Below are 57671 nucleotides of genomic sequence, written 5' to 3'. Positions count from 1 at the left end.
TAACCGCGCCGGTGCGGGCGGTAATGTCGGTATGGAATACGTGGCTCGATCGGAGCCTGATGGCTACACACTGTTGCTTGCGCCTATCGGAATGGCGACAAATCCTGCGCTGTATCCGAAGATGTCATTTGACCCGCAAAAAGACTTCGCGCCGATTAGTCTCTATGCAGGCGTTCCCAATCTACTGGTTGTGCACCCTTCGGTGCCTGCCCGCAATATCGGTGAATTGATTGCTTATGCCAAGGCCCACCCTGGCAAGCTGACCTATGCCTCCAGCGGGGTGGGCACCTCGAGTCACCTTACCGCCGAAATGCTCAAATCTGCCGCTGGTATTTTCATTCTTCACATCCCTTACCGAGGCGGGGCGCCGGCGATGCAGGATTTGATGGGCGGCCAAGTTCACATGTTGTTCGAGCAGGTACCTTCGGTATTGCCCGAAGTTCAAAGTGGCCGTGTTCGCGCGCTAGGCATTACCAGCACTAGACGTATGCCTACCGCACCGGAGATTCCTACCGTTGCAGAGAGTCTCGCGGGTTTCGAGGTAAACGCGTGGATGGGAATCGCCGCACCCAAGGGTACGTCGCCGCAGATCGTTGCACGATTGAATGCGGAGATAGTCAAGGTGTTGAACGACCCAGCATTCCAGGCACAACTCGCCCGGGTGGGCGCCACGGCCATGCCCAGCTCCCCGACTGACTACGCAAAGTTCCTTGCCAGCGAGACCACCCGCTGGACGCGGATCGTCAAGGCCTCAGGCGCGCGACTCGACTGACGCCCAGGAGATCCCATGAGCAATTGGAAAGTGCTGCCGCGCTTCGCGGCATGGGGTGTGTTCGCCCTGGCGCAGGCCGCAGGGGCTACGCAGATCGTCGTGGGCCAGGTCGGCCCCCTCTCTGGCATGGATGCGAATCAGGGCCGAGCGTATTCTGCAGGCTTGCAGTTGCATTTCAACCAAGTCAACAAATCAGGCGGCGTTGCAGGCCATACCTTTGCGCTAGTGCGCAAGGATGATGGCGGTCGAGCCGAAGACACCGTTGCGGCCACGCGGCAGTTATTGGCTGAATCGAAGCCCATGGTCCTCTCGGGCTACGCGGGAGGGCGCAATATTGCCGATCTCGTTTCCTCTGGTCTCCTCCAGAGCGAGAAAATCGCACTGGTGGGTTATCGCACCAGCGAAATTGCACCGGAGACGCCTTACCTTTACAGCGTCCGCGCTGGTCTCCGTGACGAAGTTAACAAGATTGGCGATCATCTCGCCACCGTCGGCATAAATCGACTCGGCCTGTTCTACGAGGAAGGCCTCAACGTCGCCGCGCTGCTTGCGGCGGTGGACGAAATGGCAAAAAGAACAGGCGCGCAGATTCTCGTGAAAGCGTCTTATCCCGCCGGAACGACTAGCGCCGACAGGGCGGTGAGCGCAATGATCGCTGGGCGGCCGCAGGCTGTCCTTATGGTCGCTACCGGTGCAGCGGCTGCGAGCTTCATTGAGCAGTACCGGGAAGGAGGCGGCACCGCACGGCTGTTCTCGTATTCTGGTGCGGACATCGAGCAGATGAGCAAGCGGCTTTCCGACGAGCAGATGCAGGGTGTGGTTATTGCGCAAGTCACCCCGAGCCCATACAAGGTTTCGAGCCGGCTCACGAAAGACTTCGCTGACACACTCGCGAAATCGGAAAAGCCTGATGTACCTGTGAGCTACGCCATGATGGAAGGGTACATAGCCGCCAAGATAATAGTTGAAGCCACCCGCCGGATGGGCGCGCGCGCGAGTCGAGAGGCCTTCGTTCAAGCCCTCGACTCGATTGATATGCTCGATTTAGGCGGCTACTCGATTGGCTTCAAGCCGAATATGCGATCAGGTTCCAGATTTGTCGAGATGTCGATCGTAACGGCAGGCAGGATTCGGCAATAGCGGCGTGATCAGCATTCAATAATGTTTACTGCAAGACCACCGCGAGAAGTCTCTTTGTATTTGGTCATCATGTCGGCGCCAGTCTCTCGCATAGTCTTGATGACTTTGTCCAAACTCACGTGATGTGTTCCGTCACCATGCAATGCCATGCGAGCGGCGTTGACGGCTTTGACAGATGCGATGGCATTCCTCTCAATGCATGGAATTTGCACCAATCCACCCACTGGGTCGCATGTCAGCCCAAGATGATGTTCCATACCGATCTCGGCGGCGTTTTCGACTTGCTCAGGCGAGCCGCCAGTTACGGCGCATAGCGCAGCCGCTGCCATCGAGCACGCTACACCTACCTCGCCTTGGCAGCCGACCTCTGCTCCCGATATCGAGGCGTTTTCCTTGTAGAGAAGGCCAATAGCGCCTGCGGTGAGTAAAAACTCGATCACGCCCGCATCGTTGGCCTCATGAACGAAACCTCTGTAGTAATGCAAAACGGCAGGAATAATGCCCGCCGCACCGTTCGTAGGCGCTGTGACAACTCGTCCACCAGAAGCATTCTCTTCGTTGACAGCCAATGCATAGAGGTTGATCCAGTCCATGGTGCTCAGTGGGTCTGGTTTGGCCCCGTTCTTTTTTGTGGCCGATAGCGACTGTTGCAATGCAGCGGCGCGGCGACGGACTTTAAATGGGCCGGGCAACGTGCCTTCAGCACGGCATCCGCGCGCGACGCAGTCTTGCATGACTGACCAGATATTAAGCAAGCCACGGTCGATTTCGTCGTCCGTTCGCCAAAACCTTTCATTGCGCCGCATGATCTCTGCGATGCTGCATTGGTTCACGTTAGCAATCGCTAGGAGCTCGTCGCCACTGTGAAAAGGATGTGGAAGTACGGTGGTATCCGGTGCGATGGTCTTGTGCCTAGATCCGTCATCTGCAACTTCTTCGCTCACGACAAATCCGCCGCCTACGGAATAGTAGGTGTACGAGCATAGGAGCTCGTCCGACGAATTAAACGCTGAAAACGTCATGCCATTTGCATGAAATGGAAGCGTCTTAGTGAGATAGAAGAGAACGTCAGTCTTTTCGTGGAAGGCTATGGGGTGAGCCCCAAGCAGCTGAATTTGGTGGGTGGCGCGGATACCCTCCAGGATCGAAGGAATCTTGTCCGGGTCAATCGTGTCTGGTTCGAAGCCGGAAAGCCCCAAAAGCACCGCAGTTCCGCTGCCATGGCCTTTGCCGGTTGCGCCGAGCGATCCGTAGAGTTCGCATCGAACGACCGCTGTCGCGTCCAGCTTGTCGTCGTTCACCAAACGCTGCGTAAACATACGCGCTGCACGCATCGGCCCGACCGTGTGTGAACTAGAAGGGCCAATACCTATTTTGAAAAGATCGAAAACGCTGACGGCCACAAAAACTCCAAGTCACTCGTGACTAACGTAGGAAAGTGCATAGTACGGGCAGCGTTAAAGCAATACAATTGATCTTTATTTGACGTATACATTAGAAATATTAACTATTTCTCAGGGTGGTCATGGACATTGCACGCCTCAAAGCTTTGCGAGAACTTTCAATCCGTCAGACGATGGCTGCGGTTGCCGAGGCGCTAAACCTCACCCCGTCAGCTGTTTCTCAGCAGATTACTCAGCTTGAAGAAGAAGTCGGTGTTCCTCTAACTGAGCGAAGAGGCCGCGGCGTGAAGCTGACTCATGCGGGCGAAGTGTTGGTGTCGCATGTGGAGCGCATCATGGGCGTTCTAGATGAGGCCGGATCGGAGTTGGCCCTAATACGTAAAGAGATAGCCGGCACCTTACGGATCGCCGCTTTTGCCACTGCTGCAGCGGCGCTGCTTCCTCCTGTGCTGCAAGCGCTCCGGAAAAGCTACCCGCGTCTTCAGATAACAATTATTGAGATGGAGCCGTCTGAGGGTTTGGCAGCCCTGGGTTCCTGGAATGTTGATTTGGCAATCGTCGACGATCTTTCCGTCCGTTTGGCACGTATGGAAAAGACGGTTCACAAAGTGCGTCTAATTGACGACGAGTTGAAAGTAGTGATGGCAAAAGACCATCCTCTGGCGCTCAAACCATCCATTGCCTTGTCTGAACTGAAGGATGAAGAGTGGGCAATGGATTCTGCAACCAGCTTCTATGGCGAATTCGTGATGAACCTTTGTCGGCAAGCTGGCTTCACGCCTCAGGTCAATGCCGCCTGCCGGGGCTCAGAAATCATTGCCGCGATGGTGGCATCCGGCTGCTCTGTGTCGATCATTCCCGGTTTGCGTCTTGGGCAGATTTCGCAGAATCTGGTTGCTCGCCCCCTGCGGCCGGCGGTGACTCGTCGGATTTCTGTGGCTTTTCGTCAGGGGGAACGGGCGCACCCTGCGATAAAAGTTTTTGTTGAGCAGTTGCTGCACACTTCACAAGCGATGACTCGCTAACTTCATCGCTTGTGTCGGCATGCTTGGCGGCGGACCGTCCGCGCATTGATATGTATTCAAACCAGTTAAGCATGCACGCTAGGGGAGGGCGTTTTCACTGTTTCTGGGAGATGCTTCAGCATATCTTTGACCAATGCGGGCAAGTCAAACCTGCACTTCCACTTCCAATCGCGCTGCGCGCATGAATCGTCAATTGAATTGGGCCAGCTGCTTGCAATTTTCTGTCTGAAATCCGGCTCATATGCAACTTCGAAACTTGGCAGATGCTTTCGGATCTCTGCGGCAATTTCACTGGGTGTAAAACTGACGCCTGCCAGGTTGTAGCTGCCGCGTTCGGTAATCGACTCGGCTGGCGCCTCCATCAATTCAAGCGTGGCGCGCACCGCATCGTCCATATAGAGCATCGGTAGTGCTTCGTCTTCGGCAAGGAAGCAGTTGTATTGCTCACCTTTAAGTGCCGAGTAGAAGATATCGATGGCGTAATCAGTTGTTCCTCCGCCAGGCTTTGTCTTATACGAGATCAGTCCGGGATAGCGCAGGCTACGTACGTCAACGCCGTGCTTTTCAAAGTACCAGCGACACCAGCCTTCTCCGGCGAGCTTGGAAATTCCATACACGGTCTTCGGTTCCATCACCGTGCTCTGCGGGGTCGCATCGGCCGGTGTAGTTGGGCCGAAAGCAGCAATAGAGCTCGGCCAGAACACTTTGTCCAACTTGTAGTGACGGGCGGTTTCCAAGACATTCAGCAATCCACCCATGTTTAAGTTCCAGGCCCAGGTAGGGGACGTCTCGCCGGTGGCCGATAGCGCCGCAGCGAGAAGGTAGATCTGGGTGATGCCATGACGCTTTACAAGTTCCTTGAGTTGCCCGGCATCGGTGACGTCCAGCATTTCGTGGGCAATATGCGCGTGGCGACCAGTCGGGACCATATCGCTCGTTATTACATTGTGCGAGCCGTGACGCTCGGCAAGTGCAGCTGACAGCTCGGTGCCGAGTTGTCCGTTGGCGCCAATGATCAGGATTTTGGGTTTACCGCTCATGCTGTGATCCCCAGCTCTTTACCTGCTTTAGCAAAGGCATCAAGGGCGCTACCAAGCTGCTGCTTGGTGTGCAGCGCGCTGATTTGCACCCGAATACGCGCTTGGCCTTTCGGGACTACGGGGTAAAAGAAGCCGGTGACGTAGACACCCAATTCCAACAGGCGACGCGCCAGTCGCTGTGCCGTCTCTGCTTCGTACACCATTACGGGAATAATGGGGTGAGTACCCGCTTTTAAGTCGAATCCGCGCGCCGCCAAGCCGTCGCGGAAGAAACGAGTGTTTTCTTCAAGGTTGTCGCGCAGGCAGGTGTCTGCCTCTAACAAATCAAGGACTTTAATACTCGCGCCGACGATGACAGGTGCAAGCGTGTTCGAGAAGAGATAAGGCCTGGAGCGCTGCCGAAGCATTGCAATCACCTCGGCCTTTGCGCTCGTAAATCCACCTGATGCGCCACCCAACGCTTTGCCGAGCGTTCCTGTAATGATGTCGATCTTGCCAAACAGGCCTCGGTACTCGTGCGTCCCGCGGCCGGTCTTTCCAATGAAGCCGGTGGCATGAGAGTCGTCTACTCCCAGCAGTGCGCCGAACTCGTCGCAAACGGCGCGGATCTCATCCAAACGCGCAATCGTGCCGTCCATGGAGAAGACGCCGTCTGTGAATACAAGTTTGTACCGCGAGCCCGCAGCGTCGGCCTCCCGCAGTTGGTGCCGGAGATCTTCTATATCGTTGTGCCGATACCGGTAACGCTTCGCCTTGCTCAGGCGGATGCCGTCAATGATTGAGGCGTGGTTGAGTTCGTCGCTGATGATTGCATCTTCGGCGCCGAGTAAGGTCTCGAAAAGACCGCCATTGGCATCAAAGGCCGAGCCATAGAGGATGGTGTCCTCGGTACCCAGAAACTTCGACAGTCGCGCCTCTAGTTCTTTGTGAATATCCTGCGTACCGCAGATGAACCGCACAGAACTTAGGCCAAAACCACGGGTGGCGAGAGCCGCATGCGCGGCTTCCAGAATTCCGCGGTGGGAAGACAGCCCCAGGTAGTTATTGGCACAAAGGTTGATGATTTCACTGGAATCAGCGGTCGAAACGAGGGTGCTTTGAGCGGAGGTAATCGGACGCTCGACCTTAAAAAGGCCGGCCGCCTCGATTTTCTGGAGCTCTTCACGAAGTGAGGCGTAGAAATGAGAGGTAGTAAGCATTGCGTAGTCCTGCTAGGATCGGGTTATTCATCATTTTGGCGATTTCCATTAATAAACGCCATTTGTCCACTATATCGAACAATTCGTGAATATGCAAATGTCGCGCGCAGAGACTCGTTCCGAGGGGCCGCCAGCCGTCGGCGAAACCTTGAAGACGCTGCGTCAATCGCAGCGCCTTTCACTTGATGATTTGTCCAGGCGTGCTGGCGTTTCCAAATCGATGCTGTCGCAGATTGAGCGCAATGAGGCCAATCCGACTGTGGCGATTCTTTGGCGCCTGGCCAGTGCTCTTGGCATTGACATCACGGATTTCCTCAGTACTGGTCAAACCAAGACTGCGGCGGCCGCCGTTACCGTCACCGCGGCACACGAGATGCCGACGATCAAAAGCGCTGACGGCAAATGTGAGCTTCGCATCCTTAGCCCGATCAACATGGCAGGTACGGTTGAGTGGTACCAGTTGACTATCGCGGCCGGAGGCGTTTTACCATCGGAGCCGCATGAGAAGGGGGCCAAGGAGCACCTGTCCGTGCATAGCGGTGCTATGACGGTGCGCGCTGGGGACAGTGAGGTAATTGTGCGCAGTGGTGATACCGCACGATATCCAGTCGATCTACAGCATTCGATTGCCAATCAAGGCAAGACTGCAGCAACCGCACTACTTGTTGTCGAATACGGCCGTTAAGGGCAAACCGGATTGGTAGTCGCAATGGCAATTCAGCTTGAAGGATGAGTCTGGTGGTTACCGTATTCGACCGAATGCCTGCTCCGAATGCTGCCATCGAGAGATACGGAGCCATGCTTGCAGGGCAGCTTGGTGAAGCCGTTGTTGTGCCTTACAGGCAGGTCAACATTGGCGATTGGGCGCCTGAAGAAAACAAATGCCACCACAACGTGGCCACCTGGATTGAAAGAAATCCACACCACGGACAAGTACTAGGCTGGCTGGTCATCGCCGCACCAAAAAGCGACTTCATACGGTTCGTTGCCCATTCGGTGGTTGAAGACGAAATGGGGAACAGGTTCGACATCACACCCCTTCACGCCATGGAGCCACGGCCGTTCTTGGGCGCCGGCATCAACGCCGACGACTATTTTTGGATAGAAGAACAGTTGTTTGAGGTCTATCCAATGAGTGGCTTCGACCATTTCATCTAGCTCCCGAGAAAACATACAGAATCCCAAACGTAGGCAGTACTTTGATGTACTGCGGGGCAAGCGGCATCGGCAGTGCTCTATGTGAAATCGTTTGCTACTAGGGCTTTGGTAGCTCCTGCTGCTGGCAGTGCGTGGAAAAATCCAATCGATTGGACTATCATGCAGGTCAACCCGGATTTGTGGTTAAAAGTCACCTTTAGCCAGACGAATCCTTAATCTCAACATCGCCTTAGAAGCGGGCATTTCAGCACATTGGGCCAAGTGAACGAACAGAACATGCCCGCTTTGGCGAGCGACGATACGACGGGGCTGCCGGCCGGTAAACGACCAAGAATGGCCGATATAGCGCGCTTAGCGGGAGTCGACGTGTCGACCGTCAGCCGTGCGTTGGCGGGGAGCCCGCGCGTCACCAAAGAGACCAGGGCGTTGATCGATAAGATCGTGCGCGACACTGGCTACGTGGTGAATGAGGCGGCCCGCAATTTGCGGGATGGGCGCGCTAACCAGGTGCTCGTCATCGTTTCGGACATCGCCGCACCGTTCTATTCTGATGTAGTTCAGGGCATCGTCGAGACGCTAGCGGAACGTGGAATCAATGTTTTGTTGGGTGTGACGCTGCGTCAGGCCAAGCGAGAAGCAAACCTGGGGCAACAACTGCTAACGGGTGTGGTGGATGGCATCATCACCGTCACCGGGAGCGTGCCTGAGCCCATCCTCGGCATGCAGGGCTTTGACCGCAAGGTCGTAGCGATCTCGCGGCCCGTACCGCACGAGGGCGTCACGTGCGTCACTATCGATAACTATGCTGCTGCCAAAGAGGTGATGGCACACCTCTATGCAGCCGGGCATCGGCGTATTGTCCACATCGGTGGACCGAATCACTCAGAGACATACCGTGACCGGAGTGCGGCGTATGTCGATTTCATGCGGGACCATGGCCTGGTCGAGCTGACGAAGGTGCGTTCGACCGATTCTTTCAATGATGATGCTGAGTCGGGTTTCGAGATTATGAAGGCCATGCTCAGCGATGGTTTGAGCCCCACCGCGGTCTTCTGTGCCACTGACGAGCTCGCGATAAGCGCTATGGCAGCTGCTCGACAAGCCAACCAAAGTATCCCAGGTGACGTCTCGTTCTTTGGGTTTGATGATCTGAAATTGGCGGGGCTGATGCATCCCCCGCTATCGACAGTGTCGGTTCCGCGCTTCGAGATGGGGCGCAGGGGCGCGGAAGAAATCTTTCGCCAGATTTACAAGGGTGCGAAGACTGCCTCCAAAATTACGCTCAAGCATCGTTTGGTACTCAGGGGCAGTGTGGCGCAGATCTAAGGCCGAAATCGCCGGCTCTGTTCAAGAGCCTATAGACGTGCGTGCTCGCGTAGATTGAGCGTTGCGGTTAGTTGTGCCGGGAGAAGGAGCTACCCGCTCCAAGGCGGAACTATTTGCTATCGAACTTAAGTCGCCATGGCCGCGCCCTATATGGAGTTCCCATTCGCGCAGGCGTGTGGCTGTCAGCTTCCTGGGGCCCCACGCACTGGCGTCCGCCACGTAGGGCGCCGGCTTTGTCGAGCGGCTCGCACGGTTGAGCGCCTCTTTATATAGCCGAGAAAGTGCGGCCACGCCCTGCGCGCGCCTACTTCCCATCCCGCAAGCATTCCATTTGAGACAGTTTTCTTACTTTCTATTGACAATACAATCGATTGGATTTCTAATACAAACGATTGGATACAGACTAATCGCTACAAACCGAGAAAGCACCATGACTGAAAATCCGGCGACTTCGAAGGTCGCTTTTCCAAGCGATGTGGATTACCGCAATCGCATTAAACGTGCCCAAACTGCGATGAAACGGCATGGCATCGACGTTCTCGCATTAGCGGGTGTCGACACTCATCGCTTCTTCACCGGCCTGCATGGTCTACCGGTCAGCAGGCCGATATGGCTGGTTCTGCAGCAGGACGGCAAGGCCGGCTTCGTCTCGCCTGGCAGTGAAGTTAAGGAGATTCGGGCGCGATGCAGTACGCCGGTGGTTGCCAGGTGGGTTGAGTGGGAGGAGCCCGTACCGGCTCCTATGACTCATCAGGACGCACTTGCCAAATATCTTGAGGAGGTCGCGCCGGGCGCTCGCGTGATCGGCGTTGATTTCAATGGCGCCAATGGCGGAAACATCGAACTGGTTAAGCAAAAGTTCGGGGCCGAACGAGTCAAGGATGCTGGGGCGCTACTGCGCGAATTGTTCGCTGTAAAGGATGCGGCGGCTCTCGGCGTCATTCGGCTCAGCTGCGATGTCATTGCCCATCAGTTCAATGCCAGCCGTGACGCTATCGCTCCTGGTGTTCCTGAGTGGGAGGTATCGCTTGCCTCCTTTGTCGCCGGCACTAGGCGGGCAGCTGAACTTTGGGACGGAAATGAGGAGCAGTCACCGTTGGCGCATGGGTTGCACATGACGGGAAGCGGGACCGAGCGCACGGCGCGCTGCCATGCTTCTGGCGCCGGCCGAAAAATGCGGGATGGCGAATACGTGCAGATATGCCGCTGCAGCACCGGCTTCTTCGGGCACCTGATCGGCTTTGACCGGCCGGTTCTGCTTGGTTCGAAAGAACCATCTAAGGAAATGCGAAAGGTCGTTGATCTTGCACGTGAGGCGCAGGAGGCTGCATTGGCGGCGGTTCGCCCTGGTGTAACGGCTGGCGAGGTGCACGCTGCCGCAATGAAAGTGATCGACCGCGGTGGTTGGGAAAACCCCGTCCTGCACCGTACCGGGCGTTCGATCGGGTACTCCGGCTGGGATGGGCACGAACTCAAGGCCGATTCACCGACCGTGCTTGAGCCGGGCATGGTTTTCACGGTCGAGCCTGGAATCTACGTCGATGGCGTGGGCGGCGCGCGCTTTGGCGACACGGTCGTTGTGACTGAAACCGGGTGCGAAGTGCTCACCCCGTTCGAACTCGGTAGGAGCATCTGATGACAAACCAGTTGCTCCCTGCTGTTTCCTTCCAAGGCGTAACTCGGCGGTACGGTTCCGTCGCGGCGGTAAACGACGTCAGCCTCGACATCGCGCCGGGGGAATTCTTTGCGTTGCTAGGGTCAAGTGGCTCTGGCAAGACGACGCTCTTGATGCTCCTTGCCGGTTTCGACAAACCCACCGAAGGCAGTGTCCTGATGTCGGGCACCTCTGTTTCCGATGTGCCTCCGCATCGACGGCAAATCGGGGTGGTCTTCCAGAACTATGCGCTTTTCCCGCACCTGACGGCCGCCGAGAACGTGGCCTATCCACTCAAAATGCGTGGTGTCGGGCGCGCCGAGAGCGATACGCGGGTGAAGACGGCACTTGGCCTCGTCAACCTGACTGATCGCGGGTCATCGTATCCGTCGCAATTGTCGGGTGGCCAGCAGCAGCGCGTGGCACTCGCTCGCGCTCTCGTCTTCGGTCCCGACCTTCTACTTATGGATGAACCGCTCGGCGCACTTGATCGAAGGCTCCGCGACCAGATGCAACAGGAGCTCAAGCGCATCCAGGGCGAACTCGGCATCACGGTTATCTACGTTACGCACGACCAGTCGGAAGCCATGGCTATGGCAGACCGTATCGGAATCATGGCCGAGGGGCGGCTTCTCCAGGTCGCGGATCCCGAAACCATTTACGCGAAGCCAGCGAATCATTTCGTCGCGCGTTTCCTGGGCGATTGCTCGATCTTGCGGGTTACCGCAGCGGATGGCGGGCGAGGATACGAGATCTGTGGCGTCCGTCAGCCGCTGTCGTCTCCAGCTACCGGGCGTTTCGATGTTGTGGTGAGGCCGGAGAACGTCTCCGTTCACCCTGCAACGGAGGCCGCATCAGGCGACACCCCCGGTGTACCTGCCAAGGTCCGCGATGTCACATATCTGGGTGCCGCTTGGCGCGTAACGCTGGAGCTTCCTGACAGGCAACTCCTGCTCGCCAGCGTAGTGCGCGGAGATCGCATGGCTGGGCATCTGGCGCCCGGTGAGCCCGTCGTTGCGCGATGGTCTCCTGAGTTTGTCGCAGTTCTTCCGGCAGAGAAATCTATCTGAAGCAGAGTTTTTGAAGGAGTGGAAACAATGAATGAAACGAGACAAGTCTTCCTGAAACGCAGTTTTTTTGAAGGAGTAAAACCAATGAAATCGACCAGCCTTTACACGAAAATCTCAGCCGGACTGCTCGCTGCAGCTAGCGCAATATTTTTCCATCCTGCGGCACTTGCCGCCGACCCCGCCAAGCCGGTCGTGGTCGCCTCTTATGGTGGATCCTTCCAGGAAGCCCAGACAAAGGCCTTCTTTGATCCCTACACCAGAGCCTCGGGCACCAAAGTCATCGGTACCACTGGTACCGGTCACGCCAAGATCAAAGCCATGGTCACTAGCGGCAACGTCACCTGGGACGTGGTTTCAGCCGACGCTGCGGCCTACGAGAACGAGGTGAAGGATGACCTACTTCAGCCGCTCGACTACTCCGTTATCAAAGCAGATGGAATTCCGGCCGCGTTTCGCACGAAATACGGCATCGGTTACATGAAGTTTGCGCAGAACCTGGCCTGGAATAAAACCAAGTTCCCCAATGGGCTTACTCCTGCGCAGTTCTTTGATCCAAAGGTGAAGGCGCGCCGAGTGATGTTGGCGCTGCCGTACTACAACATTGAGTTCGCGCTGCTGGCTGATGGTGTGAAGCCATCCGAACTCTATCCGTTGGATGTTACGCGTGCTCTCAAAGTTATCGACCGTGTGAAAGACCAGATCGTCGGTTTCAAACCGCCTTCGGACGTCCAGGCGCTTATTCAGCAGGGCGAGGTTGATGCAGCCTACGGCCCAGGCGGTCGCATCCAGAATGCCATCAAGGGCGGTGCCAACTGGGCTTATGGGTGGAATGCCTCGGTCACCGTCGTCGAGTATTGGGCGGTAGTCAAGGGCGCGCCAAATCCGGCCGAGGCGATGAAATTCATCAATTTCGCCGTACAGCCGAAGCAGCAGGCCGATTTGCCCCGCCATATCTTTTACGGCCCGACCAACGTTGACGCACTGAAGCTGATTGATGGCGCAGCGCTTTCAGCTGTCGCCAAAGATCTCCCAGGAAATCCAGCGAACGAGAAGCTCGGTGCAATTCTCAATTCGAAATGGTGGAACGAGAACCTCGAGCCCGTTGCGGCCCTGTGGAACACGTACGTCATGCGTTAACAGCGCACAAATAGGAGAACGCGAAGATGAGACGCAGCAGTGGATTCGTAAATTGGTTAGTGCAATGGGAACGGTTCTTACTGCTCGCTCCAGTAACCATCTTGCTTCTCCTGGCTTTCGCCATACCGTTACTGGCGATCGTTCCAGAGGCGTTTGGCGGAGATGCCATCGGCCGCTTTATGCGGATCTTTGGCAATCCCGTCTACCAAAAGGTGATCTGGACGACGGTGCGTATCAGCGTGGAAGCCACGGTGATAACTCTCGTTATCTCTTTTCCGCTCGCATGGATTTTGAGTCGCGCGACTGGGGTGAAGGCGCTGCTTCTCGGGTTGTTGGTGCTGGTTCCCTTCTTGACCAGTGTGATGGTGCGTACGTTTGCCTGGTTGGCGATCTTGGGCCAGCGTGGCCTTGTCAATGCAACGCTAATGGGTCTGGGGCTGACTTCAGAACCCATTTCGCTGCTCTTCAGCGAACTGGCAGTTGTCCTGGCTCTCGTGCAGTGCTCAATTCCGATGATGGTCTTCGCTCTCTTCACGGTCCTCAGGCGCATTGACGGGCGTCTTGTTCTGGCCGCTCACACCCTTGGAGCTAACCCGTTTCGTATCTGGTCGGGCGTACTTCTTCCACTCGCCATACGTGGCATCCAATCCGGCGTTACGATCATCTTTCTCTTCACAATGGCGAGCTTCATCGCGCCGACCTTTCTGGGTAGCCAACGTCAGCAGATGCTCGCCCAAGTCGTCCAGGCGGAAATCGACGTCGGAGCCGACTGGGCTTTGGCTGCAGCACTCGGCATCACACTCGCCTTTGTTGCGACGATCATCGTCACGGCGCTCTCCTCGGTAGCGCGATATTTGTCGCGTTGGCAGCGCCCTGGTGTGCCGCCGCAGAGTTCGCCGCAGGCGACTGTGGCGCAGGTGGACAAGTCGCTCCTTCGGAAATCGGTAAAACTGCCGCCGACCCGCTTCAAAATACCTGAGGTCTTACGCGCCGGCATGCGATTTGTTCAACCGGTCTACCTGTTTCTGATATCGGTCTTCATTCTCCTTCCGTTGGTCGTACTCATACCGGTATCTTTCAGTTCAGCTGAGGTGCTCATATTCCCGCCACCGGGCTACTCATTGCGATGGTTTGAAACGATCTTTCACAGCCAGGAATGGACTGCCGCGGCACTGACTAGCCTTCGCATTGGCGCCGCTACCTGTGTGTCGGCCCTCATCATCGCCACGCTGGCGGTTCTCGGAATTGGTCGAAATTTCCGGTACCAGGGTGCTGTTGAAGCAATGCTCATGTCGCCCTTGACCGTTCCTAGCGTTGTCTTCGCGCTCGGCGCCTATCTGGCCTTCTCGCGTGTAGGACTGGTGGATACCGAGACCGGGATCATCATCGTTCACACCGTCCTGATTTTCCCAATCGTTTACCAGGTCGCGTCGGCAACATACAGCTCAATCGATCCTTGGCTGTCCCTTGCAGCGGCAAGCCTTGGAGCGAACGCCTGGCGCGTCTTTCAAACGATCACTTTCCCTTTGCTTCTGCCGGGGCTCGGAATTGGAGCTCTGCTTGGAATGCTTCTTTCGTTCGATGAATCGGTCGCTTCGATCTTTCTCAGTAACCTATCGGTGAAAACCTTGCCGAGAAAGTTGTGGGAAGGTATTCGCTTCAATACGAGCCCCGAGTCTGCCGCCGTCTCCGTGGTATTGCTGGGTGTGACATGTGTCGTGGTCATTATCGGCATGGCGATTATTCTCCGGCGCCGAAAAAACGCGTTACTGCCGGCGTAATCGCGCCCGAGTGTTGGAGTAGCGACGCTACTCGACCACGTCTGCTGGTCTTGCTCTAGCCGTCAATTCAAAAAAAACGGCATCCGATTGGGTTCATACGGAACCTTCGGATGTCCGATGCAAAAACTATCTTTCAAAGGAAATGACATGAACCTTGCCTTCCTTTCCGCCACCGATCTTGGTCGGGCATTGGCCCAAGGCGAATTTACGTCGGAGGCGCTAGTGTCCGAGTTGCTCGGTCGCATCCAAACCTACAACCCGAAACTGAACGCTTTCGTGGAGGTGTATGGGGAGCCCGCCCTTCTGGCGGCGCGTGAGTCTGACAGACGGCGCTCCCGCAATCAGACAAGAGGTCCCCTCGACGGCATTCCGTTCGCGGCCAAGGACCTGTTTGACGTGGAGGGTCATCCCACTTTGGCCGGATCGAAGGCGCTCGCCGCTACAGCCGCTGCGCAATCAGCCACCGCAGTTCGGCGGTTGCTGGCCGAGGGCATGGTTTTGCTCGGCAAGACGCACACGGTCGAGTTCGCGTATGGAAGTTGGGGAACAAACCCGAGCTGCGGCACGCCGATCAACCCGCGCGATCCGTTGGTTCAGCGTGTTCCCGGAGGGTCATCCAGCGGATCAGGTGTTGCGGTGGCAGCTGGGCTTGTGCCGGTCGCGTTGGGCACCGATACGGGGGGGTCGGTGCGCAGCCCATCAGCTTTGTGCGGCGTCATCGGCATGAAGACATCGCTCGGACTGATCGGACGGGGTGGCGTGCAACCGCTCGCCCTCGTTTTTGACGCGGTGGGACCCATGACCCGCTCTGTTGAGGACGCGGCACTTATTCAGGCAGCGTTGCAAGGCGAGGATCCCGATGATCCGTCGACGTTTGGCGTACCACGCTCAAACTCCCTTGTCGACCTGGACAAGGGCATCTCGGGGTTGACGCTGCGCTATCCGAGTATGGAAAGCCTGAAGTCGGCCGAGCCGGGTGTCCTTGAGCGCTTCAAGGAGACGCTTGCTGACCTGGAAGCCATGGGTGCGGTCCTCGACGAGGTGCCGCTACCTCGACCCCTTGAAGCGTATGCGACTCTCACGGCCAACATCACGACGGTAGAAGCCTGGAACCGCTACCAGCATCTGGTCGAGAAGGAACCCAGCCTCGTCGACCCGGAAATTGCAACTCGGATGTCCCGTGGAAAAACGATGAGCATTGCGGACTACCTCGGCTACCTGGAGCAACGACGGGTGATGCAAACGGAGTTTCACCGCTACTTTGCCGGGGCGAATGCCATCCTGCTGCCCTCGTCGCCAATCACGGCGAAACCGATGGAGGGAGTGCATACCACCAACGCTCCGTTTGGCCTTTTCACACGACTGGCCAATTTAATGGACCTGGCATCCCTGAGTATTCCCATGGGCGATGCCGAGGGTCTCCCGACCGCCGTTCAAATCATGGTCCGTCGTTTCGCTGACCCTATGGCTTATCGGATCGCCCGTGCGCTGGAAGTTCAGCGCGGCGGATTGTTTACGCCTCCTCGTGGTTACGAGCAACCGCATCGCGCCGTGGCGCAGAACGCCTTATACGCAGGCTTTCCCTGAACAACTGATGCCTCGATCCGCACCGGGGGTAAGAAGTCGCAACCTACAGATAAATCAAATGGGCGGCTACCAGCTGCCGCAAAGGAGCAATGTTGAAGATCAGTAAAGTAAACGTCTATCTCGTCGAAAGCGGTCGGTTGCGTCCGGTCATTGTGCGCATCGAGACAGACGAGGGCATCTCAGGCGTTGGCGAGGCCGCAATTGCCTATGGCTTGGGGAGCACCGCCGCAGCCGGAATGATCAAGGATCTGGCCACTCGCATCCTGATCGGCAAGGATCCCCACGCCATCGAAGCCATTTGGTCGGAGATGTACGACCATTCCTTTTGGGCCAAGGGTGGCGGCGCCATCGTGTTCGCCGGCATCAGCGCCATTGAACAGGCGCTCTGGGATATCAAAGGCAAGGCCCTCAATGTCCCGGTGTATCAGTTGCTGGGTGGCAAAGTACGCGACGAGTTACGTGTCTATGCCAACGGCTGGAGCACCCAGGCTGTGACGGGGGATGACTTCGCTCGCGCGGCAGAACGACCTCTGAAGGACGGCTACACAGCGCTCAAGTGCTACCCGCTGGCATTTCCCGACGTCGCCGGTACGGTTCGCCATCCAACGCGCCGTGCGTTGAACAAAGACGAAACGCGCTTGGCTTACGACCGGGTTAAGGCCTTGCGTGATTTCGCAGGTCCCGACATCGACATCATGCTGGACCTGAGCGGCGCCCTGACTACCGACGAGACCATTCGGTTGTGCCAACGCTATGAGGACCTTGGTATCGATTTCATCGAGGAGCCGGCGGACCCTTTCGACCTTGGTGCACTCAAAAAGATCTCTGCCAAAGTCAATATTCCGATCGCTCTGGGCGAGCGCCTCCATACCCGCTATGGTTTTCGGAAGGTTCTCCAAACCCATGCGGTCGACACCGTGCAGCCTGACATCGGGAACACCGGCGGCATCATGGAAACCAAGAAGATCGCTGCCATGGCTGAGGCCTTCAATATGCGCGTCGCACCGCACAACTGCGCAAGCCCGGTATGCACGGCGGCCACTCAACATGTTGCGGCCAACATCGCAAACTTTTCGATTCTGGAGATCTATCCCTACTGGAGCCGGTATGAAGGTCATTTGGAGTTCACGGACCGGGTGCCTGAGTATGAAATAAAGAACGGCTATCTCAAGGTGTCCGATAGGCCAGGCTTGGGCATAGACCTTATCGAGGAAAAGATTGATACCTATCTCTGGGCCGAAATTAAAGCCTAGTTCGCTGGGTTTAGTACTGCCAGTCTTCGCGGCGAACGCCATCCGCAGACTTGCATGCGTCGGAATGCACGTTCTCCGGTTGGATGCGCGCTGAGCACAACATAAAACATGACACCTTTCCTCCCGGCTGCGCCACTGCGCGTCTATATCGAAAACAATCGCGCTCGCGACCTCGCTTACTACGTCACCGAAGACGCAGTACGGCGGGCGCTTTCTGACGTCGTAGAGCTATCTTTGGTCGTCGATCGCTACCGTGGCGAGGTAGATGCTGCGGCCCTCAGTCAGTGTGACTTGCTCATCGGCGCGGCTTTCGAAATAGATGCAGTTCGCACGTATGGTAAGAACCTTCGCCTGGTTCACAGCACTAGCGCTGGCGTGGAGGCGCTTCTGCCGCTCAACTGGCTGCCAGCAGCTTGCTTACTAACTAACAGCAGCGGGGTGCATACCGACAAGGCCGGTGAGTTCGGCTTGTTGGCCTTGCTGATGCTCAACGACCACATCCCGCAGCATGCGACCAGCCAGCGGGCGCATCTCTGGCGGCGAAAACTCGGCACGCCCATTCGCGGCAAGCGCGTGCTGATCTACGGTGTTGGAGCGCTGGGCAGTGGTGTTGCCCGCAACGCTCGCTTGATGGGGCTCGAGGTCTGGGGCATCAGGCGATCAGCCGAGCCGCACCCTGATGTCGACCGGATGTTTTCTCCGGGCGATCTAGACGCTCTTCTGCCCGAGGTGGATTTTCTAGTCGTGACCGCGCCTTTGACCGCGAGCACACGTGGTGCCATTGGCCCCGTACAGATCGCTCGCATGAAGCCGGGCGCAGGGTTAGTCAACATGGCACGGGCCCCAATCGTGGACTATGAGGCCCTAGCCCAGGGCTTACGCGAAGAGCGGTTGTCTGGCGCCGTGTTGGACGTATTCGAACCTGAGCCTTTGCCACCCGATTCACCGTGGTGGGATGTTCCCAATTTGGCGGTCATCCCGCACGTCTCATCGGATAATGCCATCGACTACGTCACGCAATCCCTTGCGATATTGCGCGAAAATGTGCGCCGAATGGGAAGCGGCGAGGCACTAGTCAACGTGGTCGATAGCGATGCAGGCTATTAAACAAGCGTGAAAGTCCTTGTACGCAACATTTTCTGAACTCGTCGAAGATACTCGGTCTTACGGCGCTTCAGCTGTTGAGCAGTGTCAGCGGACTGGATTGAGCCGGACGACGCTGGTCCGATAGTGCTTCTGGGTCAGCGCGTTACTGCTGTGTTGCAAGAGGTTAGACGCTTGTTCCATGTCACCCGCTAAATCGGATGCACGCTTGCGCATGTCACGCAGATACATGGCCTGCAAATCGTGTTTGATGGCCTTGTTGACCGGGTTTGAAGAAGCAGCTTTGCGTGCATTGTCCCACGCGGTCCGGAGCATGCTCTTGGTGACGGGGAATCCTTCAGTGGTTGAAAGAAGCATTGAATGTGTGGCATCTATGTTCCGGCGTCGATTGACGAGATCCGGAAGGACGCAGCTCATACTGAGATCGAAGTCCGCTTCTTTGCCTGTTTTAGATGCTTTCATCCTTAGCAGGTCTCCCGCTGGAAGAGCAACAGTTCTGACATCCGTTAGCCGCATACCTGTTGCCGTGGCTATGTCCATGCAGTCGCGCAACATTTGGTCGGCTTCTGCATATACCGCCGAGAAAAGCGTATCGGTTACTTGAAACCTGCGCGCCGATTCTTGGTTTTTCCAGTTCTTGATCCCTGTTGCAGGCCAAGGAAGACGTGTCATACCCCACAGTAGCGCTTTGCTCCAGATGATCGAGAACAGAGACATTTCTCGGTTTCCCTGAGTTTTCGCAGATCGCCTGTCCAAATATTCACGCATGATCGGCAGAGTCACATCGTCCCACACCATGGCTGAAAAGACGCCTTCAATGCGGGTCAATTGTTTGGTGTAGCTTTTCTTGGTCTCATCGTTCTGATACTTGGGAAGCTCTAACTCGCGCCAACGATTTATCGCTTCCTGGATACGCCCTCGGGCACCAGGCGCGCCACTGAATAGCTCGTTCCATCTCGAAATTGCTGCCGCGTGCTCACAACCCAATGGGATATCTTTCTCCCCCTCGGGTCTCATGTCGTAATAGTAGTAAGTGCAAACTTTTCCACTTTTTCGCTTCCGAACATAGACGCGGAGACGAGGGTATTTGGTCATTTTAGGCATTGTCGAGTGCTCGCCAATTGGGGCTATTTGAGATGGGAATGTGACGGCCTTCCAGCCACGCTCTCACATGTTCACGTGACACGATCAATCGCGCCCGATCCAATTTATGTGGGATTTCATGCTCCGAAAGCCACCTTGCTTGCTGCCCCACCCGGGCCGCCCCTGTTAGGCGGTGCAGTTCTTCCGTGTCGAGGTATTCAGTCATGAATCCTCCTCTTCTGCAGCCTAGGGTGAAACCCTACTTCATTCGAAGTACTGGGCACCAGGCTAAAGCGCCCGCAATCCATTGCACTGCGGGTTACGGCATGGGGCCGGAGCGGATTTGTGGGTCCTGTCATGAAAAGTCTCTTACTGGTCATGACAAATACATACGGAGCTTCTGAAATTACGTTGAAGGGCTTCCTATAGGAGTGGCGGGGTGTTTGAGGCAATAGCGCTTAACGGTTGACTCTGACAGTGACCAATGCTCTGCTGTAGAGGCAATGCTGGCGTTTTGCGTGTATCGCCAGCTCGCCACCGCTTTCGGATCGATCGCTCGGCCTCCAATACGCCCGATTGGCCGACCTAGAGAAAGCTTGCCGTTGTGGGTGGCGCCGGTCGTCAAAAGAGATTCCCGGGCTTTGTCTCGACCGCTTGCGGTTCGCTCCAAGAGCCGGATTCGCTCCATATCAGCAACCTGAGCAAGTACCGCCAAGATTAATTCCCCAGCGCCCCGTGCGAGTCGGCCTAGGCCGTAGATATCGACCGCTACGCCTCGTTCAAGAAGAGATCTCACGGTCGTCTGAACATCCAAGGCGTCACGGCCAAGCCGGTCGACCGCATAGACAAACAAAACGTCTCCCCTGCGGACGAAAGCCAGTAACTTTGAAAAGCCGGGCCGGCTGGCGGCAGAAATGAATCCACTTATGCCGTGATCGGAAAACTCTTCATCGAACACAGTTCCAGGGGATCTGCCCATGGCGTAGCGTTGAGCCTCAATGGACTGATCGGAGGTGGAAACTCGGTAGTACGCAATGTTTGCCATGGGGTTAGCTCAAAAGATAGGCAATCATTTTGAGCTGGGTCACATACCCATTTAGCTAGGTTTTGCGCTAGGTAGAACCGGCAAAAAAGCCCTAGGTCTGAAGTTACAAGTTTTGACCCCTCCGGAAAATGATCGAAAACTGCCCTTACCAGAGCCGCGTTTGAATTACCCGAACCTCTAGGCGATCGAAGTTGTCGACCTTTTCTAGAGAGAATTCAAAGGGGTAGTCTGATCCTGGCTGTATGTTGTTTACGCTCGCCGGCCACGCATCAAATACCCGCAGTAGGGTTCCGCTCTTGCTCCAGAACACGAACTTGACCTGCGGCCCCGTAGGCGAGGAGCATCGGTTTACTAACCTACCCCGCACTTTTGTCGCAACAAGGCCATTGGACGTTGAGACGGACTCTACTGAGATATCCGAGACCGAGCATTCCTGCCCGCAGGCACTGGTGGCCGTGAGGATTGGGAATGCAACCAAGACTAAGAGATAGCGCACCATAAGGCCCTCGTGAGTGATTAATAAACGAGCATATTAAGACAATTTGTCTTAATACACAGTAGCTTAGTTAATTGAGGATTCTTCTTGGTACACACGAATCCTTGTCCGACGCTTCCGCCTATAAAGAGTTTCTTGCGCACCTAAAACGCGCTAGGAAGGCTGCGCGCTTGTCGCAGGCTGAACTTGCCGCCAGTTTGGATAGGCATCAAACCTATGTTTCATTGGTGGAGCGTGGCCAACGTCAACTGGATCTGCTGGAGTTCGTCAAGTGGTGTCAACGTATCAAGGCCGATCCGGCTGAGCTTTTGACGGTGTTGACAGACAAGGTTGATAAACCTCGTGCACGGGTGAAACTCGACAGCGCGCCTATAGCACCAAGGCGGCGCGTGCGGCTTGAGCGGTGAGTCAATACAGCTTGTCTTATTCTCTGCGGGCAGATTTCTGAGATTGAGTATCTAGTCTTGCGCAACCTAAGAACTGGGGGCTATCTGCGTCAAGGGGAAGCGTAGGCGACGCTTCTCACCCTGGATTCGTGCAGTAAATATTCAGAATGATTTCATGATATTTAATCAATTCGGCGGCGCTCCGTATATATACATGGCAAATAACTTCCCAAGGAGATCGCCATGTTCAATCAACTTAGCAATACGACCTACGATCAATCAGATCTTTTCGGTGACATTCACTCCCTCTCGTACTACGACTCCATCGAACTTCAGCAGCGGACCTACTACAGTCCAGAGTTCTTGAACTACATGGAAACTCACTGTGGCTCTACTTGGGGGCCGCGCTGGGTTAATTTGGAGGATCGCGGAGGATTCGCAAAATTGTGGATTCATCAGCCCAGTCGCAAGGCTATCGAATACCTCAGAGGGCACCATTGCCGAGTCACCCGGGTACATGTAGCGCTTGATGTGATGCCTGGTTCCAAAATCGCCGCAAAGGCCCTCCAGGAGCAATTGGCACGAACATTTGTCTTAAGTAATCTACCTTATGACGAGGTACGGTGGGTAAGGAACGAGGATAGGCCATTGGGCGATTCCACATGCTACTTCGGATACTCGAGGCCTTGGGGCCCAGGAAAAACCGCGGCGCTTTACGCCGATAGATTGAGCAAGGTGGCAAAGAGGCCGTGCTGCCATTTAGAAGTCAGGGTGGCATTGAATCGAGCCCTCAATGCGTATTCTCTAAGAACGCCTGATGAATTACTGATCCTCGATCATCGCAAATTCTGGGAAAGGCGGCTGACGCTTCTAGAGCCTCCTAAGGTGGACGTTTTGGGTGGGGCGTGGGCGCGACAATTCCTACGCCGTAGGACCCTAGGGAGCCGACGGTGGCCATACGGTGGCAGAGCGGCGGCGATCCTGCGGACCGGAACTCTGCTGTTACGCGCCGCGCAGGGCAGAGACGGGAACACTAACGTCAATGATCTGCTGTACTTCCTGAGGTCGACAGGAGTCTTGGGCGAACGAAAGATCACGCAGCTGTTCCAGCCCGTAGATGCGTCATGGTTGTTGCCATCTAGTGCTAACGCAATGTGGGCTAGCGCGAAAGATCATATGAATCAACACGTTAGCGATGGTGAAGGTGCCCCATCACACTTATCATCATTTTCGAAATGGGAGATTCCATATTAGAACCATTCCCCGGAGAATGACTATCTTCTGGGCGCCACCCTAAGCGATATTGGCTTACCAGAGGCCCATTAGCGCTGCTCGGGACCTATTCGATTGCCTTAGGCCTATGGTGATGCTCGCTGTGTGTTGAACTGCGCAACGGTCTGACCCAATCTTTCCATTTAGCCCGCCATGTCGCTGCGCATGCACATCGACCTGTGCAATGAACAAGGGCGGTGCTACCATTCGTAACAAGAACGCCCGCGACGCTTTTGGGTGTACTTCAGCACAAGATGGTCGATCAGAGGGTGAGGTAAAAGGAGGCGACGGCAAATGACAATAAAACTGCCCGGATCCACATGGGCAAAGTGGGACTTGCACGTCCATACGCCAGAGTCGCAAATGACTCACTACCCCGGCGAGAAGGAGGAGGCGTGGCAAGCTTTTTTAGCCGACCTCGAAGCGCTGCCTCCAGAGTTCAAAGTTATCGGAATCAACGATTATGTCTTTGTCGACGGCTATGCGCGCATTCTCAATGAGCGAAAAAAGGGACGACTGGCCAACATTGATCTTGTTCTTCCGGTCATCGAACTGCGTCTAGACAAATTCGGCGGGCTGCTCGAACAAGGTCCCGATGGCTATTTACCATCCGCATGGAGCAAGATCAATCTACATGTTGTCTTCGATGAGATAGATCCTGATGTGATTCGAGCGCAGTTCCTTGCGTCAATTCATCGGCATTACACGCTTGTTCCTGGATCGGCCGCCCAGGGCCAATGGGGCGGAGTGATCACGCGCGACAATCTGACCGAGCTGGGCAATCGAGTGATCGCATCGATGCCGGAGGCGTTGCGCGCGAACGCCCCATCACCGCTGCGCGTCGGATTCAACAATCTCAACATCAGCTTCGAAGAAGTCAAGCGCGCGCTGAATACGCCTTATTTTCAAGGAAAAAGCCTAATTGCGATCGGCAAGAGCGAGTGGGACAGCCTGAAATGGAACGACCACACGATTGCAGACAAAAAAACCGTGATAAACGAGGCGGACCTGGTGTTTACCGCCGCAGAGAATCCGCAGCGATATGCGACCGCCAGAGCGGCCTTAAAAGCGGCCATGGTGAACGATCGAATGTTGGATTGTTCGGATGCTCATGCACTGAGCAATTCGGCAAACAAGGACCGCATTGGCAATTGCTTCACATGGATCAAGGCCGACACGACGTTTGAAGGCCTGCTTCAAGCAATCCACGAGTTCGATGACCGTGTTTTTGTAGGTGACAATCCGCCCAAACGAAAGATAGTTGAACAAAACAAGACGAAGTTCATCGATTCCATAAAAGTATCTAAGAAGCCGGGGTCGCCCCTTACCCAGGACTGGTTTGACGTCGATATTCCGTTGAACCAGGATCTGGTCGCGATCATCGGCAACAAGGGAAGTGGAAAGAGTGCCCTTTCGGACATCATTGCGCTAGTCGGCAACACGAGGCACCATCAGAAATTCTCATTTCTAAAGACCAATCGCTTTCGAAATCCCAAGACGAAATTTGCTCAACATTTCGTTGGCGAACTGCGTTGGCGCGATGGTCCACCGAGCAGCCGCGGTCTTGACGAGGATCCAAACCCTGTCGAGGTCGAGCGTGTCAAATATTTGCCGCAGAGCTACCTTGAAGACCTGTGCAACGAGCTCGGTGACGGAGGATCGGCCACCTTCGACGCCGAGCTGCGCAAGATAATTTACTCACACGTGCCCGACGCGGATAGGCTTGGAAAAGCGTCCATGGATGAGCTGCTCGAATTCAAAGTGGCAGAGATCGAGCGCGCTAGGAAAGCACTCAGAGACGACATCAGCAAAGTTAATGCCGAAATTCTGGAGGCGGAGCGAAGGTCGACAGAGGAATTTTTACGAGGGCTCCAAGCCCAATTAGCTGCGAAGAAAGCAGAACTTACAGCCCTAGATAATGCAAAGCCGGCAGAGAGGGTAGATCCCAATGCGTCCGAGCTGGCGCAAGCCGCATCGAAGCAAGCGGCTGAGCGCATGGGAGCGTCAGAAGCGTTGGTGCGACAACTGGCGAGCGAAGAAGCGTCGCTGGTGGACCGGAAGTCTATTCTCGCTAAGAAACAGGCCGTCGCGCAGCGCATCTTACAAGCGCTCGACAATCACAAGCGGCATCACCATGCATTTGTCACCAATCTCCAAGAATTAATCCCGCAACTTGGCGAAAAAATCGAGGTCGACACCCTCGTGGAACTGCGAGTCAATTCTGCCCCGGTAGATGCCATTGTGTTCGTCTCAGCTAAGGAAGTAGCCGCAATCGATAACGCGCTTCTCGATGAGGCCGAAGGAAGCCTATCGCACCGAAAGCTGGCTGCGGCGGCAGCTGTCGCTGCTGCCAAAAGTCAATTGGACGAACCTCAGCGCCTCTACGTGCGCTACACGGAGGAGCTAGCGTCTTGGGAAACGGCCAAGGCCACCATTGTCGGCGACGGTACCAAGGTGGGGTCAATCACTCAGTTGCAAGTTGAGATCGAGGCCCTCGCCGAGCTCCCCGAGAAGCTCGTAAGCTTGCGAGCACGGCGATCCGAACTGTCACGAGCCGTTCACGCGCGTATCCAGGCGATGGTCGAGGAGTATCGGCGCCTTTATTTGCCTGTTCAGAATTTTGTGAACTCAGATGAGCAGAAGGAGATGAATTTGCCGTTGGATTTCCAAGTTCGCGTGGAGGAGTCGGAGTTCGCCCAACAACTCATGAGTCGCTTGAATCAACGAGTTCGAGGTTCATTCATGGGCGTCGATGAAAGTTCTCTACTCCTCAAGACTATGCTTCAAGAAGCAGGCTTTTCGACGGCAGATGAAGCGATTGCTTTCGCTGACCGGATTGACGACATGCTACGTTTCGACCGACGAGAAGGACAAGTCGCGCGCGAGGTAAAACTGAGCGATCAGCTCGCGCGAGGCGCGTCGGAGCAAGACCTCCTTGACTATCTTTTTGCTTTCGACTATTTGTCGCCGCAATACTCCTTGACTTATGACGGTCAAGAAATCGGACAGCTCTCTCCTGGCGAGCGGGGTTTGCTGCTGCTCGTTTTCTATTTACTCGTGGATGAAGATGACATCCCTATCGTTATCGATCAACCCGAGGAAAATTTAGACAACCAGACGATTTATAAGGTCCTGGTCCGCTGCATCAAGCGCGCCAAAGAGCGCCGCCAGGTCATCATGGTTACTCATAACCCTAATTTGGCTGTGGTCTGCGACGCAGAGCAAATCATCTATGCCTCCTGCAATAAGGCAGGGAGCCGCTTCGAATATGAGGCCGGGGCGATCGAGAATCCCGAGATGAAGGCGAAAGTGGTGCAGATTCTGGAAGGCACTGAGCCCGCTTTCAAGAATCGTCAATCCAAATATCGAATCCTTTGACTGCACCTCAGAACGTACGAAAAGATGGCAACCACACTAGAAGTTGGTGACAAGTTTCGTGACGCCGTTGCGGCTCTGCTTCGCACTCAATTCACAGACGTTAAGACTGAGCAACTGATCTCTGGGACGAAGGTGGACATAACATTCACCGAACATGCATGGGGGAAGTCACAGAAGTGCGCTGTGGAGTGTAAGAACTATGAAGACGCCCTAACAAAGGCAGATATCCAGGAAATTTTCTCTAAGTATGAGCCGATGCTTCAGGGCAAATTCGTCAACAGGGTTCTCATAATTAGTCGTAAAACTATTAACGCACCGGCTGAAGGATATTTGGAAGCACTCTCTGCATATGCACATTTGACTTTTGAAGTGCTTGCTGAACAGCTATTTGGAATTCGAGGCGTTGTCGAAAAGCTGCTTGAGGCGAAGAAATCAAGTTCCAGTCGATACATTCAAGCACGGTTCGAGGAACATAGTGATCCGGCGTTCGAGGCTATTGAGACATGGATTGCCGATCCCGATAATCAAGGGCTCGCGATTCTTGGTGGGTATGGTCAAGGAAAAACCAGCCTCGCTGAACAAGTAGCGGCTTACGCAGCCGAGAAGTACCTGGCAGATCCAACCAATCGAATTCCGATATTGATTCGGTTAGGCGAGGTTGTTCATGAAACTCAGCTGGAGGGGCTTTTTGGCAAGGAGTTCACTGCAAAGCACAACGTCCCGAAATACCGTTTTGATACCTTAATGCACCTGAATCAACTCGGAAGGCTTCTCATTATTCTCGACGGATTCGACGAGATGAAACACGCGATGAGTGCGCACGATTTTGAGGCGAACTTCAGAGAGTTCAATCGTCTCTTGACTGGACGCGCGAAGGTAATGTTGCTGGGTCGGCCGAGTGCGCTCCCGTCTGAAGAGCGTGAACTGGTCTTCAAAGGACGCAAACGGATTGTCGGCACGACGATCCAATCACCACACTACAAACCTTGGCTGGAGTGGCGACTGTCGTTCTTTACCAATGAGGAGACAGTTAGCCTTTTGCAGCAGGTATTATTTGCGGCACTTGGACATGACCAATCGACATCATTCGTTAGTGCGCGAACGGATGATGTGATGAGTCATGTGCCGCACGACTTGCTCAAGCGCCCCGTGCACGTGGTGCTCATTGCCGAAGCTGCAGCTGATCCGGCCTTTGACTTCAATGGATTCGATGAGTACACGTTGTATTCCCATTTCATCAAGGAAATGGTTAAACGCGATCAAATTCATAAGCGAGCACGTAGAGAAATTCCTTTTGAAAACAGGCTGACGTTCCAACGCGACCTTGCATGGTGGGCATGGGCGCGCGCTGGAGTGAGTCAGGGTAGTTTTTATCGGGATGATGTGCCGCCAGAACTTTTGGAAGCACTTCCTGATGGCGGGGCCACGGACATCGAAGCGAAGCGAAATGAATACATTGTGTCCACTCTGACGGACGAAAAGGAGGCGGGGGTTCTGTACTTCTCGCATCGATCATTTCAGGAGTTTTTGGTTGCGGAGCGAATGACCCTTGTCAGCAACGCATCAACGCACGCCTCCTACTCACGATTTTTGAATCAAGAAATCAGCAACTTCATAGCACTTGCGCCGGACACGAGTTTTCTCGATAGGTGGTACGCAACACTTACCGAGCAAACTGGCCTTGTGGGCCTCAATTACCTCGCTGTATTCTCCAGATCCGTAGATTTTATGGAGCGACTCTGGAAGCGGATTGAGAATGATCCTGGCTCTGCGTTACCAGCCTCGACATTGGTCATTTTGCTATTAGCTTTCGCCGACAACAAAGTTCCGGAGGAGTGGGCGCCAAAGTATCAACGCCTTCTGAGGGATGAGATCGAGGCAGGTGCTGAATCCAGTGCAGCCGTTGCGATAATGAGCTATCTTGCGCTTTACGGTGCTCAGAACGGAGATTCACTTAGCGCAAGTGAACTTGTGTCATCAATTCTTGTTCGAGCCCTCAACTTTGCTGCCGCAAACAAGGTGGGGTCTCAGCAACCAGGTGCAGATCTTCTTATTCCCACGAAGACTCAAGACTTTCTAACTAGGTGGATTGAAAATGATTTGAGGCGTGAAAATCGCCCAGACAATCGCTATTTAGTTTGGCGGGCAGGGGTCGGATACAAGAGCACCCTTTGGGAGGTAACCAAGGCACATTTGATGTCCTCATTGCTGCTGTCGGGTGACCTTGATGATGGATGGAAGCGCATACCACTGATGAACGAGGAGCCGGCACTTGATGAGATTGCGCTACCAATCAATCTCGTTTATCAGAAAATTCCGAAGCAAGCGAGAAACGAGTATGGTCAATTTTTAAACGCCTCCCATCGCCATTTCAAGATTGTGGGAACTGATCGCCGCGGCGCCGCTGCTGGTCGACGCCACGTAGTCGCGCCGTTTAGTACGCGCACTGAAAATCTTAATTAAAAGGACGAGGTTAGTTGTCCCGATAAATAGAGCCGGACATGCAGGTTTTCCCTCGCTGACCGACCTGGCGGGATGGTGCGTAAACCCAAATCAAAGAGGAGGAACATTGATGGCTGCAGAGGGAAATTCAGTTCTTTTACCTCTTGTGATCGGTGGGGTAGGGGCCATCGCAGCGATCTATGTGAAGGAGGCTGTTCAGGCAGCGCTCAAACGACAGATCATGCTGGGCCAGCTCCAAGCCTATGTGATGCATTGGAGGGGACTGGTAATACGCCACCTTCATGCTGTACAGCTCTATAACACCATCGAAGAACGCGAAAAAAAACTCACCGAATCCTTGACGCGAGGACGCGAGGCGTTTAATGCCCAACATACGGAGAACATCGGAAGGCGGGATGAGATAAGGACGAAGATCAAAGAGGCGCTGCAGGAAGTCGTTGATGACGGGAAAAGCTTTGACAAGTCCTCCATGACCTCGGCCGTATTCGGGGCAGGTCTGGATGGGTTTGTGACAGCTCGCCAGTACCTGATGGATGGAAAAACGTTTATTAGCGACAACGATGCGGCACACCTGGGACCGGCAATCGCACTTTCCACTGTGGCTTTTCGCGCCTCGGCCGCACAGATCTTATTGGCCCTCGAGGGGATCGTAAAGATGATGCAGGCGATTGATAACAATACAAAAAAGAGCGATGTTGCGACTGTGATCTCTTCGTTTGTCGACGCTTTCGTTTTGGACGGAGAAAATTTCTTCGTCCACCTTATCCGTTTAGAGCGCCACGTACAGGTTGCTCGCCGACGCAACTTACTGCAGCTGACTGGGGATGTATTTCGTGGGCGATAATTTCAAGATGGTCGATGCGATCGACTACCAATGAACAGGCTAATCATTGTCAACCCTTCACTTGCTGTAACGCACGCCCAGACAAAACCGACGTCACTTGGGCCGCAGCGCAATTTGCCGCGCCCGGTCCACCATTTATCCAGGACTCCGTATCGTTAAGAGTAGGTTCAAGGTCGTAGTGCTGGGCTTCGTACGTCTCGATTAGCGTACCTAGCGTCTCTTCCGGCCGAATCTGCTCGTCAGCACCGTGAATGAGCGGCGGGCGATCTGGTTACATATGCGGCGGAAGGCTTCAACTAAGCCGGTCGGGCGTCGCATGTCTCGAACCGGCAGCCCTTAGCGGGCTATGCCTCCGCGCCCGTGCCATCAACCTTTGCAACCTTGCCGTGAAACCGGCGAATCATATGGTTATTCGCGAGAATTCTGCTTTGCAGAACGGATGCGGGATTCTTTGCAGAACAAGATATCAATTTCATAGCAAGAAAGCTATGGTGCCCGGGGCCGGAATCGAACCGGCACGCCTTGCGGCGGGGGATTTTGAGTCCCCTGCGTCTACCAATTTCACCACCCGGGCTGCGAGGAGCGAAGCCTCAAATTATGGCACAGTGTGGCTATGAACTATCCAACCATTGAAGACGCGATTGGCAAAACGCCTCTGGTCGCGCTGCAACGTATTTACGCCGCCGAAAACGCCGCCCGCGGCAACGTCATCCTGGGCAAGCTTGAAGGCAACAACCCCGCCGGTTCCGTCAAAGACCGCCCTGCGCTTTCCATGATCAAGCGCGCTGAAGAGCGCGGCGACATCAAGCCCGGCGACACGCTGATTGAAGCCACTTCAGGCAACACGGGCATCGCCCTGGCCATGGCGGCCGCCATCAAGGGCTACAAGATGGTGCTGATCATGCCGGAGGACCTGAGCATCGAGCGCGCCCAGACCATGAAGGCGTTTGGCGCCGAATTGATCCTCACGCCCAAAAGCGCCGGCATCGAATACTCACGCGACCTGGCCGACCAGATGCAAAAAGAGGGCAAAGGCCGGGTGCTGGACCAGTTCGCCAACCCGGACAACCCGCGCATCCATTACGAGACCACCGGCCCCGAAATATGGACAGATACGTCAGGCAAGGTGACACATTTTGTCAGTGCGATGGGCACAACCGGCACGATTACCGGCGTTTCGCGCTATTTGAAAGAGAAAAACCCGGCCATCAAGGTCATAGGCGCCCAGCCCAGCGAGGGTTCGCGCATCCCCGGCATCCGCAAATGGCCGCAAGAATACCTGCCCAAGATTTACGACGCCCGCCAGGTCGATGAACTGGTGCTGGTGAGCCAGTCCGACGCCGAAGACATGTGCCGGCGCCTGGCGCGCGAGGAAGGCATTTTTGCCGGCATCTCGGCCGCCGGGGCGCTGTGGGTGGCGCAGGAGATCGCCAAAACCGTGAAAGACGCGGTGATTGTGTTCGTTGTCTGCGACCGCGGCGACCGTTACCTTTCTACCGGCGTTTTTCCGGCCTGACGCGGGTTTGCAAGCCAAATCAGGCTGTCGGCCTTGTCTGACGGGCTCAGGCAGCTCCTGAAACAATAGCGGCTGCTGCGTCTTCTTCCTTCCCTTTTTCGCTTAAACCTCCACCATGACCCACGAATTCCGGTTTTGCCCGAACTGCGCCACGCCGCTGGCCCTGGTGTCCCAGATGGAAGACGGCGGTGAAAAGGCCCGGCTGCGCTGCCCAGCCTGCGGCTTTACCCACTGGAACAACCCCACGCCCGTGCTGGCGGCGGTGATTGAATACCACGGCCAGGTCTTGCTGGCGCGTAACGCCGCCTGGCCGGGCAAGATGTTCGCGCTCATCACCGGCTTTATGGAGGCGGGCGAAACGCCCCAAGGCGGGATTGAACGTGAAATCAAGGAAGAAACCAACCTGGACACCACATCTCTGGACTTGATCGGCGTTTACGACTTCCAGCGTATGAACCAGGTGATCATTGCCTACCACGCCGTCTGCACGGGGGATGTGAAGCTCTCGCCGGAACTGGTGGACTACCGGCTTTATGACCTGGACAAGCTCAAATGCTGGCCCGCAGGCACGGGCTACGCGCTGGCCGACTGGCTGCGCACGCGCGGGCATGAGCCGGAGTTTGTCGAATGGGCCAAGCGGGCTGAAGAATAGGGCCTTGCATGGTGCCCAGCCCCAGCTAACTGGGGTAAGGCCCGGTGAAGGGCTTTTGCGCTTTGCTTAAAATCGCGGCAACCCAAGGATTTTCATGAACATCGACAAAGAACTCGACACCCGCGGCCTGAACTGCCCGCTGCCCATTTTGAAGGCCAAAAAGGCGCTGACGGAAATGCTTAGCGGTCAACTGCTTCGTGTGGTGTCGACGGATTCGGGCTCGACCCGCGACTTCCAGGCGTTTGCTAAGCAAACCGGCAATGAACTGGTTGAGCAGCAAGTCGCCGGCAGCGACTTCATCCACGTGCTCAAACGTCGTTGAGCCTTGCCGGCCCGCGTCAAAGCGGGCGGCCCCAGTGATTTACGCCTGCTTTCTGCGTTCCCGGCCTGACCAGCCGATCTGCAGGTTATCAAGGTAATTGCGGAAGTACACGCCCACCTCGGGGTGCTCCAGCGCCAGCTCGACCGTGGCTTCCAGAAAGCCCTCCTTGCTGCCGCAGTCGTAGCGCTTACCTTCGTACTGGAAGGCGTAAACCGCCTCTTTGCCCAGCAGGCTTGAAATGCCGTCGGTGAGCTGCAGCTCGCCGCCCACGCCCGCCTTTTGCTGGCGGATGTGCTCAAAGATCGCCGGTGTCAGGATGTAACGCCCGGCCACCCCCATGCGCGACGGAGCCACTTCGGGCGCCGGTTTTTCCACGATTTTGTTGACTTTCATCAGGCCCGTGCTGGCGCCGTCGGTGGCGACGATGCCATAGCGCTTGGTCTGGTCCTGCGGCACTTCCTGCACCGCCAGGATGGATTGCTGCAGCTTGTTGAACTGCTCGGCCATCTGGGCCAGCACCGGTTTGCCGCCCTTGGGGCCCACCATCAGGTCATCGGCCAGCAAGACCGCAAAAGCCTCCTGGCCCACCAGGTGCTCGGCGCACAGCACGGCATGGCCCAGACCCAGGGAACGGGGCTGGCGGACATAGGAAAAGTTCATGTCGTCGGGCTGAACGGAACGCACCAGCTCCAGCAAGGCATGCTTCTGGGCTACCTCAAGCTCGTTTTCAAGCTCGTAAGCAGTATCAAAGTGGTCTTCTATGGCCCGTTTATTGCGTCCAGTCACGAAAATCATGTGGCGGATGCCCGCCGCATAGGCTTCTTCCACCGCATATTGGATCAGCGGCTTGTCGACAACGGGGAGCATTTCCTTGGGCTGCGCCTTGGTGGCGGGTAGAAACCGGGTGCCAAGACCGGCAACCGGGAAGACAGCTTTATTTAATGTAAATTTTTGCATCGACTTTAATCGGGGAAAAGGCTAAAGTGTTGCGTTGTTGATACAGCGCGCGGGTCGGACAAACGCTCGACTTGATGTGCGCATATCACGCAATCTAAGTGGTCTGCAGGAAAAAGGACTGACTGGGTGGACATCTTACTTCTTGACGCGCTGGTGCCAGAGGCAATGACCTGGCTCGAAACCAGACATAGCGTGGGATACCATCCCGAGCTCGCCGACGACCTGACTTCCCTGCGCAAGGCCGCCTACAAGACCAAGGGCATCGTCTTTCCACGGCAAACCGTGGTCACGCGCGAGTTCCTCGACTTCCTGCCCAAACTCAAGGCCGTGGGCCGCCTGCACGTAGGCACGGACAACACCGACCTGGAAGCCTGCAAGGAGCGCGACATCAAGGTCGTGCATGCCAGCAGCGCCAATGTGCGCTCCAACGCCGAATACCTTTTAAGCAGCCTGCTGCTGTTGTACCGCCGCGGCCTTGTCTCGGCGCTGATGGGGCGCCGCCACCCGACCACGCAAATGGGCCGTGAGCTGCACGGCAGTACGGTCGGCATCCTGGGCCTGGCGCCGACAGCGCACACGCTGGCCGGCATGCTGAGCGGCCTGGGCGTGCGCCTGATCGGCTATGACCCGGCGGTTCACCACACGGCGCCTATCTGGGAGCGCCTGCGCATACAACCCGTGTCATTGCCCGAGCTGATGAGCCAGGCCGACGCGGTGTCGGTGCAGATGCTCTACGCCACGCGTTTCCGTGCTTTTGTGAACGATAAACTGCTGGCCGCCTGCAAGCGCAACCAGCTGTGGGTCGGCATCAGCCGCAGCGAGCTGTTTGACGAAAGGGCGTTGGCTGCTGCTCTGTGCGACGGCCGCATCGAGGCCTGCATCCTGGACGGCGCCGAAGCCAGCTTCCTGGGCGACACTTCGCCGCTCAAGGGCCTGAAGAACCTGTTTGTCACGCCGCGCCTGGGTTCACACACGCGCGAAGCGCGCCTGCGCTCGAGCTGGTACGTGGCCCACCGCATGCACGAAGCCATAGGCGCGGCGCAGCACAGCGGCATGGACCAGTTGCCGAGCGCGCCCATGGAACTTGAATTGCCGGGGGCTGTGTCGCCATCGCAGTGGTCTGAGCCCGAGTTCATGATCCGGTGAAGGCCTTCAGGGCCGCACAATAAAAAAGCCCCGTTGATCGGGGCTTTTTTGTGGGCGGCTGTTAGCCGTTATTGCTGGCTGCTATTTCAAGCGAGCGAGTTGCTCACGGATCTTGGCCAGTGCCGCCTGGTTATCGGCCAGGCGCTTGCATTCCTGCTCCAGCACGGCGGCGGGCACCTTGCTGACGAAGGCTTCGTTGGCGAGCTTGGTCTCTGACTTGGCAATCTCTCCCGTCAGGCGTGTTTCTTCCTTTTGCAGGCGAATCTTTTCTGCCGCCAGATCGACTTCCATGTAAAGACACAGGCGCGCCTCGCCGACGATGGCAACAGGCGCGGACTGTGCCGCCGCGACCCAACTGGTTTCATCGTCGAACACCTTCACTTCGCTGAGCTTGGCCAGTGCCTTGAGCAGCGGAGCGATGTCCTGCATGAAGGCCGCGTCACCCAACACATAAAGCGGCAGGCGCGTGGCTGGCGAGACCTTCATCTCGCCGCGCAGGTTGCGGCAGGCATCGACCAGCGTCTTGAGTTTGGCGACGTGCGCTTCGGCTTTTTCGTCGATCTTTTCGGGCTGGCTTTGCGGGTACGGCGCTACGCCGATGAACTTGCCCGTTTTGCCGGCGACAGGCGCCACGGTCTGCCAGAGTTCTTCGGTGATGAAAGGAATCACCGGATGCGCCAGGCGCAAGATGGCCTCGAGTGTGCGGATCAGCGTGCGGCGCGTGGCGCGTTTTTGCGCATCGGTGCCGGTCTGGATCTGCACCTTGGCAATTTCCAGGTACCAGTCGCAGAACTCGTCCCAAACAAACTGGTAGATGCTGCCGGCGACGTTGTCCAGGCGGTATTCGGCAAAGCCCTTGGCCACGTCGGCTTCCACGCGCTGCATGGTCGATGAGATCCAGCGGTCGGCCTGCGAGAAGCTCAGGTAGTTGTGGAACTCGCCGCCGGGTGCGCACTGCTCTTTGGTGTGGTCTTCCAGCCCGCAATCCTGGCCTTCGCAATTCATCAGCGTGAAGCGGGTTGCGTTCCAGAGTTTGTTGCAGAAGTTGCGATAACCCTCGCAGCGCTTGCTGTCGAAGTTGATGCTGCGGCCCAGGCTGGCCAGCGCGGCAAAGGTAAAGCGCAACGCATCCGCGCCGTAGCCGGGGATGCCCGCCGGGAATTCCTTCTCGGTGTTCTTGCGCACCTGCGGCGCGGTCTCGGGCTTGCGCAGGCCTTGCGAGCGCTTTTCCAGCAAAGGCGCCAGCTCAATGCCGTCGATCAAGTCGACCGGGTCCAGCACATTGCCTTCGGACTTGCTCATCTTCTTGCCCTGCGCGTCCTTCACCAGGCCGTGGATGTACACGTGCTTGAACGGCACCTGGCCGGTGAAATGCGTGGTCATCATGATCATCCGGGCGACCCAGAAGAAGATGATGTCGTAGCCGGTAACCAGCACGCTGGACGGCAAAAAGAGGTCCAGCTCTTTCGTTTTCTCAGGCCAGCCCAATGACGAGAAAGGCACCAGCGCCGACGAATACCACGTGTCCAGCACGTCCTCATCGCGCGTGAGCTTTTTGCCCGGCGCCTGTTTCTGCGCTTCTTCTTCGCTGGTGGCGACATAGACCTTGCCGTCTTCGTCGTACCAGGCCGGGATCTGGTGGCCCCACCAGAGCTGGCGCGAAATGCACCAGTCCTGGATGTTGTTCATCCACTGGTTGTAGGTGTTCACCCACTGCTCGGGTACAAATTTGACTTCGCCGCTGGCCACCGCATCGCGGGCCTTTTGTGAAATGGATTTCCCGGTCGGGTCCTGGTCGCTCACTTTGCTTAGCGCCACAAACCACTGGTCGGTCAACATGGGCTCGACCACCGCGCCGGTGCGCGCGCACACCGGCACCATGTTTTTATGCGGCACGGCTTTTTCGAGGAAGCCTTGCTCCTCGAGATCTTTCAGCACCGCCTTGCGGCAGTCATAGCGGTCCAGGCCCTGGTACTGCTTGGGGCCGTTTTCGTTGATGTGCGCGTCCAGCGTGAAGATGGTGATCAGCGGCAGGTCGTGGCGCAGGGCGACCTGGTAGTCGTTGAAATCGTGCGCACCGGTGATCTTGACCACGCCGCTGCCGAACTCAGGATCAACGTAGTCGTCGGCAATCACCGGGATTTTGCGGTCGCACAGCGGCAGGTCGACCATCTTGCCCAGCAGGTGTTTGTAGCGCGCGTCGTCCGGGTGCACTGCGAGTGCGCCGTCGGCCAGCATGGTTTCGGGCCGTGTGGTGGCGATGTGCATGCCGCGCAGCGGCGAGCCGTCAGCGGCCTGTTGCGGGCCGTCGCTGAAGGGGTACTCGATGTGCCACATGAAACTGTCGCGCTCTTCGTTCTCGACTTCCAGATCGGACACGGCGGACTTGAGGATCGGGTCCCAGTTCACCAGGCGCTTGCCGCGGTAGATCAGGCCTTGTTTGTACAGCTGCACAAAGGTCGAGGTCACCACCGTCGACATCTTCGGGTCCATGGTGAAGTACTCGTGCTTCCAGGCCACCGAGTCGCCCATGCGGCGCATCTGGCGCGTAATGGTGGTGCCGGACTCTTCTTTCCATTCCCACACTTTGGCGACAAAGTTTTTGCGGCCCAGGTCGTGGCGGTTTTTGCCTTCGCCCTGCAGTTTGCGCTCCACCACGATCTGCGTGGCAATGCCGGCGTGGTCGGTGCCGGGCACCCACAGCGTGTTGTGGCCGCGCATGCGGTGGTAACGCGTGAGCGAATCCATGATGGTCTGGTTGAAGGCGTGGCCCATGTGCAGCGTGCCCGTCACATTGGGTGGCGGCAGCTGGATGGAGAAAGAAGGCTTGGCCGCGTCCAGTGCGGGCTCGTACTGGCCGCTTTGCTCCCACTCGGGGCCCCAGCGGCTTTCAATCGCGGCCGGCTCGAACGACTTGGCCAGGCTGTCCAGCCCCGGTGTGGCGACTTTTACGGCCTCAGGAGCGGTGTTGGCGGCATCGGAAAGGGCAGGGGCGGCAGCGTTGGTCATGGGGCAATGAAAAACGGCATCGAAGGGATGCCGCCTTGGGTTGGGTGAAACACCCTTGATTTTATTCGACTGGGCGGCCTTTCTCCCCGGCAACCCGGGGTGGCCCGCGCCAACTCAGGTTTTGCGCGCCGCGGCCACGCAGGCTTTCAGCACCGCCGTGTCGCCCAACTGGTTGGCCATCAGCAGGATGAGCCGGGCGTTCAGCAGCTCGGACTCCTCCCGGGAGAGGCCCTGGTGGGCGTCCAGCAGGCACTCATAAAACGCGTCTGCGTCCTGAAAATGCAGGCGGGTCATCAAGGGGGTGTCGGGCTTCATGCGGACTCCTTTGCATCCAGGCTGATGTGCGCGCCCATAGCGCTCGCCACCGCGTGGACGACCGAGGCATCCACGCTTTCGCCCGTCGCGGCAACATGGCCGTCGGGCCGTAACAGCGCCCAGGCGTGGCCAAAGACATGGCAGGTCGCCTGCAAATGGCCGTCCCTGTCCATCACATGTTCCATCGCCGTGGCACGGTCGTCCTGCCCCAGCACCTGCACGCAGCGGATGCTGGCTTCTTTTGAAAGCGCCGCCAGCCGCGCCAGCCCGGCGCCGGAGACATCACCAAACACCAGCAGCAAGAGCCGCCCGTGGGCCCAGGCCAGTAAATCGAGCAGTTCGCCCGGGCTGCCGTCAGCCCAGGCAAAGCCGACGTTTTGTGTGGCCCGTCCGCCCGCAGGCCCGCAGACGCCTGAGCGCGTGTAGTGGTTGGGCGCCGACATGCGCCCGGTGTTGACGAGCTGCCGCGCAAACAGGTGCTCACGCGCCAGGCTCAGCGCCGCCGTGCGAAACAGCCGCTCCGCACCGTCAGCCGGCCGCAAAAAGCGCGCGGTGCGGTTGGTGACCAGCACGTTGTGCTTCGCGGCTTCGTGCCGTTCGTGGTGGTAGCTGTCCAGCAGCGCAGGCGCGGCGCGGCCCTGCAACACTGCGGCCAGCTTCCAGGCCAGGTTGTCCGCGTCCTGTACGCCTGAGTTGCCGCCCCGCGCGCCGAAGGGGCTCATCACATGGGCCGCATCGCCGGCAAAAAAAACGCGGCCATGGCGCAGGCTGTCCAGGCATTCGCTGCGGTAGGCATAGGGGCCGACCCAGACGATTTCGTAGTCGGTATCGTCCAGCACCTGGCCCGCCTGGCTTTTGAACTGCGCCTTCAGCCGGGCGCGCACCACGTCTTCGCGGCTGACTTCCTCGGGGTTGGCGTGCGGCGGCATCTGGTAGTCGATGCGCCAGACGCCGTCGGCCATCAAGTGTTGCCACACGGCCCGCCCTTCGTTAAAGGGCGCCTCGATCCAGGTGTGGCGCTCCACCGGCGGCGGGTTTTTAAAGCGCACATCGGCAATGCACCAGCGGTCATCGCCTTTTTGCGCAGTCACCGTCGCGCCGCACCAGGCGCGAAACGGGCTGCGCGAGCCGCTGCAGTCAATCACATGCTCAGCTTGCAGGGTGTAGCTGCCGGCAGGCGTTTCCAGCTGCAGTGTGGCGACCTCATCGTCTTGCTCAAGCGCCGTGACGCGGTGGCTCCAGCGGATGTTGACAAAGCGGTCTTCAGGCGCGGGCCGGCAGAGCTGCTCGACCAGAAAGCCCTCGACATAAAACTGCTGGATATTGATAAAAGGCGGCTGGCGGCTCAAGGAATGTGTCTGCTGCTGGCGCAGGTCAAACGCATACACCTCGTCGGCACCGGCAAAGGTGCGGCCCACGCTCCACTGCACACCCTTGGCGGCAATGCGCTCATAGATCCCCAGACGTTTGAAGATCTCCAGCGTCTTTTGCGCGTAGCAGATGCCGCGCGAGGATGCGCCTTTGACACCCACCGTGTTGTCTTCGTCCAGCAGCACGGCCCTGATGCCGTAGTCCGCCAGCGCGCAGGCCAGCGTCAGGCCGGTGATGCCGCCGCCCACGATGACGACGGGGTGGCGTTTGACTTCGCCGGTGCGCAGTTCTGGCGGTGCCACAAAGGGGTACTCGGGCAGGGTATAGCCGGTGCCTTGGGCGAATTCATAGCCGTTGGTAAAGGGCGTGCTCAGCGCGGCCTGCGCCTTGTCGGCGCGGGCGGTGGTTGTCTCCGGCATGGCGATTTCCTGTGAATTTACCTATTCGTAATCAATTTACCATAACGTAATTTGAGGTGGCCTTTGCCTGGACACCTTTGCACGATACGACTATGGCTGGCCAGGCTTCAATTGAGAATTGTTATCAACTAGACGAGTTGAATAGCTTTTGTTAATTCCGTACATTGATTCCAGCAATTAGACGAAGCCGCCCAACAGGTCTAAGGTGTTCTGGTCTTCGGTCCTGCGCCGGAAGTCCGGCTTTGGTTTGAAGCATTGGCGATTTGTTCATCCATCAACCCACGAAGGAGATTTCCATGGCTGCTCTTAAAGGCTCCAGGACGGAAGAGAACCTGAAAGCCGCATTTGCCGGCGAATCACAGGCCAACCGCCGCTATCTGTATTTCGCGAACAAGGCTGACGTTGAAGGCCAGCCCGATGTCGCGGCGCTGTTCCGCTCTACCGCGGAAGGTGAAACCGGCCACGCCCACGGCCACCTCGAATGGCTGGAGCAATGCGGCGACCCCGCCACCGGCCTGCCCTTTGGCGGCACGCGCGACAACCTCAAGTCCGCCGTCGCCGGTGAAACCCACGAGTACACCGACATGTACCCCGGCATGGCCAAGACCGCCCGCGACGAAGGCCATGACGAAGTGGCCGACTGGTTTGAAACGCTGGCCAAGGCCGAGCGCTCACACGCCAACCGCTACAGCAAGGCGCTCGCCGAGCTGGTCGACTGATCCACCTCTCGCTGCGCCGCAAGGCGTGGCGGGTTTTGGAAAGGACTGCAGCACAAGAGTCTTTTCTCAAACCCACGTGAGATTCAAAAGAAGAGGCAAGCATGGCCACAGAAGGCAACCTCCAGGCGCCCACGCGCCACGCGATCGACTGGAAAAACCCGGACTTCTATAACGAGGAGGCCGCCTTCCACGAGATGGAGCGCATCTTCGACATCTGCCACGGCTGCCGCCGCTGCGTGAGTTTGTGCGGCGCCTTCCCCACGCTGTTTGACCTGGTCGACGAAAGCAAGACCGGCGAAGTCGACGGCGTGGACAAGAAGGACTACATGAAAGTGGTCGACCAGTGCTATATGTGCGACCTCTGCTACATGACCAAATGCCCTTATGTGCCGCCGCACGAGTTCAACCTCGACTTTCCGCACACCATGCTGCGCGCCAAGGCCATCAAGTTCAAAAACGGCGAAGTCGGCGCGGGTGAAAAGTTTCTGTCGTCTACCGACGTGCACGGCCAGTTCGCCGGCATTCCCATCGTGGTCCAGGTGGCCAATGCGGTCAACAAAACCAAACCGGCCCGCGCCGCGATGCAGAAGGTGCTGGGGGTCGACAAGAACGCCTGGCTGCCCGACCTGGCTACGAAGAAGTTCCGCTCAGGCGCACTTGAGTCACCGCCGCATGCGGTGAAAGACGGCGCCAAGACTCCCGGCAAGGTAGTGATTTACTCCACTTGCTACATCAACTACAACGAGCCCGGCATAGGCCACGACCTGCTCAAGGTGCTGGACCACAACGAAGTGCCTTACGTGCTGGTTGAAAAAGAAAAATGCTGCGGCATGCCCAAGCTCGAGCTGGGCGACCTCGCCTCGGTCAACACCAGCAAAGAGGCCAACATCCCGGTGCTGGTGAAGTACGCCAAAGACGGCTACGCCATCCTCAGTGCCGTGCCCAGTTGCACGCTGATGTTCAAGCAGGAACTGCCGCTGATGTATCCCGACGACGCCGACGTGCAGCTCGTCAAGGAGCATATGTGGGATCCGTTTGAATACCTGATGGCCCGCAAGCGCGACGGCCTGCTGAAGACCGAATTCCCCACACCGCTGGGCAAGATCAGCTACCAGATTCCCTGTCACGGGCGGGTGCAGAACATTGGGAAGAAGACTGAAGAAATGCTCAAGATGGTGCCAGGCACCAGTGTGCACACGCATGAGCGCTGCTCGGGCCATGCCGGCACTTTCGGCGTCAAAGTGCCTTACCACCAGCAGGCGATGAAGATCGGCAAGCCGCTTTTTAAGGCCATGGCCAGCCATAAAGACGGCGGCCTGCCCGACGTCATCAGCAGCGACTGCCCGCTGGGAGGCCACCATATTGCGCAGGGCTTTGACGTCAATAGCCTGGGCGCGCCGCCACAGAAACATCCGCTCACGCTGATACGCACGGCCTACGGACTGAAATAAAACGCACGAGAAGCCGCCATGAAGACCACCGGAAAGATCACCCGCGAGTCCCTGATGACGCTGGAGGCCTACAGCAAGTACCGCAAGGAAAACAAGCCCGCCATCATCGCGCACCGCAAGCTGCGCAGTGTGCGCCTGGGCGAGCACATCAACCTGCAGTTTGAAAGCGAAACCAGCATCCGCTACCAGATCCAGGAGATGCTGCGCATCGAAAAAATCTTTGAAGAAGAGGGCATAGACCAGGAGATCGAAGCCTATGCGCCCTTGATGCCCGACGGCAGCAACTGGAAGGGCACCATGATGCTGGAGTACCCCGATATCAATGAACGCAAGCGTGAATTGGCTCGACTCATAGGCGTGGAAGACCGCATGTTTGTCGAAGTCGAAGGCCATGCCCGTGTTTACGCCATTGCCGACGAAGACATGGACCGGGAGAACGACGAAAAAACCTCGGCCGTGCACTTTGTGCGCTTTGAGCTGAACCCTGCCATGTGCGCGGCCGTCAAGGCCGGCGCCAGCGTGAAGCTGGGTTGCGACCACACGCATTACCCGGCGCACACCACGATTGCGGCGGAAACGCTTGCCTCGTTGGCCAGCGATCTGCACTGAAGCGGGGCTTTGTGGGCACTCACGCCGTGGCGACACGCGCCTGTCGTAAAGTGGGGGTTTCGCCTTACCCTAACAACTCAAAGCATGCTGTTCCTTATCTCGCCAGCCAAGTCGCTGGACTACGACACGCCGCCGCACATCGCCGCCCACACCCAACCCCTCTTTACCCGCCAGTCGGCCGAATTGATTGACGTGCTGAAAACCCAGACCCCGCAACAGATCAGCACGCTGATGAAGCTGTCGGACACGCTCGCCGGCCTGAACGTGGCGCGCTACCAGGCCTGGTCGCCCAAATTCACCGCCAAAAATTCCAGGCAGGCCGCGCTAGCCTTTGATGGCGATGTGTATGGTGGGCTGGACGCAAAAACGCTGAGCGAAGCGCAGCTCAACTGGGCGCAAGAACATTTATGCATCCTGAGCGGCCTCTACGGCGTACTGCGCCCGCTGGACCGCATGCAACCCTACCGCCTTGAAATGGGCACGCCGCTGACCACACCGCAAGGCAAAAACCTCTATCAGTTCTGGGGCTCGCAAATCTCGGCTTACCTCAACGAACGCGCGGCGGCGGATACATCCCCGGTCATCATCAACCTCGCCAGCGAGGAATACTTCAAGGCGGTGGACCGCAAGGCGCTCAAGGCGCGTGTGGTGAGCTGCGTGTTTGAAGAATACAAAGCCGGCAAATACAAGGTCATCAGCTTTTTTGCCAAGCGTGCACGCGGCCTCATGGCGCGGTATGCGATCGAAAAGAAGCTCGCCACCGTCAAAAAGCTCGAGGGCTTCGACGCTGAAGGCTACCGCTTTGATGCCAAAGTCTCCGGGCCTGACAGGCTCGTCTTCCGGCGCAAGCAGGCCGCCTGAGCGGTGACTGCGCTGTGACACTGTGATTTAGCAGGACAAGCTGATGAAGCCCGGCGCTGCACAAAACCAGGCTCACGGCCCTGCGCCAGGCCAGGCCATCACCCGTGAGATGCGGGCCTGGGTTTCGGCGCAACTCGCCGGCGGGCACAGCCCTGATGAAATCCACCGCGCACTGGTTGATGCCGGCTGGCAGGCGGCTGCTGCCAGCCAGGCGCTGGGCTTGCCGGTAGACGGTGCTACGCCGTCGCCCCCGGTGGCCGTGCCTGTGGTTACACCCGATGCGGGCGGCGCCATGGTGGATACCGGCGATAAGTGGGTCGAGGTGCGCGAACACCGCGAGGCGCCCGACCTGTGGGTGTTCAGCAACCTGCTCAGCCCAGCGGAATGCACCGCGCTGATGGACGCCGCCGCGCCGCGCCTGGAGCGATCGCGCACGGTAGACACGCAGACCGGCGGCGAAGAACTCAACCATGACCGCACCAGCCACGGCATGTTTTACACGCGTGGCGAAACCGAGGTGGTGAGCCGCATTGAGGCCCGCATCGCCAGGCTGCTGAACTGGCCGGTGCAAAACGGCGAGGGCCTGCAGGTGCTGCGCTACCGGCGAGGGGCTGAATACAAACCCCATTACGACTACTTCGACCCCGGCGAGCCCGGCACCGCCAAAATCCTGCAGCGGGGCGGGCAGCGCGTGGCCAGCCTCATCATGTACCTGCAAGAGCCCGAAGCCGGCGGCGCCACCGTGTTTCCCGACATCGGCCTGAAGGTGCGGCCGCAGCGCGGCAGCGCGGTGTTTTTCAGCTATCCGCGCGCGCACCCCGTCAGCCTCACGCTGCATGGCGGCGAGCCCGTGAGGGCCGGCGAGAAGTGGATCGCCACCAAGTGGCTTCGTGAACGCGAATTTACGTAACACCCCCGTCCAGGCTCACTGTGTGTAGCCTGTTCCCCCCTCCAGGGGGCGGCGCCTGCGGCCGGGCAAAGCCCGTTCCGCGGCCCCTGCTGGCGGGGAATACGCCGTGACGCTTGCGCGACGCCGTGATTGGCGCGATTTTGGGGGCACGGACCATAATCGGTTATGAAAATCCGCGCCAACAACATCGACATTGAAATCGAAGACACCCACCCCGGCGACGCCACAGGCAGGCCCGTGGTGCTGCTCGTCATGGGCCTGGGCATGCAGCTGATCGCCTGGCCGCCGGCCATGGTGCAGGCGATTGCCGATGCGGGTTTTCGTGTCGTGCGCCTTGACAACCGCGACATCGGTCTCTCACAACACTTCGACCATCTCGGCTCGCCCAGCCTGATCTGGGAAGGGCTCAAGTTCCGCCTGGGCTGGCGCATACGCCCGCCTTACAGCATTGAAGACATGGCCGCCGACACCGTGGGTGTGCTGGACGCGCTGAAGATTGCCAGGGCGCATGTGGTGGGCGTCAGCATGGGCGGCATGATCGCGCAGCGCGTGGCGGTGCTCGCGCCTTCGCGGGTGATCAGTTTGACCAGCATCATGAGCTCTAGCGGCGCGCGCGGCTTGCCGGAGGCCAGCTCGGCCGTCACACGGGTGTTGCTCAGCCGGCCCGCCGGCAAGGGTGTGCAGGCGGCGGTAGACCACACCGCCCGGCTGCTCAAGGCCATCGGCAGCCCGGGCTTTCCTGTGCCGGATGCCGAGCTGCGCGAGAAAGTCGCCGCCGCAGCGCAGCGCAGTTTTCACCCGCAAGGCGTTCTGCGCCAGATGGTGGCGATTGCGGCCGACAGCACACGCGCCGCGGCGCTGGCCAAGGTGACCTCACCGACATTGGTGCTGCACGGCCGCGCCGATCCGCTGGTGCCCATGCCCTGCGGCCAGGACACGGCCAAGCGCATCCCTGGCGCGCGCTTTGAAAGCATTGAAGGCATGGGGCACGATCTGCCGCCTGGTGTCGTAGAACGTTTGCTGGCGTTCATGATTCCTCACTTCAAGTCCCACACTTAATATGACCCCCACGCTCGTCACTTCGTGTACTTCGCTGCCCCCCGAGGGGGCCGTCGCTTGCTCGGGGCGGCCCTTCGCTGCGCGGCCCTCACACGCGTTAGCTGCGAAAATGGCCCCATGAACACCCCAGAACAATCCCAGCTCGGCAAGCAGTCCGCTTACATCGACCAGTACGACGCCTCGCTGCTCTTCCCGATTCCGCGCGAAGGCAAGCGTGCCGAGATCGGCGTGACTGGCACGCCACCGTTTTTCGGCGCCGACATGTGGACGGCGTTTGAGCTGAGCTGGCTCAATCTGCGCGGCAAGCCGCAGGTGGCGCTGGCGCAGATCACCGTGCCCTGCGAGTCACCCAATATCGTCGAGAGCAAGTCCTTCAAGCTCTACCTCAACAGCTTTAACAACACACGGTTTGCCGATGCACGCGATGTGCGCGAACGCATTCGAGCCGACCTCAACGCGGTGGTCGGCGCCGGTGTGGGCATCAAGACGCTGGGCCCCGAGCTGTTTGACCGCGAACCGGTGCATGAACTTGACGGCCTGAACCTGGACCGGCTGGACGTGGAGTGCATCCACTACCAGCCCGCGCCCGAGCTGCTGTTTGCCGAGTTCGACGAGCCGCCTGTGGAAGAAACGCTGACCAGCAACCTGCTCAAAAGCAACTGCCTGGTCACCGGCCAGCCCGACTGGGGCAGCGTGCAAATCCGCTACGCCGGCCCGCAGATCAACCAGGAAGGCCTGCTGCAATACCTGGTGAGTTTTCGCAACCACAACGAGTTCCATGAGCAGTGCGTCGAGCGCATCTTCATGGACATCTGGACGCGCTGCAAACCCATGAAACTCTCCGTGTATGCACGCTACACGCGCCGCGGCGGGCTGGACATCAACCCCTTTCGCACCAGCCACCCGCAGGCGCTGCCGGTGTCGGTGCGCACGGCGCGCCAGTAGGCTTTCGCCTTTTTTCTTATTGCCCGAACTCGTTGAAGTTCTTGATGGGCGAAAGCCCGGGGAACTGCCCCGCGCGCTTTTCTTTCATCGCCGTCACCGACTCGCGCACATGCGCGTTGCTCCAGATCGCGCCCTGCAGCCAGCCCATTTGTTTGAGTGCGTCGTCCACCGAGTGGTCGCGCGCATAGTGCACGGCCTGCTTGGTGCCCCAGATCGCCACCGGCGGCTTGCTGGCGATTTCGCCGGCGCATTGCATGGCGGCCGCGAGCATTGCTTCGGCTGAATCAAACACCTCATTGACCAGGCCGTAGCCCAGCGCTTTGGCGGCAGGCAGCCTGCGCCCGGTGTAGGCCAGCTCTTTGACGACGGCCAGCGGCACCAGCTTGGGCAGGCGCTGCAAGGTGCCCACATCGGCCACCATACCGATATTGATTTCCTGGATGCAGAAAAACGCGTCGGCCGTGGCGTAGCGCAGGCAGCAGGCCGTCACCATGTCGACCGCGCCGCCTATGCAGCCGCCCTGGATGGCGGCTATCACCGGGATGCGCAGCGTCTCCAGCTTGGTGAAGGTCGCCTGCATGGCACCCAGCATGTCGAAGACGGCGGCGCGGCCTTCGGGGCTGCGGTCGTCCAGGGCGATCTCGCTGCCGAAGGTCTCCAGCGCCATGCCGGCGCTGAAATGCTTGCCGGTGCTGGAGATCACCAGCACACGCGCCTCACCCGACTTGTGAAGATGCGTCAGCACCGCGTCCAGCTCGCGCCAGAAGGTCGGGTGCATGGTGTTCATCGCCTCGGGGCGGCTCAGCACCAGGTGGGCGATGTGGCCGGTGGTGCTGAGGGTGAAGCAGGTGAGGGGGCCTGGTTGGGCGGCGGCGGTTGGAGTGGTGGTGGCATTCATGCCTCCACTCTAGTTCAGGCCGGCCGCTCAAGCCAGTCACACCTGAGACGCCGGGTGGCGCGCGCCCGTGCCCGTTTTTAGCGGGCTACAGGCCAAAAACCATCAATAAAAGGCTTGCAAGCCGGTTTGCGCCCGGCCCAGGATGAGCGCGTGCACATCGTGCGTGCCTTCGTAGGTGTTGACGGTTTCCAGGTTGATCATGTGGCGGATCACGTGGTATTCGTCATGGATGCCGTTGCCGCCGTGCATGTCGCGCGCCAGTCGGGCGATGTCCAGCGCCTTGCCGCAGCTGTTGCGCTTGATCAGCGAAATCATCTCGGGCACCGACTTGTCTTCGTCCATCAGCCGGCCCACGCGCAGGCAGCCTTGCAGGCCCAGCGTGATTTCGGTTTGCATGTCGGCCAGCTTCTTCTGGATCAGCTGGTTTTGCGCCAGCGGGCGGCCGAATTGCTGGCGGTCCATGGTGTACTGGCGGGCGCGGAACCAGCAGTCTTCGGCCGCACCCAGCGCGCCCCAGGCGATGCCGTAGCGCGCCTTGTTCAGGCAGCCGAAAGGGCCCTTCAAGCCGCTCACGTTGGGCAGCAAATTCGCTTCCGGCACAAACACATCGTCCATCACGATCTCGCCGGTGATGGAGGCGCGCAAGCTCATCTTGCCTTCGATCTTGGGGGCGGAAAGGCCCTTCATGCCCTTTTCAAGCACAAAGCCGCGGATGCTTTCCTGCCCGCCGACTTTGCCGTCGGGGTCTTCCAGCTTGGCCCAGACGATGAACACATCGGCGATCGGACTGTTGGTGATCCACATCTTGGCGCCCTTGACGATAAAGCCGCCGTCCACCGGCTTGGCGCGCGTCAGCATGCTGGCCGGGTCTGAGCCGTGGTTGGGCTCGGTCAGGCCGAAGCAGCCCACCCATTCGCCGGTGGCCAGCTTGGGCAGGTATTTTTGTTTTTGCGCTTCGCTGCCGTAGGCGTTGATGGGATGCATGACCAGCGAACTTTGCACGCTGATGGCGCTGCGGTAGCCGCTGTCGACACGCTCGACTTCACGCGCGACCAGGCCGTAGCTCACGTAGTTGAGGCCGGCGCAGCCGTAACCCTCAATCGTGGAGCCCAGGAAACCCATGGCACCCGCCTCATTCATGATCTCGCGGTCGAATTTTTCGTGGCGCGCGGCCATCAACACGCGGGGCTGCAGCTTTTCCTGGCAAAAGGCGTGGGCGGCTTCGCTGATGGCGCGCTCGTCGTCGCTCAGCTGGTCCATGAAGAAGAACGGGTCTTGCCAGTTGAAGGTGGTTTTCATGATGCGTGTCTCCGAGAAAAAAGGGCCGTGGGCTGGTTGGCAGTGTAGGGCGCTGCCTGAAGGAGCAACCCGTTATGCCTGATTGTTTGACAAGCATGAATAGTTGTCTAATATCAAATATCGATTCAACGATACAAAAATCATATTTATAGGGTTTTCATGGAATTCCGCCACCTCCGCTACTTTCTTGTCCTGGCTGAAGAGCTGCATTTCGGCCGGGCGGCCCGGCGTTTGTCGATTTCGCAGCCACCGCTGTCGCTGAACATCCAGCAGCTTGAAGCCTCCGTCGGCGCCAAATTGCTTACCCGCAACAGCAAATCCGTGCAGCTCACCGCCGCCGGGCAGGCCTTTGTGCCGGCCGCGCGCGCCCTGCTGGAGCAAGCCGCCCAGGCGGCAGGCCATGCGCGCGACGTGGGGCAGGGCATGGCCGGCAGCCTGGCCATCGGCTTTTCCGGGACCATGCTCTACAGCGGCCTGCCCCATATCCTGGAGCGCTTTCAGGCCGAGCACCCGCAGCTGCGGCTGACACTGAAAGAGCTCAGCTCCAGCGAACAGCTGATCGAGCTGGCGCACGACAGGCTGGACCTCGGCTTTGTGCACACCACCCGGGTGCCGCCCGAGCTCTCGCAGGTGCTGGTCTCCAGCCAGGCTTTTGTGTGCTGCCTGCCGGCGGGCCATGCGCTGGCGCGCAAGCGCTCGCTGTCGCTGGCGGCCTTGCAGGGCGAGCCTTTTGCCGTGGTCTCGCGCGCCGTTTCGCCCGACTACCACGAGCGCATCCTGGCAATCTGCACCGAAGCCGGCTTTTACCCGGAGATCCGCTACGAACTGCGGCATTGGCTGAGCGTGGTATCGCTGGTGTCCCAGGGCATGGGCGTAGCGCTGGTACCGGCGGCGCTGCGGCAATCGGCCATGGCCGGCGCCGCTTTTGTGCCGCTGGACGCGACCACCACGCCGTATGACACGCATTGCCTCTGGAAAACCGCGCGCGACCACCAGGCGCTGGCGGCGTTTGTCAAAGCGGTGCGCGCGATTGCACCGGCTCACGCTTAAAGCCCTTGCTAAAAGTATGTCCACCGCAAGAGTCTTAAAGCTGTCACCATGGGGCAGTTCATAGTTTCTTCAGGAGAACGGCATCAACCCGTATATCTGGTGTTTGGTGGGTGCTCTCCTCGGCGGCGCCGCCTGTTTGCTCTCGGGCACCCGCGAAAAAATCGTTGTCCTTGAAAACCTCGGCGTCGGCATGTTCGGCGCCTACATAGGCGGTGACTTCATCGCCGCCATGCTCAGCCACGGCAAAACCAACGACGTGGACTTCAGGCTGGGTTCGCTCGGCCTTGCTGTCGGTGCCGCCATCGCCGCGCTGCTGCTGTTGAAGCTGATGCGCCGCGCAGTCGGCCCCATGCGTCCCTCCAAAGCCCCTCGCCGCCGCGATTGATCCGGGCCGTCGCAAGGGCAAGTGCTTTGCGCGCGGCAGCCGCGCAGGGTGCGGCGTAAGATTACCGCTCGCTTTGCGACTAACGGTTTTCAAGCGTTTTCAGCGGAGATTTTCATGTCCTCATCCCAAACCATCACCCTGGGCGGCGGCTGCTTCTGGTGCACCGAAGCCGTTTACGTCAAGGTGCGCGGCGTCACCGACGTCGAGTCCGGCTACAGCAACGGCCAGGCCGCCCGGCCCAGCTATGAAGAAGTCTGCTCGGGCCGCACCGGCTCGAATGAAGTCGTCAAGCTCACCTACGACCCGGCCGAGATCACGCTCAAGGAAATCCTGGAGATCTTCTTTGTCATCCACGACCCGACCAGCCTGAACCGCCAGGGCAACGACGCCGGCACGCAATACCGCAGCGGCATCTATTACTCGACACCCGAGCAAAAAGAAGTGATCGACGGTTTCATCCGCGACGTCAGCCAGGACAAGACCTTTGGCAAGCCCATCGTCACCGAAGTGCTGCCGGTGCAAAACTACTGGCCCGCCGAGGACTACCACCAGGATTATTTTGAGAACAACCCCAACCAGGGTTACTGCGCCTTTGTGGTCGGCCCCAAGGTCGATAAATTCCGCAAGACCTTTGCTTCGCGGGTGAAGGACTGAGGGTTTTCGTTTTAGGCAGGCGCGGCTGGGTGCTATCGATTTGGTAGCTGCTTACGCTACTCCCTGTTGGGCTGGAGCCCGATTTGTGCATTAAAAAAGGCCCTTTTCGGGCCTTTTTTTGTTGTTTGCGCGCCGTGGGGCGGCTCGCCATGCCCGAATTCAGGGGTTAAATTGGCCTCAAAGCCAATAGAGGTGGGCGTAAGCAGCTCCTGAATTCATAGCGGGTTGGGGAGCGCCGGCAGCGGCACGCACGGGGCTCAGACCTCTCCAACAGGTCTCAAGCCCGCCGCTGCGCAAAATAAAACCACTCCTGGCCCGCTTCGCTGCGCGGGTTGGGAAACACCACAAAGCCGTCCACCGGCGCGGTGATAGGCTCGCCGCCCTGGCGCGTGCCTATGGTTTCACCGCGTTTGACCGGGTCAAAGCTGCGCCACTCGCGGGCAAAGGTGTCGCCGGCGTGGTCGCGGTCCACCACCTCCACCAGCCGCAAAATCTCGCGCTCCACCGGCTCCGACGCCGGCGGCTGCGCGATCAGGCCCAGCAAACCCAGGGTCTGCAAAATCGCATGCCGCGCCACGCCCACGGCTGCGGGGTCGTCGTGCTGGCCGCATTCCAGGGTCACACCGTAGCCACCGCGCGAGCGCATGTACTCGGTCGTGCCCACGCCGTAGTTCGGGTTAGTCACAAGGGCTTGCGCGCGGTCGCCGCTGCCGGTATTCGCTGCCGCGGCTTCCGCGCGCCGCTTCACGCCGCGTGAATAGGTGTCCAGCCAGCCTTCCACAACGCGGTGCGGCCCGGTGTGCAGCGCCAGCTGCATTTCCTCGGCCGCATGGGCAAAGGGCTCCAGCGGGCCGTGGTTGTTTTGCGGGCCGATCATCACAAAGGGCGCGCCACCAGTATGAAAGGAATGCAGGTCCAGCAGCACATCGTGCGCATCCAGTAGCGGGCACAGCACATTGGCAATGCGGTCCTCAAAATCCTGCGGGATCGCGCTGGGCGCCATGTTGCGGTTGAGGTTGCGGTCGCCCATGCGCTGCTTGAGCCGGTAGGCCAGCGGGTTGGTGATGGGCACAAAGGTCACCGTGCCGCGCTCAATGCCAAGCTGGCCCTTGTCGATCTCGTCCAGCAATTGCGTGATCGCCCGCGTGCCGCAGGTCTCATTGCCGTGCACGGCACCGGTGACCAGCAGGCGCGGGCCGGGCGCCAGGCCGTGGTAGGTGTGGCTGCGCAGATGGGTGGGGTGGGGGCTGGGGTGGGCGCTCATGGCATTGTTTATACCGCTTGGCGGCTGTCCCGGCATGGCCGGGCTACCCTTTAATCAGAGGATACGTCCGGATACGTTTTCCCCCTATGATGAATCGCCCGTTGCGCCACGGCTTCAGCCACAGGCCAGCCACAGCCTTTGTCAATCCGCTTCAGTCAAAGCGCAACGACAGGCGCGTTCCATTTTTCACCCGGTTTGCCCATGCTCTCTACCTTGTTTGTTATTTCCGCTGCATGCCTGTTCGGACTGCTCTTTGCCTTTGAGTCCGCCGGCGATTCCTCCCAGCCGAGGTTCAGGCCCGCGGGACTTCTGACATGGCTGGTGTCAGGCAACTGGCCGGCCAAGGTCGGGGCCGGTCTGCTCATCCTTGGCATAGGCGCGCTGCTGCGTTATGCCTTGCTGAACATTGATGTGCCGCCCGAGCTCAAGCTGGGAAGCGGCTTTGTCGCCGCTGCCGTGCTGGGCGCCGCGGCGCTGGCGCTGAAGTCACGGCCCGAACGGCGCGCCATCTATCTGGCGCTGGGCGGCACGGCCTTTGCCGTCGCCTATCTCACGGCTTACGCCGCCTACGATTTTTTCCATTACCTCAATGACGTCAGCGGGCTGTCGCTGATGGTGGTGGTGTCTCTGGCGGCGGGGCTGTTTGCGGTGTCGGCCCGTGCCATGTCGGTGGCGGTACTGGCCATGGCGGGTGCTTACATTGCGCCCAAGTTCGCCATTCACGTGCCGGACCCTGGCGTGCTGTACGGCTACTACCTGGCTGCCAGCGCGGTGACTTTTGTGATGGTGCACCTGCGCGGCTGGCGTCCGCTGATTCATCTGAGTTTTTTGTTCACGCTGGCCGGAGCCCTCTTTTTTGCGTGGACCCACCAGTTCTACAAGGCTGAGCATTACGCCGTTATGCAACCCTTGTTGCTGGCGCTGGTAGCGCTGCATCTGGCGATGCCGGTTGCGGAGCATCGCGGCACGGCTTCGCGCTGGCTCGCCCGTTTCGACATGGGGTACTTCCTGGTGCTGCCGCTGGTCGCCGCGGTGCTGACGCTGAAGATCGCGCCCCAGCTCTCGCGGGAAGGCGCGATGGGCCTGGGCTTGCTGGCCCTGCTCTGGGGCGTTGCGGCGGTGGTGACCGGTTTGCTGCAAAGAAGACAGGAAGCGACAAAGCATGCCTGCGTGGCCGGGCTGCTGCTGATCGCCGCGGGCGCCCTGGCTGCCACCGATATCCCCTGGCTGATGCTGGGCCTGGCCCTGGCTGTCATGGGCCTGGCTGCCGGCCCGCGGCTGGGCTGGTCCCTGCGCTCGCAGGAGTTGCTGTGCGGCGCCGCCATGCTGGCCGGGGCGCTGCATGTGGTGTTCTCAATTTTCCAGCCGGCGGCGGGCCTGCCGTTTGCCAATGAAGCCTTCGCGCAGCGTGTACTGGCCGCGGCCCTGATGGGCCTGGGTGCGTGGTTTGCGGGCAGGGGCGGGGCCGCTTTTGGCCGCATGCTGGGTGTCATGGCGGCTGCCTGGGCGTGCCTGGCGCTTGCCGCGGAACTGCTGCGCCTGCATGTGGACTTCTTGCCGCAGCTCATTTATGGCGCCCTGCTGCTAGCCCTGCTGGTGTTGTCGTTTCCGCTGCGTCTCCTGCATACGGCGCCGGTTTGGGGGGCATTGCTGCTGCTTGCCGCCACAGGCATCAGTTTTTGGGCCGCCAATGATGCGGCTTTCGAGCTGGCCGTGGTGTTTGCCGCAGGCACGCCGCTGGTCTTTCTGTGGATAGGCGCAAATGCCGGGCCGGCGCGAACAAGCCGGGCCAGCCGAACAAGCCCGGAGGGCGATTTGCCCTTTTCCGCGGCGCTGGGCTTGCTGCCGCTGGCATGGGCTCCCTGGGTGTTTGCATTGACCCCGGAATTTGCGGTGACCGGCAACTGGCTGGAAATGTCCCTGCTGTTGGTCAGTGCCTTTGCCGTGGTGCTGGCCGCCAGCGTGTGGAGCCCGCCCGGCTCCACCTGGCATCGCCAGATCTGGCCTGTGCATTTTGGTGTGGTGAGTGCGGCGCTTCTTTTCGCCGTCCTGTTCCATATCGAGCGCGGCTTGTGGCCGGTCACGTTTGAGGTGCTGGCGCTGGCTTATATGGCGACCTTTGTCGCCCTGCGCAGGAATTCGGCGGGGGCTGCACAGGCGGGGGTGGTCGTGATCATTGCCGCTTTCCTCGTCGTGCAGGCGATGCTGCTGCGCGCCTTTGGGCCCGACCGCCTCATCATGAGCGCGGCAGACATCCTGCAAATGAAACTGCCCGCGGCCGTCTCTTTGCTGTGGGCCAGTCTCGGCGCCGGCCTCGCATGGTGGGGCTCGCACGTGAAATCGCGCGGCCAGTGGAGTGCCGGTGTGGCGCTACTGGCGCTGACAGCGCTCAAACTGGTACTCAGGGATTTCGGCGATCTTGACCAGCTGGGCAATATCCTGGCGCTGATCGGTGCGGGGCTGCTCTTTCTGGCGGTCGCCTGGTTTGCGCCCATTCCTGCGGCGGCACCGCGTTCGCAGCAGGAAGCCCGGCGTGAAGCCGCGCCTGCGGCAGCGCGTATGGAGGCGCCGCCTTCGCCTCCGCCTTTGAAGGACGACTACGCGCAGACGCAGCCGGGCCCGCTGGAAAGAGGGCCCGCAGCGGTAAGCCCATTTGAAAAAACCGCGGTGATTGCCGCTGCCGCTGCCCCTGCCGCGACCCCTGCCGGTTTTGCCTCTGCGCCTGCCGCTGTAGCGCCTCGCGTGGAACACGCAGCCAGCCGTCCTGTGACGCGGGCCAAGGCTGCGGCACCGGCGGGTGGCTTTAACTGGCTGCTGGTGCTGGTGATTGGTTTGCCTTTGGGGCTCGCCGTTCTTGGCCAGCAATGGCTGACGCACCGCGGCACGCGCCATGCCATCGAGGCGAAGCTTGCCGGGGAGTCCGCCGCACAAACTGCGGCAGAGGCGGCCGCGTCGGCGGCGCAAGCCGCCGCCGACGCCGTCATCAACAATGCGCCGGCCAGGCCCCCCGTGAAGCTGGTATTGACGGAAGACCGCAACCCGCCGGTCACCGCACCGCCTGCGATGGAGCCGGCTGTGATTGAGCCGCCTGCCGCCGCGCCGGTGAAGGTTTCCGACGCCTGCACGGTGTTTACCGGCCAGTTGCCGCCTGACTATGTGCTGTATGCCGGCGGCGCGTACAGCGGAAGCAAGCTCGGCTTCCAGATCGACCAGTCCGGCCACGAAGCCACCCGTTTTGATGTCCTGGTGAACCAGCCCGGAAAGAAGGTGGTTCTTGCCCTGGGCGCTTACGAGCCCTCTGTCTGGAACATCCGCTGGTCGCCGGGCACGGTGGTGGCGGGTGTGCTGGTGTCGGGTTATCACAGCCAGGCTGTGGCGGGGCTGGGCAGCGAGGTGCCGGTGCTCAATGCCAGCTACGACAACAGGTCGGTGTGCGGCTACTTTTACCTTGACCGCGACGATGTGGCCAAAAGCGATGCGATGGTGAGAAAGCTGTTTGGCCGTTCCGCCCAAACCTATTTTGTCGCCTCTGGCGGCCAGGTGGCGTTTGGCAACCAGGCCGCTTCCTACATTCAGGGTTCGGGGCCGACTGTTGACAGCTTTCGCGATAAAAATGTCCCGCTGGCCGGGCAGCCCGGCATTGAGCAATTGATTCGCGAAGGCAAGCTGCGTATCGCGACGCAGCAGGATGTGACTGCGTGGCGCGATGCCGTCAACAGGGCTCAAAACCTGCCGCAACTCAACGTGGTGGGGGCGGGGCCGCAAAGGACCTCCGGCAACATTTCAGCCGGAAACGCGTATGTCGTCATCAAGCCCATGCGCTTTCCCGCCGGGCTTTATGGCGCCCATTCCGTCACCTTTCTCGTGGCCGCGGGTGTGCCCCGGCCCGAAGGCAACCCCGGCCATTCGGGTGTGTACGACATGAATCAGCCCCGGTAAGGAAGGCCTGAAGGCAAGCCGGGTTTTTGAGGTTGGAGGCTTCCCGTGCATGCAAAGCGCGCAATGTGACGCAATGCGACGCAATGCGACGCAATGACCGCACGGCGGAATCTGGACACTGAAAGGACACGCCATGTTTTTGCAAACTCCCGCCGACAGTGACGCAGCTGCCCGCCTGTTTCAAAACGACCTTGAGCAGCACGGCTTTGTGATGAACCTCAGCCGCCTCTGGGCCTGGCGGCCCGAAGTCTGCGAGGCCTTTGGCGCGCTGCGCACGCAGCTGACAGGCAGTTCGTCCTTGTCTGAACGGGAACTGGCGGTGATCGTTTGCGCCACCGCCGGCAGCCTGGGTGACTCTTACTGCGCCTTGGCCTGGGGCAAAAAGCTGGCCACGGCGGCAGACCCATCGGCCGCCGCAGCGGTGTTGCAGGGGGTTGAAAACATCGGCCTCACGCCGCGTGACCTCGCATTGGCAGCATGGACGCGCAAAGTGGCGCGCAACCCGAATGACACCACGCCGCAAGACGTCGAAGCGCTGCGCGCGGCGGGATTTTCAGAGCGGGAGATTTTTGAAGCCACGGCGTTTGTGGCGTTCAGGCTTGCGTTTTCGACGATCAACGACGCGCTGGGGGTGAAGCCCGATTGGCAACTGGCCGCCGCGGCGCCGCCGGAGGTCAACACCGCAGTCAGGTTTGGCCGCCCGGTGGCGGAGCGTGGCTGATCTGCCGTGCTTATCCGGCCTAGTTTTGCTTCATCCCCGCCACCAGCTGCGTCACGTTGTGCCGCATCAGCTTGAGGTAGCTATCGGCCGGGCCGCCGGCTTTTGACAAGGCGTCTACATATAACTCGGGCCCCACGGTGACGCCTGCGTCTTTGCTCAATTGCGCCAGCAGTTTTGGGTTGCTCATGTTTTCGACGAACACGGCTTTGATCTTTTCTCGCTGGATCTGTTTGATCAGTTGGGCCACTTGTTTGGCGCTGGGCTCGGCTTCGGTGGAGATGCCTTGCGGTGCGAGGAAGCCGACCTGGTAGTGGGCGCCGAAGTAGCCGAAGGCGTCGTGTGAGGTGATCACTTTGCGTTTGCCGGCGGGGATGGCCGCGAATTGTTCTTTGGCCCAGCTGTCCAGTGTTTGCAGTTCCTTGATGTAAGCCTCGCTGTTGGCCTGGTAGCTTGCAGCGCCTGCCGGGTCGAGCTGGCTCAGTGCCGCCGCGATGTTGCGCACGTAGATCACGACGTTGGTGGGGTCCTGCCAGGCATGGGGGTCGGTCTCGGCGTGGTTGTGGCCTTTTTCGGCGGGCAGGGTGCGGGGCTTCACGCCTTGCGATGCGACAACGCTGCGGCCTTTGTAGCCGGCGGACTTGACCAGTTTTTGCGCCCAGGGCTCAAAGCCCAGGCCGTTGGTGACCAGCAGTTGGGTCTGCAGGATGTTTTTGGCATCCAGCGGTTTGGGCTCGAACACATGGGCGTCTTCGTCGGGGCCGACCAGGGTTGTGACGGCCACGCGCTCACCGCCGACCACGCGCACCAGGTCACCGAGGATGCTGAAGCTGGCCACCACCGGCAGCTTGTCGGCGGCATGGCCTGTGGCGGCTGCGGTGCACAGCGCAAGCGCGGCCAGGGGCGTGATGAATTTTTGAAACAGGGATTTCATGAGATGGCCTTGGGGTGATGAAAAAAGAAGAAGGTTCACGCAACGCGGTGCGGGCGATGGAGCGCACGCGGCAGCCAGCCGCCGGGCGCCAGCAGCAAAGAGGCAAAGTACAGCGCGCCCGCGCAGCCGATGATGGTGGGCCCCGAGGGCGTGTCCAGGTGGTAAGACAGCAGCAGCCCGAAGTAACCGGCCAGCATTGCCTGCAGGCTGGCGTTGAGCAGCTGGGCGGGCAGGGTGTTGTGCCACAGGCGTGCCGACACGGCCGGCAGCATCATGAGGCCGACGGCCATCAGGGTGCCCAGGGTCTGGAACCCTGCCACCAGGTTGATGACGACCAGCATGAGAAAGCCCTGTTGCCACACCCAGGCCCTGAAGCCCCGCCGGCCGGCCGCGCTTAAAAATACCGGGTCGAAATTCTCCAGCACCAGGCCGCGGTAGGCCGCGGCCAGCGCCAGCACGCTGACGCTGGCAACGGTGGTCACCAGCAGCAGGCCGGCGTTGTCGACCCCCAGTGCGCTGCCGAACAGGATGTGCAGCAGATCGAGCTGCGTGCCATGGCCCGAGATGAGCGTCACGCCCAGCGCCAGGGCCACCAGATAGACCGCGGCCAGGCTGGCGTCTTCTTTCAGCGCGGTGGAGCGGCTGATAAACCC

Annotated in this window: 48 protein-coding genes and 1 tRNA gene (2 of these 49 only partly in view); 33 read left to right on the top strand and 16 right to left on the bottom strand. The window is 58.8% G+C overall.

Features of this window, described 5'->3' with window-relative positions:
* Both BM408_RS16160 and BM408_RS16155 read left to right on the top strand, forming a co-directional pair.
* Positions 1 to 772, top strand: partial view of a Bug family tripartite tricarboxylate transporter substrate binding protein gene (locus BM408_RS16160; RefSeq protein WP_092130894.1) — the 3' portion only. It extends 212 nt beyond the left edge of the window; only the last 772 of its 984 coding nucleotides appear in the window; its start codon lies beyond the left edge, outside the window; the stop codon is at positions 770 to 772.
* Positions 773 to 787: 15 nt separating this feature from the next.
* Positions 788 to 1912, top strand: coding sequence for an ABC transporter substrate-binding protein (locus BM408_RS16155; protein ID WP_092130892.1), 1125 nt, complete (start codon positions 788 to 790; stop codon positions 1910 to 1912).
* A gap of 8 nt (positions 1913 to 1920) precedes the next feature.
* Here the strand turns inward: BM408_RS16155 and BM408_RS16150 are convergent, their stop codons facing one another.
* On the bottom strand, positions 1921 to 3315 hold the full coding sequence (locus BM408_RS16150) for an L-serine ammonia-lyase (RefSeq protein WP_092130890.1): 1395 nt from the start codon (positions 3313 to 3315) through the stop codon (positions 1921 to 1923).
* Positions 3316 to 3437: 122 nt separating this feature from the next.
* On the opposite strand from BM408_RS16150, the gene BM408_RS16145 reads away from it, so the two are divergent.
* Positions 3438 to 4340, top strand: a complete 903-nt coding sequence (locus BM408_RS16145) for a LysR family transcriptional regulator (protein ID WP_092130888.1) — start codon at positions 3438 to 3440, stop codon at positions 4338 to 4340.
* 65 nt (positions 4341 to 4405) lie between these two features.
* On the opposite strand, the gene BM408_RS16140 is transcribed toward BM408_RS16145, so the two are convergent.
* Both BM408_RS16140 and kbl read right to left on the bottom strand, forming a co-directional pair.
* Positions 4406 to 5380, bottom strand: coding sequence for an NAD-dependent epimerase/dehydratase family protein (locus BM408_RS16140; RefSeq protein WP_092130887.1), 975 nt, complete (start codon positions 5378 to 5380; stop codon positions 4406 to 4408).
* Positions 5377 to 6579, bottom strand: a complete 1203-nt coding sequence (gene kbl, locus BM408_RS16135; protein ID WP_092130885.1) for a glycine C-acetyltransferase — start codon at positions 6577 to 6579, stop codon at positions 5377 to 5379. The genes BM408_RS16140 and kbl overlap by 4 nt, the downstream gene beginning before the upstream one ends.
* Positions 6580 to 6670: 91 nt before the next feature.
* Between kbl and BM408_RS16130 the strand changes: the two genes are divergently transcribed.
* The 10 genes from BM408_RS16130 to BM408_RS16085 all read left to right on the top strand — a co-directional run bounded on the left by BM408_RS16130 (position 6671) and on the right by BM408_RS16085 (position 18652).
* Positions 6671 to 7264: a helix-turn-helix domain-containing protein gene (locus BM408_RS16130; protein ID WP_092130884.1), complete on the top strand. Its 594-nt coding sequence runs from the start codon at positions 6671 to 6673 to the stop codon at positions 7262 to 7264.
* Between the two features lie 53 nt (positions 7265 to 7317).
* Entirely contained in the window at positions 7318 to 7737 is a 420-nt protein-coding gene (locus tag BM408_RS16125; protein ID WP_139237362.1) for a hypothetical protein, read from the top strand.
* 261 nt (positions 7738 to 7998) lie between these two features.
* Positions 7999 to 9063 carry a LacI family DNA-binding transcriptional regulator gene (locus BM408_RS16120; protein ID WP_139237361.1) on the top strand — a complete coding sequence of 355 codons (1065 nt, stop codon included), beginning with the start codon at positions 7999 to 8001 and terminating at the stop codon, positions 9061 to 9063.
* Positions 9064 to 9493: 430 nt separating this feature from the next.
* Complete coding sequence (locus tag BM408_RS16115) at positions 9494 to 10699, top strand: M24 family metallopeptidase (protein ID WP_092130881.1); 1206 nt, start codon at positions 9494 to 9496, stop codon at positions 10697 to 10699.
* The gene (locus BM408_RS16110) at positions 10699 to 11787 is read left to right on the top strand and encodes an ABC transporter ATP-binding protein (RefSeq protein ID WP_092130880.1); all 1089 of its coding nucleotides are present in this window, start codon (positions 10699 to 10701) and stop codon (positions 11785 to 11787) included. Before BM408_RS16115 ends, BM408_RS16110 begins: the two co-directional genes overlap by 1 nt.
* Positions 11788 to 11814: 27 nt before the next feature.
* Positions 11815 to 12924 carry an ABC transporter substrate-binding protein gene (locus BM408_RS16105; protein ID WP_092130879.1) on the top strand — a complete coding sequence of 370 codons (1110 nt, stop codon included), beginning with the start codon at positions 11815 to 11817 and terminating at the stop codon, positions 12922 to 12924.
* Between the two features lie 26 nt (positions 12925 to 12950).
* A complete protein-coding gene (locus BM408_RS16100; protein ID WP_092130878.1) occupies positions 12951 to 14705 on the top strand; it encodes an ABC transporter permease subunit in 1755 nt (584 codons plus the stop codon).
* Positions 14706 to 14852: 147 nt separating this feature from the next.
* The gene (locus BM408_RS16095; RefSeq protein WP_175541812.1) at positions 14853 to 16292 is read left to right on the top strand and encodes an amidase; all 1440 of its coding nucleotides are present in this window, start codon (positions 14853 to 14855) and stop codon (positions 16290 to 16292) included.
* A gap of 89 nt (positions 16293 to 16381) precedes the next feature.
* On the top strand, positions 16382 to 17545 hold the full coding sequence (locus BM408_RS16090; RefSeq protein WP_254774847.1) for a mandelate racemase/muconate lactonizing enzyme family protein: 1164 nt from the start codon (positions 16382 to 16384) through the stop codon (positions 17543 to 17545).
* Between the two features lie 108 nt (positions 17546 to 17653).
* Positions 17654 to 18652, top strand: coding sequence for a D-2-hydroxyacid dehydrogenase (locus BM408_RS16085; RefSeq protein WP_092130876.1), 999 nt, complete (start codon positions 17654 to 17656; stop codon positions 18650 to 18652).
* An 84-nt stretch (positions 18653 to 18736) separates the two neighbouring features.
* Here BM408_RS16085 and BM408_RS16080 read toward each other — a convergent pair whose 3' ends face one another.
* The 3 genes from BM408_RS16080 to BM408_RS16070 all read right to left on the bottom strand — a co-directional run bounded on the left by BM408_RS16080 (position 18737) and on the right by BM408_RS16070 (position 20777).
* Positions 18737 to 19744: a site-specific integrase gene (locus BM408_RS16080; protein WP_254774846.1), complete on the bottom strand. Its 1008-nt coding sequence runs from the start codon at positions 19742 to 19744 to the stop codon at positions 18737 to 18739.
* A 1-nt stretch (position 19745) separates the two neighbouring features.
* Positions 19746 to 19958, bottom strand: a complete 213-nt coding sequence (locus tag BM408_RS23265) for a DUF4224 domain-containing protein (RefSeq protein ID WP_092130875.1) — start codon at positions 19956 to 19958, stop codon at positions 19746 to 19748.
* A 180-nt stretch (positions 19959 to 20138) separates the two neighbouring features.
* Positions 20139 to 20777 carry a recombinase family protein gene (locus tag BM408_RS16070; protein WP_092130874.1) on the bottom strand — a complete coding sequence of 213 codons (639 nt, stop codon included), beginning with the start codon at positions 20775 to 20777 and terminating at the stop codon, positions 20139 to 20141.
* Between the two features lie 600 nt (positions 20778 to 21377).
* Between BM408_RS16070 and BM408_RS16065 the strand changes: the two genes are divergently transcribed.
* From BM408_RS16065 to BM408_RS16050, 4 genes are all read left to right on the top strand, one after another.
* Positions 21378 to 21680, top strand: coding sequence for a helix-turn-helix domain-containing protein (locus BM408_RS16065; protein WP_092130873.1), 303 nt, complete (start codon positions 21378 to 21380; stop codon positions 21678 to 21680).
* 1545 nt (positions 21681 to 23225) lie between these two features.
* On the top strand, positions 23226 to 26309 hold the full coding sequence (locus tag BM408_RS16060) for a TrlF family AAA-like ATPase (RefSeq protein WP_092130872.1): 3084 nt from the start codon (positions 23226 to 23228) through the stop codon (positions 26307 to 26309).
* A 24-nt stretch (positions 26310 to 26333) separates the two neighbouring features.
* Positions 26334 to 28772 (top strand): NACHT domain-containing protein, encoded by a 2439-nt coding sequence (locus BM408_RS16055; RefSeq protein ID WP_092130871.1) that lies wholly within the window; start codon positions 26334 to 26336, stop codon positions 28770 to 28772.
* A 109-nt stretch (positions 28773 to 28881) separates the two neighbouring features.
* On the top strand, positions 28882 to 29616 hold the full coding sequence (locus BM408_RS16050; protein ID WP_092130870.1) for a hypothetical protein: 735 nt from the start codon (positions 28882 to 28884) through the stop codon (positions 29614 to 29616).
* Positions 29617 to 30105: 489 nt separating this feature from the next.
* Here the strand turns inward: BM408_RS16050 and BM408_RS16045 are convergent.
* Positions 30106 to 30190, bottom strand: a tRNA-Leu gene (locus tag BM408_RS16045).
* Positions 30191 to 30229: 39 nt separating this feature from the next.
* Between BM408_RS16045 and cysM the strand changes: the two genes are divergently transcribed.
* From cysM to BM408_RS16030, 3 genes are all read left to right on the top strand, one after another.
* Entirely contained in the window at positions 30230 to 31132 is a 903-nt protein-coding gene (gene cysM, locus BM408_RS16040) for a cysteine synthase CysM (RefSeq protein WP_092130869.1), read from the top strand.
* 115 nt (positions 31133 to 31247) lie between these two features.
* A complete protein-coding gene (locus BM408_RS16035; protein WP_092130868.1) occupies positions 31248 to 31784 on the top strand; it encodes an NUDIX hydrolase in 537 nt (178 codons plus the stop codon).
* Positions 31785 to 31878: 94 nt separating this feature from the next.
* Entirely contained in the window at positions 31879 to 32106 is a 228-nt protein-coding gene (locus tag BM408_RS16030; protein WP_092130867.1) for a sulfurtransferase TusA family protein, read from the top strand.
* Between the two features lie 39 nt (positions 32107 to 32145).
* Here BM408_RS16030 and galU read toward each other — a convergent pair whose 3' ends face one another.
* Entirely contained in the window at positions 32146 to 33063 is a 918-nt protein-coding gene (gene galU / locus BM408_RS16025) for a UTP--glucose-1-phosphate uridylyltransferase GalU (RefSeq protein ID WP_092130866.1), read from the bottom strand.
* Positions 33064 to 33189: 126 nt separating this feature from the next.
* On the opposite strand from galU, the gene BM408_RS16020 reads away from it, so the two are divergent.
* Positions 33190 to 34209, top strand: coding sequence for an NAD(P)-dependent oxidoreductase (locus BM408_RS16020; RefSeq protein WP_092130865.1), 1020 nt, complete (start codon positions 33190 to 33192; stop codon positions 34207 to 34209).
* An 81-nt stretch (positions 34210 to 34290) separates the two neighbouring features.
* Here BM408_RS16020 and BM408_RS16015 read toward each other — a convergent pair whose 3' ends face one another.
* The 3 genes from BM408_RS16015 to BM408_RS16005 all read right to left on the bottom strand — a co-directional run bounded on the left by BM408_RS16015 (position 34291) and on the right by BM408_RS16005 (position 39323).
* Entirely contained in the window at positions 34291 to 37218 is a 2928-nt protein-coding gene (locus tag BM408_RS16015; RefSeq protein WP_092130864.1) for a valine--tRNA ligase, read from the bottom strand.
* A 114-nt stretch (positions 37219 to 37332) separates the two neighbouring features.
* Positions 37333 to 37533, bottom strand: a complete 201-nt coding sequence (locus BM408_RS16010; protein ID WP_092130863.1) for a DUF2783 domain-containing protein — start codon at positions 37531 to 37533, stop codon at positions 37333 to 37335.
* Positions 37530 to 39323 carry an FAD-dependent oxidoreductase gene (locus tag BM408_RS16005; RefSeq protein WP_092130862.1) on the bottom strand — a complete coding sequence of 598 codons (1794 nt, stop codon included), beginning with the start codon at positions 39321 to 39323 and terminating at the stop codon, positions 37530 to 37532. The genes BM408_RS16010 and BM408_RS16005 overlap by 4 nt, the downstream gene beginning before the upstream one ends.
* Positions 39324 to 39619: 296 nt before the next feature.
* Between BM408_RS16005 and BM408_RS16000 the strand changes: the two genes are divergently transcribed.
* From BM408_RS16000 to queF, 7 genes are all read left to right on the top strand, one after another.
* Positions 39620 to 40042: a rubrerythrin family protein gene (locus BM408_RS16000; RefSeq protein WP_074580377.1), complete on the top strand. Its 423-nt coding sequence runs from the start codon at positions 39620 to 39622 to the stop codon at positions 40040 to 40042.
* A 101-nt stretch (positions 40043 to 40143) separates the two neighbouring features.
* Positions 40144 to 41493 carry a (Fe-S)-binding protein gene (locus BM408_RS15995; protein WP_092130861.1) on the top strand — a complete coding sequence of 450 codons (1350 nt, stop codon included), beginning with the start codon at positions 40144 to 40146 and terminating at the stop codon, positions 41491 to 41493.
* 18 nt (positions 41494 to 41511) lie between these two features.
* Positions 41512 to 42102 (top strand): DUF3501 family protein, encoded by a 591-nt coding sequence (locus BM408_RS15990; RefSeq protein ID WP_092130860.1) that lies wholly within the window; start codon positions 41512 to 41514, stop codon positions 42100 to 42102.
* An 84-nt stretch (positions 42103 to 42186) separates the two neighbouring features.
* On the top strand, positions 42187 to 42963 hold the full coding sequence (gene yaaA / locus BM408_RS15985; protein ID WP_092130859.1) for a peroxide stress protein YaaA: 777 nt from the start codon (positions 42187 to 42189) through the stop codon (positions 42961 to 42963).
* A gap of 43 nt (positions 42964 to 43006) precedes the next feature.
* Positions 43007 to 43873, top strand: a complete 867-nt coding sequence (locus tag BM408_RS15980) for a 2OG-Fe(II) oxygenase (RefSeq protein ID WP_092130858.1) — start codon at positions 43007 to 43009, stop codon at positions 43871 to 43873.
* Between the two features lie 165 nt (positions 43874 to 44038).
* Positions 44039 to 44932, top strand: a complete 894-nt coding sequence (locus BM408_RS15975) for an alpha/beta fold hydrolase (protein WP_092130857.1) — start codon at positions 44039 to 44041, stop codon at positions 44930 to 44932.
* 117 nt (positions 44933 to 45049) lie between these two features.
* A complete protein-coding gene (queF, locus tag BM408_RS15970) occupies positions 45050 to 45877 on the top strand; it encodes an NADPH-dependent 7-cyano-7-deazaguanine reductase QueF (RefSeq protein WP_092130856.1) in 828 nt (275 codons plus the stop codon).
* 16 nt (positions 45878 to 45893) lie between these two features.
* Here queF and BM408_RS15965 read toward each other — a convergent pair whose 3' ends face one another.
* Together BM408_RS15965 and BM408_RS15960 are read right to left on the bottom strand one after the other, a co-directional pair.
* Positions 45894 to 46775 carry an enoyl-CoA hydratase-related protein gene (locus tag BM408_RS15965; RefSeq protein ID WP_092130855.1) on the bottom strand — a complete coding sequence of 294 codons (882 nt, stop codon included), beginning with the start codon at positions 46773 to 46775 and terminating at the stop codon, positions 45894 to 45896.
* A 102-nt stretch (positions 46776 to 46877) separates the two neighbouring features.
* Positions 46878 to 48074: an acyl-CoA dehydrogenase gene (locus BM408_RS15960; RefSeq protein WP_092130854.1), complete on the bottom strand. Its 1197-nt coding sequence runs from the start codon at positions 48072 to 48074 to the stop codon at positions 46878 to 46880.
* Positions 48075 to 48233: 159 nt separating this feature from the next.
* Between BM408_RS15960 and BM408_RS15955 the strand changes: the two genes are divergently transcribed.
* The 3 genes from BM408_RS15955 (at position 48234) to msrA (ending at position 50163) form a co-directional block, all read left to right on the top strand.
* Positions 48234 to 49124, top strand: a complete 891-nt coding sequence (locus BM408_RS15955) for a LysR family transcriptional regulator (protein WP_092130853.1) — start codon at positions 48234 to 48236, stop codon at positions 49122 to 49124.
* A 106-nt stretch (positions 49125 to 49230) separates the two neighbouring features.
* Complete coding sequence (locus tag BM408_RS15950; RefSeq protein WP_254774843.1) at positions 49231 to 49509, top strand: hypothetical protein; 279 nt, start codon at positions 49231 to 49233, stop codon at positions 49507 to 49509.
* 114 nt (positions 49510 to 49623) lie between these two features.
* The gene (msrA, locus tag BM408_RS15945) at positions 49624 to 50163 is read left to right on the top strand and encodes a peptide-methionine (S)-S-oxide reductase MsrA (RefSeq protein ID WP_092130851.1); all 540 of its coding nucleotides are present in this window, start codon (positions 49624 to 49626) and stop codon (positions 50161 to 50163) included.
* A gap of 277 nt (positions 50164 to 50440) precedes the next feature.
* Here the strand turns inward: msrA and BM408_RS15940 are convergent, their stop codons facing one another.
* A complete protein-coding gene (locus BM408_RS15940; protein ID WP_092130850.1) occupies positions 50441 to 51427 on the bottom strand; it encodes a succinylglutamate desuccinylase/aspartoacylase family protein in 987 nt (328 codons plus the stop codon).
* Between the two features lie 321 nt (positions 51428 to 51748).
* Between BM408_RS15940 and BM408_RS15935 the strand changes: the two genes are divergently transcribed.
* Together BM408_RS15935 and BM408_RS15930 are read left to right on the top strand one after the other, a co-directional pair.
* Positions 51749 to 55366: a DUF2339 domain-containing protein gene (locus tag BM408_RS15935; RefSeq protein WP_175541811.1), complete on the top strand. Its 3618-nt coding sequence runs from the start codon at positions 51749 to 51751 to the stop codon at positions 55364 to 55366.
* A 133-nt stretch (positions 55367 to 55499) separates the two neighbouring features.
* Positions 55500 to 56087, top strand: coding sequence for a carboxymuconolactone decarboxylase family protein (locus BM408_RS15930; RefSeq protein WP_254774842.1), 588 nt, complete (start codon positions 55500 to 55502; stop codon positions 56085 to 56087).
* Positions 56088 to 56106: 19 nt separating this feature from the next.
* Here the strand turns inward: BM408_RS15930 and BM408_RS15925 are convergent, their stop codons facing one another.
* Together BM408_RS15925 and BM408_RS15920 are read right to left on the bottom strand one after the other, a co-directional pair.
* Positions 56107 to 57018, bottom strand: a complete 912-nt coding sequence (locus BM408_RS15925) for a metal ABC transporter substrate-binding protein (protein ID WP_092130848.1) — start codon at positions 57016 to 57018, stop codon at positions 56107 to 56109.
* Between the two features lie 35 nt (positions 57019 to 57053).
* Positions 57054 to 57671, bottom strand: partial view of a metal ABC transporter permease gene (locus BM408_RS15920; RefSeq protein ID WP_092130979.1) — the 3' portion only. 267 nt of this gene lie beyond the right edge of the window; 618 of the gene's 885 nt are visible here — the last part of the coding sequence; its start codon lies beyond the right edge, outside the window; its stop codon occupies positions 57054 to 57056.

Origin of the sequence: Polaromonas sp. YR568 (assembly GCF_900116715.1) — a bacterium.
Lineage (GTDB): Bacteria > Pseudomonadota > Gammaproteobacteria > Burkholderiales > Burkholderiaceae_C > Polaromonas.
The sequence above is the reverse complement of the archived record's forward strand: the minus strand, read 5'-3'. Positions and strand labels throughout refer to the sequence as shown.

Bases quoted from the DNA above. Each gene is read 5' to 3' on its own strand.
- BM408_RS16035 (WP_092130868.1), top strand. From the start codon at position 31,248: ATGACCCACGAATTCCGGTTTTGCCCGAACTGCGCCACGCCGCTGGCC.
- BM408_RS16110 (WP_092130880.1), top strand. From the start codon at position 10,699: ATGACAAACCAGTTGCTCCCTGCTGTTTCCTTCCAAGGCGTAACTCGG.
- BM408_RS16005 (WP_092130862.1), bottom strand. From the start codon at position 39,323: ATGCCGGAGACAACCACCGCCCGCGCCGACAAGGCGCAGGCCGCGCTG.
- BM408_RS16050 (WP_092130870.1), top strand. From the start codon at position 28,882: ATGGCTGCAGAGGGAAATTCAGTTCTTTTACCTCTTGTGATCGGTGGG.
- BM408_RS15925 (WP_092130848.1), bottom strand. From the start codon at position 57,018: ATGAAATCCCTGTTTCAAAAATTCATCACGCCCCTGGCCGCGCTTGCG.
- BM408_RS16070 (WP_092130874.1), bottom strand. From the start codon at position 20,777: ATGGCAAACATTGCGTACTACCGAGTTTCCACCTCCGATCAGTCCATT.
- galU (WP_092130866.1), bottom strand. From the start codon at position 33,063: ATGCAAAAATTTACATTAAATAAAGCTGTCTTCCCGGTTGCCGGTCTT.
- BM408_RS16105 (WP_092130879.1), top strand. From the start codon at position 11,815: ATGAATGAAACGAGACAAGTCTTCCTGAAACGCAGTTTTTTTGAAGGA.
- BM408_RS16115 (WP_092130881.1), top strand. From the start codon at position 9,494: ATGACTGAAAATCCGGCGACTTCGAAGGTCGCTTTTCCAAGCGATGTG.
- BM408_RS15965 (WP_092130855.1), bottom strand. From the start codon at position 46,775: ATGAATGCCACCACCACTCCAACCGCCGCCGCCCAACCAGGCCCCCTC.
- cysM (WP_092130869.1), top strand. From the start codon at position 30,230: ATGAACTATCCAACCATTGAAGACGCGATTGGCAAAACGCCTCTGGTC.
- BM408_RS16130 (WP_092130884.1), top strand. From the start codon at position 6,671: ATGCAAATGTCGCGCGCAGAGACTCGTTCCGAGGGGCCGCCAGCCGTC.
- msrA (WP_092130851.1), top strand. From the start codon at position 49,624: ATGTCCTCATCCCAAACCATCACCCTGGGCGGCGGCTGCTTCTGGTGC.
- BM408_RS16100 (WP_092130878.1), top strand. From the start codon at position 12,951: ATGAGACGCAGCAGTGGATTCGTAAATTGGTTAGTGCAATGGGAACGG.
- yaaA (WP_092130859.1), top strand. From the start codon at position 42,187: ATGCTGTTCCTTATCTCGCCAGCCAAGTCGCTGGACTACGACACGCCG.
- BM408_RS16000 (WP_074580377.1), top strand. From the start codon at position 39,620: ATGGCTGCTCTTAAAGGCTCCAGGACGGAAGAGAACCTGAAAGCCGCA.
- BM408_RS16030 (WP_092130867.1), top strand. From the start codon at position 31,879: ATGAACATCGACAAAGAACTCGACACCCGCGGCCTGAACTGCCCGCTG.
- BM408_RS16155 (WP_092130892.1), top strand. From the start codon at position 788: ATGAGCAATTGGAAAGTGCTGCCGCGCTTCGCGGCATGGGGTGTGTTC.
- BM408_RS16055 (WP_092130871.1), top strand. From the start codon at position 26,334: ATGGCAACCACACTAGAAGTTGGTGACAAGTTTCGTGACGCCGTTGCG.
- BM408_RS16060 (WP_092130872.1), top strand. From the start codon at position 23,226: ATGACAATAAAACTGCCCGGATCCACATGGGCAAAGTGGGACTTGCAC.
- BM408_RS15990 (WP_092130860.1), top strand. From the start codon at position 41,512: ATGAAGACCACCGGAAAGATCACCCGCGAGTCCCTGATGACGCTGGAG.
- BM408_RS15975 (WP_092130857.1), top strand. From the start codon at position 44,039: ATGAAAATCCGCGCCAACAACATCGACATTGAAATCGAAGACACCCAC.
- BM408_RS15930 (WP_254774842.1), top strand. From the start codon at position 55,500: ATGTTTTTGCAAACTCCCGCCGACAGTGACGCAGCTGCCCGCCTGTTT.
- BM408_RS16095 (WP_175541812.1), top strand. From the start codon at position 14,853: ATGAACCTTGCCTTCCTTTCCGCCACCGATCTTGGTCGGGCATTGGCC.
- queF (WP_092130856.1), top strand. From the start codon at position 45,050: ATGAACACCCCAGAACAATCCCAGCTCGGCAAGCAGTCCGCTTACATC.
- BM408_RS16085 (WP_092130876.1), top strand. From the start codon at position 17,654: ATGACACCTTTCCTCCCGGCTGCGCCACTGCGCGTCTATATCGAAAAC.
- kbl (WP_092130885.1), bottom strand. From the start codon at position 6,579: ATGCTTACTACCTCTCATTTCTACGCCTCACTTCGTGAAGAGCTCCAG.
- BM408_RS16015 (WP_092130864.1), bottom strand. From the start codon at position 37,218: ATGACCAACGCTGCCGCCCCTGCCCTTTCCGATGCCGCCAACACCGCT.
- BM408_RS16090 (WP_254774847.1), top strand. From the start codon at position 16,382: ATGTTGAAGATCAGTAAAGTAAACGTCTATCTCGTCGAAAGCGGTCGG.
- BM408_RS16080 (WP_254774846.1), bottom strand. From the start codon at position 19,744: ATGACCAAATACCCTCGTCTCCGCGTCTATGTTCGGAAGCGAAAAAGT.
- BM408_RS15960 (WP_092130854.1), bottom strand. From the start codon at position 48,074: ATGAAAACCACCTTCAACTGGCAAGACCCGTTCTTCTTCATGGACCAG.
- BM408_RS16140 (WP_092130887.1), bottom strand. From the start codon at position 5,380: ATGAGCGGTAAACCCAAAATCCTGATCATTGGCGCCAACGGACAACTC.
- BM408_RS16145 (WP_092130888.1), top strand. From the start codon at position 3,438: ATGGACATTGCACGCCTCAAAGCTTTGCGAGAACTTTCAATCCGTCAG.
- BM408_RS23265 (WP_092130875.1), bottom strand. From the start codon at position 19,958: ATGACTGAATACCTCGACACGGAAGAACTGCACCGCCTAACAGGGGCG.
- BM408_RS15955 (WP_092130853.1), top strand. From the start codon at position 48,234: ATGGAATTCCGCCACCTCCGCTACTTTCTTGTCCTGGCTGAAGAGCTG.
- BM408_RS15995 (WP_092130861.1), top strand. From the start codon at position 40,144: ATGGCCACAGAAGGCAACCTCCAGGCGCCCACGCGCCACGCGATCGAC.
- BM408_RS15980 (WP_092130858.1), top strand. From the start codon at position 43,007: ATGAAGCCCGGCGCTGCACAAAACCAGGCTCACGGCCCTGCGCCAGGC.
- BM408_RS15940 (WP_092130850.1), bottom strand. From the start codon at position 51,427: ATGAGCGCCCACCCCAGCCCCCACCCCACCCATCTGCGCAGCCACACC.
- BM408_RS16010 (WP_092130863.1), bottom strand. From the start codon at position 37,533: ATGAAGCCCGACACCCCCTTGATGACCCGCCTGCATTTTCAGGACGCA.